This is a genomic window from Paraburkholderia antibiotica, from assembly GCF_012927125.1.
In the GTDB taxonomy this organism is placed as follows: Bacteria; Pseudomonadota; Gammaproteobacteria; order Burkholderiales; family Burkholderiaceae; genus Paraburkholderia; species Paraburkholderia antibiotica.
In genome coordinates, this window is the sequence record NZ_JABBFZ010000003.1 from 346029 (window position 1) to 402504 (window position 56476).

Annotated in this window: 53 protein-coding genes (2 of these 53 only partly in view); 25 read left to right on the plus strand and 28 right to left on the minus strand. The window is 65.1% G+C overall.

Going from position 1 to position 56476, the window contains the following annotated elements:
- The 3 genes in view from HHL14_RS08405 to HHL14_RS08415 are tightly spaced (at most 58 nt apart) and all read left to right on the plus strand, a layout consistent with a single transcriptional unit that may run on beyond the window.
- Window positions 1–947 carry the 3' portion of a UDP-glucose 4-epimerase family protein gene (locus tag HHL14_RS08405; RefSeq protein WP_169497124.1) on the plus strand. Its footprint begins 13 nt before the window's first position, so the window shows 947 of its 960 coding nt (coding positions 14–960); the start codon falls outside the window, past its left edge; its stop codon occupies window positions 945–947.
- 58 nt (window positions 948–1005) lie between these two features.
- Complete coding sequence (locus HHL14_RS08410; protein ID WP_169497125.1) at window positions 1006–2025, plus strand: MraY family glycosyltransferase; 1020 nt, start codon at window positions 1006–1008, stop codon at window positions 2023–2025.
- Between the two features lie 11 nt (window positions 2026–2036).
- Complete coding sequence (locus HHL14_RS08415; RefSeq protein ID WP_169497126.1) at window positions 2037–3917, plus strand: polysaccharide biosynthesis protein; 1881 nt, start codon at window positions 2037–2039, stop codon at window positions 3915–3917.
- 89 nt (window positions 3918–4006) lie between these two features.
- Here HHL14_RS08415 and HHL14_RS08420 read toward each other — a convergent pair whose 3' ends face one another.
- Window positions 4007–5107, minus strand: coding sequence for an MraY family glycosyltransferase (locus tag HHL14_RS08420; RefSeq protein WP_169497127.1), 1101 nt, complete (start codon window positions 5105–5107; stop codon window positions 4007–4009).
- 422 nt (window positions 5108–5529) lie between these two features.
- Between HHL14_RS08420 and HHL14_RS08425 the strand changes: the two genes are divergently transcribed.
- Both HHL14_RS08425 and HHL14_RS08430 read left to right on the plus strand, forming a co-directional pair.
- Entirely contained in the window at window positions 5530–7095 is a 1566-nt protein-coding gene (locus tag HHL14_RS08425) for a methyl-accepting chemotaxis protein (protein WP_169497128.1), read from the plus strand.
- Window positions 7096–7330: 235 nt separating this feature from the next.
- A complete protein-coding gene (locus tag HHL14_RS08430) occupies window positions 7331–8884 on the plus strand; it encodes a hypothetical protein (protein WP_169497129.1) in 1554 nt (517 codons plus the stop codon).
- 90 nt (window positions 8885–8974) lie between these two features.
- Here the strand turns inward: HHL14_RS08430 and galE are convergent, their stop codons facing one another.
- The 5 genes from galE to HHL14_RS08455 all read right to left on the minus strand — a co-directional run bounded on the left by galE (window position 8975) and on the right by HHL14_RS08455 (window position 13626).
- Window positions 8975–9997 carry a UDP-glucose 4-epimerase GalE gene (galE, locus tag HHL14_RS08435; RefSeq protein ID WP_169497130.1) on the minus strand — a complete coding sequence of 341 codons (1023 nt, stop codon included), beginning with the start codon at window positions 9995–9997 and terminating at the stop codon, window positions 8975–8977.
- 12 nt (window positions 9998–10009) lie between these two features.
- Window positions 10010–11158, minus strand: a complete 1149-nt coding sequence (locus HHL14_RS08440) for a glycosyltransferase family 4 protein (RefSeq protein ID WP_169497131.1) — start codon at window positions 11156–11158, stop codon at window positions 10010–10012.
- A gap of 82 nt (window positions 11159–11240) precedes the next feature.
- Window positions 11241–12071, minus strand: a complete 831-nt coding sequence (locus HHL14_RS08445) for a glycosyltransferase (protein WP_169497132.1) — start codon at window positions 12069–12071, stop codon at window positions 11241–11243.
- Entirely contained in the window at window positions 12068–13330 is a 1263-nt protein-coding gene (locus HHL14_RS08450; protein ID WP_169497133.1) for an oligosaccharide flippase family protein, read from the minus strand. Before HHL14_RS08450 ends, HHL14_RS08445 begins: the two co-directional genes overlap by 4 nt.
- On the minus strand, window positions 13324–13626 hold the full coding sequence (locus HHL14_RS08455) for a hypothetical protein (RefSeq protein ID WP_169497134.1): 303 nt from the start codon (window positions 13624–13626) through the stop codon (window positions 13324–13326). Before HHL14_RS08455 ends, HHL14_RS08450 begins: the two co-directional genes overlap by 7 nt.
- On the opposite strand from HHL14_RS08455, the gene HHL14_RS08460 reads away from it, so the two are divergent.
- From HHL14_RS08460 to HHL14_RS08480, 5 genes are all read left to right on the plus strand, one after another.
- Window positions 13625–15019: a phosphomannomutase/phosphoglucomutase gene (locus tag HHL14_RS08460; protein ID WP_169497135.1), complete on the plus strand. Its 1395-nt coding sequence runs from the start codon at window positions 13625–13627 to the stop codon at window positions 15017–15019. The genes HHL14_RS08455 and HHL14_RS08460 overlap by 2 nt on opposite strands.
- A 295-nt stretch (window positions 15020–15314) precedes the next feature.
- Window positions 15315–16256 carry a lipopolysaccharide heptosyltransferase I gene (gene waaC, locus HHL14_RS08465; protein ID WP_230412971.1) on the plus strand — a complete coding sequence of 314 codons (942 nt, stop codon included), beginning with the start codon at window positions 15315–15317 and terminating at the stop codon, window positions 16254–16256.
- Window positions 16257–16361: 105 nt separating this feature from the next.
- Entirely contained in the window at window positions 16362–17246 is an 885-nt protein-coding gene (locus HHL14_RS08470; RefSeq protein WP_169497137.1) for a Kdo hydroxylase family protein, read from the plus strand.
- Between the two features lie 121 nt (window positions 17247–17367).
- Window positions 17368–18681 (plus strand): lipid IV(A) 3-deoxy-D-manno-octulosonic acid transferase, encoded by a 1314-nt coding sequence (gene waaA, locus HHL14_RS08475; protein WP_169497138.1) that lies wholly within the window; start codon window positions 17368–17370, stop codon window positions 18679–18681.
- A gap of 437 nt (window positions 18682–19118) precedes the next feature.
- Window positions 19119–20351 (plus strand): hypothetical protein, encoded by a 1233-nt coding sequence (locus HHL14_RS08480; RefSeq protein ID WP_206002248.1) that lies wholly within the window; start codon window positions 19119–19121, stop codon window positions 20349–20351.
- Here HHL14_RS08480 and ureG read toward each other — a convergent pair.
- From ureG to urtA, 15 genes are all read right to left on the minus strand, one after another.
- Window positions 20320–20985 (minus strand): urease accessory protein UreG, encoded by a 666-nt coding sequence (ureG, locus tag HHL14_RS08485; protein ID WP_169497140.1) that lies wholly within the window; start codon window positions 20983–20985, stop codon window positions 20320–20322. The two genes, HHL14_RS08480 and ureG, sit on opposite strands and share 32 nt — an antisense overlap.
- A 73-nt stretch (window positions 20986–21058) precedes the next feature.
- A complete protein-coding gene (locus HHL14_RS08490) occupies window positions 21059–21739 on the minus strand; it encodes an urease accessory protein UreF (protein ID WP_169497273.1) in 681 nt (226 codons plus the stop codon).
- Window positions 21726–22415: an urease accessory protein UreE gene (ureE, locus tag HHL14_RS08495; RefSeq protein WP_169497272.1), complete on the minus strand. Its 690-nt coding sequence runs from the start codon at window positions 22413–22415 to the stop codon at window positions 21726–21728. The genes HHL14_RS08490 and ureE overlap by 14 nt, the downstream gene beginning before the upstream one ends.
- 2 nt (window positions 22416–22417) lie before the next feature.
- The gene (gene ureC, locus HHL14_RS08500; protein WP_169497141.1) at window positions 22418–24124 is read right to left on the minus strand and encodes an urease subunit alpha; all 1707 of its coding nucleotides are present in this window, start codon (window positions 24122–24124) and stop codon (window positions 22418–22420) included.
- Between the two features lie 43 nt (window positions 24125–24167).
- A complete protein-coding gene (locus HHL14_RS08505) occupies window positions 24168–24473 on the minus strand; it encodes an urease subunit beta (protein ID WP_169497142.1) in 306 nt (101 codons plus the stop codon).
- 25 nt (window positions 24474–24498) lie between these two features.
- A complete protein-coding gene (locus HHL14_RS08510) occupies window positions 24499–24801 on the minus strand; it encodes an urease subunit gamma (protein ID WP_169497143.1) in 303 nt (100 codons plus the stop codon).
- Between the two features lie 206 nt (window positions 24802–25007).
- Window positions 25008–25820, minus strand: coding sequence for a transporter substrate-binding domain-containing protein (locus tag HHL14_RS08515; RefSeq protein ID WP_169497144.1), 813 nt, complete (start codon window positions 25818–25820; stop codon window positions 25008–25010).
- 457 nt (window positions 25821–26277) lie between these two features.
- Complete coding sequence (locus HHL14_RS08520; RefSeq protein WP_169497145.1) at window positions 26278–27159, minus strand: urease accessory protein UreD; 882 nt, start codon at window positions 27157–27159, stop codon at window positions 26278–26280.
- Window positions 27160–27287: 128 nt separating this feature from the next.
- Complete coding sequence (locus HHL14_RS08525; protein WP_169497146.1) at window positions 27288–27485, minus strand: hypothetical protein; 198 nt, start codon at window positions 27483–27485, stop codon at window positions 27288–27290.
- Between the two features lie 64 nt (window positions 27486–27549).
- Window positions 27550–27846, minus strand: coding sequence for a hypothetical protein (locus HHL14_RS08530; RefSeq protein WP_230412959.1), 297 nt, complete (start codon window positions 27844–27846; stop codon window positions 27550–27552).
- A gap of 320 nt (window positions 27847–28166) precedes the next feature.
- Entirely contained in the window at window positions 28167–28859 is a 693-nt protein-coding gene (gene urtE / locus HHL14_RS08535; RefSeq protein WP_169497148.1) for an urea ABC transporter ATP-binding subunit UrtE, read from the minus strand.
- Window positions 28860–28886: 27 nt separating this feature from the next.
- Window positions 28887–29750, minus strand: coding sequence for an urea ABC transporter ATP-binding protein UrtD (gene urtD, locus HHL14_RS08540; protein WP_169497149.1), 864 nt, complete (start codon window positions 29748–29750; stop codon window positions 28887–28889).
- On the minus strand, window positions 29747–31000 hold the full coding sequence (gene urtC, locus HHL14_RS08545) for an urea ABC transporter permease subunit UrtC (RefSeq protein WP_169497150.1): 1254 nt from the start codon (window positions 30998–31000) through the stop codon (window positions 29747–29749). Before urtC ends, urtD begins: the two co-directional genes overlap by 4 nt.
- A gap of 1 nt (window position 31001) precedes the next feature.
- Window positions 31002–32669, minus strand: coding sequence for an urea ABC transporter permease subunit UrtB (gene urtB, locus HHL14_RS08550; protein WP_169497151.1), 1668 nt, complete (start codon window positions 32667–32669; stop codon window positions 31002–31004).
- Between the two features lie 304 nt (window positions 32670–32973).
- A complete protein-coding gene (gene urtA, locus HHL14_RS08555; protein ID WP_169497152.1) occupies window positions 32974–34272 on the minus strand; it encodes an urea ABC transporter substrate-binding protein in 1299 nt (432 codons plus the stop codon).
- Between the two features lie 414 nt (window positions 34273–34686).
- On the opposite strand from urtA, the gene HHL14_RS08560 reads away from it, so the two are divergent.
- Window positions 34687–36018 (plus strand): aspartate aminotransferase family protein, encoded by a 1332-nt coding sequence (locus HHL14_RS08560; protein WP_169497153.1) that lies wholly within the window; start codon window positions 34687–34689, stop codon window positions 36016–36018.
- 151 nt (window positions 36019–36169) lie between these two features.
- On the opposite strand, the gene HHL14_RS08565 is transcribed toward HHL14_RS08560, so the two are convergent.
- Both HHL14_RS08565 and HHL14_RS08570 read right to left on the minus strand, forming a co-directional pair.
- Window positions 36170–36493, minus strand: coding sequence for a rhodanese-like domain-containing protein (locus tag HHL14_RS08565; RefSeq protein ID WP_013088667.1), 324 nt, complete (start codon window positions 36491–36493; stop codon window positions 36170–36172).
- 72 nt (window positions 36494–36565) lie between these two features.
- Window positions 36566–37219 (minus strand): protein-L-isoaspartate O-methyltransferase family protein, encoded by a 654-nt coding sequence (locus tag HHL14_RS08570; protein ID WP_169497154.1) that lies wholly within the window; start codon window positions 37217–37219, stop codon window positions 36566–36568.
- A gap of 475 nt (window positions 37220–37694) precedes the next feature.
- Between HHL14_RS08570 and HHL14_RS08575 the strand changes: the two genes are divergently transcribed.
- The 6 genes from HHL14_RS08575 (at window position 37695) to HHL14_RS08600 (ending at window position 44660) form a co-directional block, all read left to right on the plus strand.
- Window positions 37695–38744 (plus strand): LacI family DNA-binding transcriptional regulator, encoded by a 1050-nt coding sequence (locus tag HHL14_RS08575; protein ID WP_329601636.1) that lies wholly within the window; start codon window positions 37695–37697, stop codon window positions 38742–38744.
- Between the two features lie 3 nt (window positions 38745–38747).
- A complete protein-coding gene (locus tag HHL14_RS08580; protein WP_169497156.1) occupies window positions 38748–40235 on the plus strand; it encodes a sugar ABC transporter ATP-binding protein in 1488 nt (495 codons plus the stop codon).
- Complete coding sequence (locus HHL14_RS08585) at window positions 40216–41229, plus strand: ABC transporter permease (RefSeq protein ID WP_169497157.1); 1014 nt, start codon at window positions 40216–40218, stop codon at window positions 41227–41229. The genes HHL14_RS08580 and HHL14_RS08585 overlap by 20 nt, the downstream gene beginning before the upstream one ends.
- Window positions 41230–41336: 107 nt before the next feature.
- The gene (locus tag HHL14_RS08590) at window positions 41337–42299 is read left to right on the plus strand and encodes a substrate-binding domain-containing protein (RefSeq protein WP_169497158.1); all 963 of its coding nucleotides are present in this window, start codon (window positions 41337–41339) and stop codon (window positions 42297–42299) included.
- Window positions 42300–42423: 124 nt separating this feature from the next.
- Window positions 42424–43473 carry a sugar phosphate isomerase/epimerase family protein gene (locus tag HHL14_RS08595; RefSeq protein ID WP_169497159.1) on the plus strand — a complete coding sequence of 350 codons (1050 nt, stop codon included), beginning with the start codon at window positions 42424–42426 and terminating at the stop codon, window positions 43471–43473.
- 35 nt (window positions 43474–43508) lie between these two features.
- Window positions 43509–44660 carry a Gfo/Idh/MocA family protein gene (locus tag HHL14_RS08600; protein ID WP_169497160.1) on the plus strand — a complete coding sequence of 384 codons (1152 nt, stop codon included), beginning with the start codon at window positions 43509–43511 and terminating at the stop codon, window positions 44658–44660.
- 63 nt (window positions 44661–44723) lie between these two features.
- Here HHL14_RS08600 and HHL14_RS08605 read toward each other — a convergent pair whose 3' ends face one another.
- A complete protein-coding gene (locus tag HHL14_RS08605) occupies window positions 44724–44984 on the minus strand; it encodes a hypothetical protein (protein ID WP_169497161.1) in 261 nt (86 codons plus the stop codon).
- Window positions 44985–45125: 141 nt separating this feature from the next.
- On the opposite strand from HHL14_RS08605, the gene HHL14_RS08610 reads away from it, so the two are divergent.
- The gene (locus HHL14_RS08610; RefSeq protein WP_169497162.1) at window positions 45126–45875 is read left to right on the plus strand and encodes a class I SAM-dependent methyltransferase; all 750 of its coding nucleotides are present in this window, start codon (window positions 45126–45128) and stop codon (window positions 45873–45875) included.
- On the opposite strand, the gene HHL14_RS08615 is transcribed toward HHL14_RS08610, so the two are convergent.
- Window positions 45805–46569 carry a ParA family protein gene (locus HHL14_RS08615; RefSeq protein ID WP_169497163.1) on the minus strand — a complete coding sequence of 255 codons (765 nt, stop codon included), beginning with the start codon at window positions 46567–46569 and terminating at the stop codon, window positions 45805–45807. The genes HHL14_RS08610 and HHL14_RS08615 overlap by 71 nt on opposite strands.
- Before the next feature lie 283 nt (window positions 46570–46852).
- Between HHL14_RS08615 and HHL14_RS08620 the strand changes: the two genes are divergently transcribed.
- The gene (locus tag HHL14_RS08620) at window positions 46853–47116 is read left to right on the plus strand and encodes a hypothetical protein (RefSeq protein WP_169497164.1); all 264 of its coding nucleotides are present in this window, start codon (window positions 46853–46855) and stop codon (window positions 47114–47116) included.
- Window positions 47117–47262: 146 nt separating this feature from the next.
- Here HHL14_RS08620 and HHL14_RS08625 read toward each other — a convergent pair whose 3' ends face one another.
- Both HHL14_RS08625 and HHL14_RS08630 read right to left on the minus strand, forming a co-directional pair.
- Window positions 47263–48447 (minus strand): ABC transporter substrate-binding protein, encoded by a 1185-nt coding sequence (locus HHL14_RS08625; protein WP_169497165.1) that lies wholly within the window; start codon window positions 48445–48447, stop codon window positions 47263–47265.
- A 56-nt stretch (window positions 48448–48503) separates the two neighbouring features.
- Complete coding sequence (locus HHL14_RS08630) at window positions 48504–49445, minus strand: CysB family HTH-type transcriptional regulator (protein ID WP_169497166.1); 942 nt, start codon at window positions 49443–49445, stop codon at window positions 48504–48506.
- Window positions 49446–49671: 226 nt separating this feature from the next.
- Between HHL14_RS08630 and HHL14_RS08635 the strand changes: the two genes are divergently transcribed.
- From HHL14_RS08635 to cobA, 6 genes are all read left to right on the plus strand, one after another.
- Entirely contained in the window at window positions 49672–51351 is a 1680-nt protein-coding gene (locus HHL14_RS08635) for a nitrite/sulfite reductase (RefSeq protein WP_169497167.1), read from the plus strand.
- 21 nt (window positions 51352–51372) lie between these two features.
- On the plus strand, window positions 51373–51915 hold the full coding sequence (locus HHL14_RS08640) for a DUF934 domain-containing protein (protein WP_169497168.1): 543 nt from the start codon (window positions 51373–51375) through the stop codon (window positions 51913–51915).
- A complete protein-coding gene (locus HHL14_RS08645; protein WP_169497169.1) occupies window positions 51912–52658 on the plus strand; it encodes a phosphoadenylyl-sulfate reductase in 747 nt (248 codons plus the stop codon). Before HHL14_RS08640 ends, HHL14_RS08645 begins: the two co-directional genes overlap by 4 nt.
- Window positions 52659–52754: 96 nt before the next feature.
- Entirely contained in the window at window positions 52755–53717 is a 963-nt protein-coding gene (gene cysD, locus HHL14_RS08650) for a sulfate adenylyltransferase subunit CysD (RefSeq protein WP_169497170.1), read from the plus strand.
- A 25-nt stretch (window positions 53718–53742) separates the two neighbouring features.
- Entirely contained in the window at window positions 53743–55059 is a 1317-nt protein-coding gene (locus HHL14_RS08655; RefSeq protein ID WP_169497171.1) for a sulfate adenylyltransferase subunit 1, read from the plus strand.
- 120 nt (window positions 55060–55179) lie between these two features.
- On the plus strand, window positions 55180–55935 hold the full coding sequence (gene cobA, locus HHL14_RS08660) for a uroporphyrinogen-III C-methyltransferase (protein WP_169497274.1): 756 nt from the start codon (window positions 55180–55182) through the stop codon (window positions 55933–55935).
- A 122-nt stretch (window positions 55936–56057) separates the two neighbouring features.
- Here the strand turns inward: cobA and HHL14_RS08665 are convergent, their stop codons facing one another.
- Window positions 56058–56476, minus strand: partial view of a hypothetical protein gene (locus HHL14_RS08665; protein WP_169497172.1) — the 3' end only. It continues 1600 nt past the right edge of the window; the window shows 419 of its 2019 coding nt (coding positions 1601–2019); its start codon lies off the right edge, out of view — the gene reads right to left on this strand; it ends in the stop codon at window positions 56058–56060.

The following is a 56476-nucleotide window of genomic DNA, read 5'->3' on the forward strand; positions in this document are numbered from 1 at the left end:
TCGTCGTCACCGGCGCCAACGGTTTCGTCGGCCAGGCCGTGTCCCGTGCGCTGCTGCGGCGCGGCGACCGCGTCGTCGGCGTGGTGCGCCGGGCGCAGAGCGGCGTCGAAGGCATGCAGGAATGGCTGCTCGACACCGAGGACTTCGCCGGCATCGAGCAGCGCTGGCCGGTCGCGCTGACCTGCGACGCGGTGGTCCATCTGGCCGCGCGCGTACACGTGATGCACGAGACCTTGACCGACCCGCTCGCCGCCTATCGCGCGACCAACGTCGAAGGCAGCTTGCGGGTCGCCGCCGCGGCGCGGCGCGCGGGCGCGCGGCGCTTCGTGTTCGTCAGCAGCATCAAGGCGGTGGGCGAGGCGAGTGCGCGGCAGCCCATCGCCGAAACCGATCCGCCCGCGCCGGCCGATCCCTACGGCATCTCAAAACTGGAAGCCGAGCGCGCGCTGTTCGACTACGGCCGCGAGTCGGGTCTCGAAGTCGTGGTCGTGCGTCCGCCGCTGGTCTACGGGCCGGGCGTGCGCGCGAACTTCCTGCAACTGATGAACGCGATCGCGAAGGGCATCCCGCTGCCGCTCGGCGCGGTCGCTGCGCGGCGCAGCCTCGTGTTCGTCGACAACCTCGCGGATGCCATCGTGCATTGCACGACCGATCCACGCGCGGCCGGCGAGACCTTTCACGTGACCGACGGCCGCGATCTCAGCGTGCCGGAACTCGTGCGTCTGCTGGCCACACAATTGCATGCCCCGGCCCGGCTGGTGCCGGTGCCGGCCGGCGTGCTGCGCGTCGCTGGCCGTCTGAGCGGCCGCTCCGCGCAGATCGAGCGGCTGATCGGCGAATTGCGGCTCGACAGTTCGCATATCCGCGAACGTCTCGGCTGGTATCCGCCGCACACGATCGAGCATGGCTTGCTCGAAACCGCCGCCTGGTATCGCGCCACGCATTGAGCGTCGCGCTTGCCTCGAACCCGCGTTGAATTTCGCCCTGAACTGAGCGCCCCATCGAATGCCTGCTTCGCACTCCGTCTCTTCCATCGTTCATCTGCTGCCGTGGGGCGTCGTCGCGCTCGTCGCGTGCGCGGCGATCCTGTGGGCGCTGCTTCGCACCGGGCTCGCCTGGCGTCTTGCCACCGACATCCCGAACGACCGCTCGCTGCACACGCGTCCGACGCCGCGCGTCGGCGGCTGGGGCATCGTGCCGGTCGCGCTGGTGCTGATCGCACTGGCGGCGCCCGCGTTGTGGCTGCCCGCGCTGGCCGCGGCGCTGCTTGCCGCGCTGTCGCAGATCGACGATCGACGCGGCCTGCCGGCGCGCGTGCGTTTCGGCGGCCACGCGGCGGCGGTCGCGGCGCTCATCGCCGTCTATCCGGCCGACGTGCCGTGGTGGGCGCTCGCGGGCATGGCGGTTTTACTCGTCTGGCTCGTCAATCTTTACAACTTCATGGACGGCTCGGACGGTCTGGCCGGCGGCATGGCGTTGTTCGGCTTCGGCGGCTACGCGGTGGCCGCGTCGATGTCGGCGCAGCCCGACCCGTCGCTCGCGGCGGCGAGCCTGATCGTTGCGGGCGCGGCGGCGGGCTTTCTGCTGTTCAACTTCCACCCGGCGCGGATCTTCCTCGGCGATGCCGGTTCGATCCCGCTCGGCTTTCTGGCCGGTGCGCTCGGCTACTGGGGCTGGCGCGAGGGCGTGTGGCCGGTGTGGTTTCCGGCGCTGTGCTTCGCGCCGTTCATCGGCGATGCGTCGGTCACCCTTCTTAAGCGTCTGCTGCGTGGCGAAAAATTTTGGCAGGCGCATCGCGAACACTACTATCAAAGACTGGTGCAGTCGGGTCTGGGCCACGCGTCGACCGCGTGGATTTGGTATTTGTTCATGACGGCGGGCATAATGCTTGCTATCTGGGCACTACAGTTCGCCCTCCTGTATCAATGGCTGGTTGTCGCCGCATGGGTCGTCGTGCTTGTTGTCGCGGGGCTGTGTATTGATTGCCGCTGGCGGCGCCATGTGTCCCGTTCCGGGCCAATCTGAGGTTCTGCGCAATGAAAACATTCAAAGCCAGGTGGCTTTCGTTCAGTGCGTTTGCGTTCGACCTGTGCGCGGTGGCCCTCGCGTGGATGTTGGCCTACGTGATCCGTTTCAATGGGCCGGTGCCCGGGCCGTTCTGGTCGAGCGGGCTGCATGCGCTCGTCTGGGTGCTGCTGATCTACGCGGTGATGTTTCGCAGCTACGGGCTTTATCGCGGCATGTGGGTATTCGCGAGCCTGCCCGATCTGGTGCGGATCGCGAAGGCGATTGGCGTCGGCGGGCTGGTCGTGATGATCGCCTCGGCGCTGCTGCAGCCGGCGCCGATCGTGCCGCGCTCGGTGCTGATCGTGTCGCCGATGCTGCTGTTTCTGACGATGGGCGGTTCGCGCGCACTGTATCGCGCGGCCAAGGAGTTCTATCGCTACGGCGGTCTCGTCGGTCAGGGCAAGCCGGTGCTCGTGCTCGGTGCGGGCAATGCGGGCGCGAATCTCGTGCGCGAACTGAAGCGCTCGGGTGAATGGCGCCTCGTCGGCCTGCTCGACGACGATCTGATCAAGCACGGCCGTGAAATCTACGGCTATCGCGTGCTCGGCGCGATCAGCGATCTGCAGAAAATCAGCGCGGACCTGAAGGTCGAACATGTGATCATCGCGGTGCCGTCGGCATCGGTTGAAGCGCACCGCCGCATCGCGACGCTGTGCGTGCGCGCCGGCGTACGCGCGATGACACTGCCCGCGCTCACCGCGCTGACGCAAGGTCAGGCGTTTCTGTCGCGGGTGCGCCAGATCGATCTCGAAGACCTGCTGGGCCGCGACCCGGTGACGATCGATACCGAACACGTCGCCGCGCTGCTGAAAAATCGCGTCGTGATGGTGACGGGCGCGGGCGGTTCGATCGGCTCGGAGTTGTGCCGGCAGATCCTGCGCTTTGGACCGGTGCAACTGGTCGCGTTCGACATCTCCGAATTCTCGATCTATCGTCTGAACGAAGAACTGCGCGACAAGTATCCGGAAGTGTCGGTGGTGCCGATCATCGGCGACGTGAAGGACTCGCTGCTGCTCGATCAGGTGATGGCGCGCTATTGCCCGCACATCGTGTTTCATGCGGCGGCGTACAAGCACGTGCCGCTGATGGAAGAGGTCAACACGTGGCAGGCGGTGCGCAACAACGTGCTCGGCACCTACCGCGTCGCGCGCGCGGCGATCCGCCATGACGTCGCGCATTTCGTGCTGATCTCGACCGACAAGGCCGTCAACCCGACCAACGTGATGGGCGCAAGCAAGCGGCTCGCCGAGATGGCCTGCTCGGCGCTGCAACACCAGGGCGCGCGGCGCACGCAGTTCGAAACCGTACGTTTCGGTAACGTGCTGGGCAGCGCCGGCAGCGTGATTCCGAAGTTCCAGGAGCAGATCGCGCGGGGCGGCCCGGTCACGGTCACGCATCCGGAGATCACGCGCTTCTTCATGACGATTCCGGAGGCGTCGCAGCTGGTGCTGCAGGCGTCGAGCATGGGGCGCGGCGGCGAGATTTTCATTCTCGACATGGGCAAGCCGGTGCGCATCGCCGATCTCGCGCACGATCTGATCCGCCTGTACGGCTTCACCGAAGAGCAGATTCGCGTGGTGTTCACGGGCCTGCGGCCCGGCGAGAAGCTCTACGAGGAACTGCTCGCCGACGACGAAACGACCACACGCACCCCGCATTCGAAGCTGCGTATCGCGCAGGCGCGCGAGGTGCCGGACAGCCTGATCGACAACCTGCTGCCGTGGCTGATGCAGCACCGCGTGCCGTCGGATGACGAAGTGCGGCGCGATCTGCGGCGCTGGGTGCCGGAGTATCTGCCGGCGAGTACGACGACGCTGCGCACGGTGACGTCGGCGACGAAGGTGTCGTAAGCACACAAGCCGTCCGATCGAGTATCGGCATCAACGAAAAAGGCGCCCGTGGGCGCCTTTTTTTTGATGTTTGCTTATTTGATGCTTACTTACCGCTTCGCTTTCCTCACCACCATCCACCGCGGCGACTTGAACCGCACGATGCTCATATACAGCCATACGTAAGTTGCCGCGAACACCACCACGAAGCAGAAGAGATGCAGCGTGTGCCGCCAGAACAGCGTCGCCGGCACCACCGCGATCAGGCACAGCAGCCAGAGATACGGCGACGTCAGCGAGTTGCGCCGCGTCAGCTCGCGCGCGGTGCGCGCGCCGACGGCCCAGCGCATCAGCCGCTTGTAGACCAGCATATGCAGATGCACGCCGTCGGGAATGCCCGGCGACATGCCGCGAATGAATTTCTTCCGGTAGATCGAGAAGCAGGTCTCGAAGATCGGGTACATGAAGAGCAGCACCGGATACCACGCGGACACGTCGTGATTGCGCATCACCAGCAGGATCGACAGTTCGGCGAGCATGAAGCCGATGAAGTATGCGCCGCCGTCGCCGAGAAAAATCAGCCCGGCCGGGAAGTTCCAGATGAAGAAGCCGAGCACCGCGCCCATCATCATGAACGACGCCGACAGCACGACCGGGTCGTGCACCTGGAACGCGACGTAGGCGAGCGACGCGAACATCATGAACGCGACCATCGACGCGAGGCCGTTGAAGCCGTCGATGATATTGATCGCGTTGGCGAGCGCGGCGACCGCGAGCACCGTGATCACGAACGAAACGGCCGCATACGACAGCAGGAAGTCGAGCGGCGGCACGCTGATGCGCGTGACCGCGATGTCGAGAAAGAACCACGCGAGCGCGGCGGCCGCCATCGTGCAGACGAGGCGCGCGAGCGGCGACACGCGTTTGGTCAGATCCTCCACGAGCCCCGAGCCGAATGCCGGCAGGCCGCATGCGATCAACCCCAGAATGCCGCCCGACACGGCCGGATACGCGTAATGCAGTTGCACCGCGGAGACGATCAGGCCGATCAGGATGCCGGTGCCGCCGATGCGCGGCACCGGCCGCGCGTGGAATTTCTGCACGCCGCCCAGATCGCTATCGGTCGAGAATTTTTCATGCAGATGCGCATAGCGCACGATCAACAGCGTGATCAGCAGGGAAACGAGAAAGCCGAGCGCAAAACTGAGCATGAAAGTGGGCCTGAGCGAAGACGCGGAATTATACAAACGAAACGCACGGGGACCGGCGCGTATGCGAGTGTCGAAGCTTTCAGTCGCGCGCCCAAAAAATCCCAGATAGTGAGTGAAAAACCGCCCGCTGAGGCGCGCCAGTGCTCGCTTCTCATGGATTCCCCCTATGCGGCGAACGCGCGCGACGGCCGTAATCCTGGATGCGGCGAAGTGTAAGTCGCGCGCAACAGCCGCCTGGCGATCCGCTCCGGGCGATTCGTCGAATCAGCCATCGAGTGAAGCCGTTGCACGGTGTTGTCGAGCCATCCGGTTCGGCGCGACCGTCGACGTTCAGCGATGCGTGGCGAGCTGTGTGCGCGTGCGAGTGTGAGTGCGATTGCCAACCTGTATCGCCGCATCAGGCAAGACGTTCCGGAGACCCAATGCTAAACAACATCACAATTCGTGGCGGACTGACGCTGGTGATCAGTGTGTTCGTCGCTTTCCTGCTGACGGTGATCGCCGTCGGCTACGGTGCGCTGAAGCTCGCCAACGACAGTCTCGACGACACCCAGCGCAGCGCCATGGCGCTGTCGCATCTGAAGGCGAGTTCGGAGAAGCTGCTGCAGGTGCAGCTCGCGCTGGGCACCTATCAGACGCTCTTTAGCGTCGGCAAGCAGACCGACGATCTGCTGCCGGCCGCGCACAAGGTGCTGGTCGAGTCGAACAAGGACTTCCGCAATTACATGGCTGGTCCGTTCGCGAGCGAGGCCGAACGCAAGCTTGCGCAAAGCGTCGGCGACGCGCGCGCGTCGCTCGTCGACAAGGCGATCGAGCCGGAATTCAAGGCGCTTACCGATTTCGACTTCAACACCTTCCGCAACATTCAGGGCGATACGGCGAACAGTCTCTATGCGTCGTATTCGAAGGCGATCGACGCGCTCGAAAACGCGCAGATCGACAGCCAGCATCAGCAGGCCGCGACCGGCGTGCGGCGCTTCCAGCTCGCGACGCTGCTGTTCGGCGCGATCGCGGCGATCGCGCTCGTGATCGGCGTGGTCGCGCGCATCGGTTTGTCGTCGGCGCTGATCAAGCCGGTCAACGCGACGGTCAAACATTTCGAGCGCATCGCCGCCGGCGACCTGAGCGCGACGATCAAGGTGAAGTCGCGCAACGAGATGGGGCAATTGCTCGGTGCGTTGACGCGGATGCGCGACGGCCTCGTCGATACGGTCGCGAAGGTGCGCGGCAGCACCAGTGCGATCACGCAGGGCGCGAACGAGATCGCGTCGGGCAACGCCGATCTGTCCGCGCGTACCGAGCAGCAGGCGGCCGCGTTGCAGCAGACCGCCGCGAGCATGGAGCAACTCTCCGCGACCGTGAAGCAGAACGCCGACAACGCGAAACAGGCGAACCGCCTCGCGCACGGCGCGCTCGATACGGTGACGCGCGGCGGCAAGGTGGTGTCGCGCGTCACCGAGACGATGGACGGCATCAGCGAGTCGTCGCGCAAGGTCACGGAGATCATCGGCATGATCGAAGGGATCGCGTTTCAGACCAACATCCTCGCGCTGAACGCGGCGGTCGAAGCCGCGCGCGCGGGCGAGCAGGGACGCGGTTTCGCGGTGGTGGCCTCGGAAGTGCGCAGCCTCGCGCAACGCTCGGGCGCGGCGGCCAAGGAGATCAAGGAGTTGATCGGCGAATCGGCGTCGAAGGTCGAGGAGGGCGCGTCGCTGGTGTCGGACGCGCAGAAGACGATTCAGGAAGCGATGAAGGCCGTCGAGCGCGTGACCGGCGTGATGAGCGAGATCGAGGCGTCGGCGCTCGAACAGAGCGACGGCATCGAGCAGGTCAACAAGGCAGTCTCGCAGATCGACGAAGTCACGCAGCACAACGCGGCGCTCGTCGAGCAGGCGGCGGCCGCGGCGAAGTCGCTGGAGGAGCAGGCCATCGTTCTGAAGGAGGCTATTGCGGTGTTTCGGATCGAGGAGACGGGCGCGCTCGCCTAGCGCGCTCATTTGGGGCGCTTACCTGGCGCGCTAATTTGGCACGTTCAGCTGGCGCTCATGCCGTGGTCATGCGCGGCTGCCTGCCGATGGCAGCGCGCACTTACCTTAGAATCCTGCTTTCCATTTTGATCTGCGTTTTTGCTGCCGGTAATTGCCACGCTCCTCATCGGGTGATTCGCTGAAGAGCCGCGCCGGATCATCGTAAGACGCCGAATAAAACGAAAACAGGTGTTCTATGCTCAAGGGGTTGGCCGCATTTTTCATTTCGGCGCTCTGTGTCGGACTGTTCATCATCGTGTTCGGCCAGACCTTCGCGTCCGTTCAGCTTCACGAAGTCGGCGATTTCGCGGCGAATTCGTTGCTGATTGCGGACGCGAAGCATTTGAAGCTGCTCGTTGGAAACTACTCGCGCATCGGGTTCAATCATCCGGGGCCGGCGTTTCTCTACGTGCTTGCCGCGGGCGAGATCGTATTTTTCGATCTGACGCACTGGGTCGCGTCGCCGTTTGCCGGTCAGATCTATGCGGTTGCGCTGCTTTCCGGTTTCTGGATCGCGGCAATCGGCACACTCCTGATCAAAATGCAGCGAGGGGCCGACGGAGCCGTTGCGGCGGCCCTGGTCACGACGGCTATCTTCGTCGGCGTCACCGCGTACATCAACTATCAGGCCTTCGCAGGCCCGTGGTTTCCGCATCTCTACTACTTCGCTTTCGCTGCGTTCACTGTGTCCCTCGGCGCATTGATCATGGGGCGCGCGGACGGACTTCCATTGCTTGCCGTGAGCCTGGGTTTTCTTCTGAATGGCCATGCCTCGTTTCTTGGTATGACCGTCATCATGCTGGCGTGCGCGCTGCTAGCCAATAGCTGGATTGCCATCAGGTCGGGTTCCCGTGAAAGCCAGATATTGAGCCGCCATTACCTCGCGAGCCATTTTCGAACGATCGTAGCCGCATTGGCGATCGTGGTGCTTTTCCTGATTCCTCTCGCGATCCGGACGATGCTTCATTTCCCCGGACCGCTCGCCGAATATGCGGCGTTCGGGCATGCCCACAAAGCCAATCGTGTCGTAGACGCCGTGCGCTTTGTCGGCCTGTTCTGGAGCAACGGAATCTTCGGCCTGCTCCTTGGCGCGGTGGCGTGCGCGGTCCTCGTGACCAACAAGCCCGCGCGAGAAAACGAAGGCCGTGTCGCGCCTGAGCGGGCCTTGTCGTTAGCATTGGCCTGTGCGACGGTCGCTTTCCTCTTTTATGCCGTTGTCGGCGTCGACGATTTTTCGCTGATGTATGTCGGCATCTTCTACTACGTCGTGCCGGCTCTGGCGCTCACGTTGCTGGCGAAACGTTGTCTCGACAATCTGATGGTGGTGACGCTGCCGGTCGCCGTGATCGTTTGCGTGGCCGTGGGGGCGTTCACCGCGATCCGGATTCATCAGCCGCCCGAGAACGTTTCCCAGTACAACGACCCTCGAGTTCCCGGTGCTTACGCAGCGATCCGCAATCTCGAAGCGGGCGGCGGCCCGCTGGTTTTCGATCTCGATGGCACCGCGAAATGGGAGCAGCTGTGGCCGCTTCTGGTGGGCATCGAAGCGCAGGCGAAGCGCGAGGGCAGCGTGCCGTTTTGCATCGCGCAAAACTGGCAACTGGTGTTCACTCAGGCGGCGCGTTGCTCACCTGATGAAATGAGCCGCCCGCATCGGCGCTTTCTCGTGTCGGCGGTGCCGAAGGATGGTTTGAGCGGTGCGGTGAATATTGCCGGCTTGTACTTTTATCCGCGCGAATCGGCGGAATGAAGCCGCTCGCAACATCGGACGAGCGATCACGCAGGTGTTGCCGGCCCGGCGCATTCTTCGATGATGCACCGGGCCCGCGGCTACATCAGGTCAGGCAAACCCTCGCGGATTCATCGACTGCCAGCGCCAGTGATCCGCGCACATGCGCTCGATGCCGAACTGCGCACGCCAGCCGATGATCCGCTCGGCCGCCGCCGGATCGGCGAAGCACTGCGCGACGTCGCCCGGGCGGCGCGCGACGATCTCGTACGGCACCGGCCGGCCCGACGCCTTCTCGAACGAGCGCACCACGTCGAGCACGCTATAGCCCTGACCCGTGCCGAGATTGACGACGAAGCTCGCATCGCGCTTCACCAGTGCGTCGAGCGCGGCCAGGTGTCCGCGCGCCAGATCGACCACGTGGATGTAGTCGCGCACGCCGGTGCCGTCCGGCGTGTCGTAGTCGCCGCCGAACACGCGCAGCTTGTCGAGCTTGCCGACCGCGACCTGCGCGACGTACGGCATCAGGTTGTTCGGAATGCCGGCCGGATCTTCGCCGATCAGGCCGCTCTCGTGCGCGCCAACCGGGTTGAAGTAGCGCAGCGTCGCGATGCGCCACGACGGGTCCGACAGCTCCAGATCGCGCAGCACCTGCTCGGCGATCAGCTTCGACTGACCATACGGGTTCGTGGCCGACAGCGGAAACGATTCGTCGATCGGCGAGCTTTTCGGCACGCCGTAGACGGTCGCCGACGAACTGAACACGAACTGCCTGACGTTACGGTCGCGCATCACGCCGAGCAGCGTCAGCAGACTGCCGACGTTGTTGCTGTAGTACTCGATCGGCTTCGCGACCGATTCGCCGACCGCCTTCAGCGCCGCGAAATGGATCGCGCCGGTGATCGGATGCGCGTCGAAGATCCGGTTGAGCGCTGCTTCGTCGCGCGCGTCGTCGTCGTAGAAGGTCACGGCGCGGCCGGTGATCTGCTCCACGCGTCGCAGCGATTCGCGTTTGCTGTTCACGAGGTTGTCGATCACCACGACGTCGTAGCCGCCATTGAGCAGCTCGACGCAGGTGTGCGAGCCGATGAAACCCGCCCCGCCCGTTACCAGAATCGTGCCATTCGTGGTCATGCTGTTGCTCCGTTAAAGTAAAACGCCCGTGATTTTCTGAACCAGGTCTTTATAGGTTTCGACGACCATGCGTTCGTCGAATTCCGTTGCGACTTTCTGTCGGCCGCGTTCGGCCATCGCGCGTCGTTGCGCGCCGCTCATGTCGAGCATGCGCGCGAGACTCGCGGCGAGACTATCGGCGTTGCGCACTTCGCACAGCAGACCGTTGACGCCATCGGCCACCACTTCGCGGCAGCCGGGCACGTCGGTCGCGACAATCGGCCGGCCCATCGCCGATGCTTCCATCAGCGTGCGCGGCACGCCTTCGCGATACGACGGCAGCACCACGCAATCCGCGTCGGCGATGTGCGGCCGCACGTCGTGCGCTTCGCCGAGATATTCGATCACGCCTTCCCGTTCCCACGCGGCGACTTCGTCGCGTGTGATCGCGCTCGGGTTGTCGACGCCGACCGGCCCGAGCAGCTGGAAACGCGCCTGCGGATAACGTTCGCGCAATTGCCGCGCGGCCTCGACGTATTCGCCGACACCCTTGTCCCACAGCAGCCGCCCGATCAGCACGAAGCGGAACTCCGCGCGCTCGCGCAGCGGCGTGAACGCGAACTGTTCGAGATCGACGCCTTCGCCATGCAGCAGGCGCGCGCGCTCCGGATGCACGAGCAGCTTCTGATCGACGAACGCGGATTCGTCGTCGCGATTCAGAAACCACACCTCGCGCGGAAAGCGGAACGCGAAACGATACAGTCTTTTCGCGATCTGCGCGGCGCGGCTGTGCTGGATAAACACGTAGCCGAGGCCGGTCGTGACCGCGACCGATTGCACGCCGGCCAGCTTCGCCGCGATCGAACCGTAGATGTTCGGCTTGATCGTGTAGTGAAATACGACGTGCGGACGGATCGTCCGGTATTGCCGGTACAACGCGAGCAGCGTGCGCAGATCTTCGCGCGGACTCGTGCCTTTCGATGCGACCGGCAGCTCGATGCAGCGGCAGCCCATCGCGCCGAGCAGCTCGAAGGTCCGGTCGCGCGGCGCGAGCACGGTGACGTCGACGCCGCGTCCGATCAGCATGCGGATCAGCCCTTGCCGATAGGTATAGATTGCCCAGGCCGTGTTGCAAACGAGTGTAATGCGCAGCGCGGGCGTCGACTTGAAAGAAGGCTTCATGCGGTGAAGGGCTGGGCGTTGAGTGGGACGTTGGTGAGACGCTAGTGAGACATCACGCAGGATAACGGGTCGCGCGCCAGGCTCAGTGACTCGCGCGCGGCGCGAGCAGGCTGCGTTTGAGCCGCTGCAGCGTGCGATACGGCAGCATCAGATGCAGCAGGTTCTTCGCGAGGCCCAGCCAGTCGTACGGATTGGCCACGTTGAAATAGCGCAATTGCAGGCGCAACGTCGAGCCGATCTGGCGGCGCCGCTTCGTCGCGCTGATGCCGCCTTCGTTCAGTTCGTAATACAAACCGAGCTCCGGCAGATTCGCGCAGTCGTAGCGCTCCATCAGGCGCACGAACAGATCGAGGTCTTCCGCCGAACGATACTCGGCGCGATAGTTGCCGACTGTGCGCACGGCATCGATACGCAGCATCATCGACGGATGCGCGAGGCAGGAGCGGAAAAAGCGCTGCCGGCGAATCGCCTTCGGCTCGGCCGGCGGCGTCAGCATGAAGAGCGGTTCACCCGCGCGCGTGACGACCTGGGTCCACATGCCGAGGCCGGCCACGCGCGGATGCAGCTCCATGAACGTGCGCTGCTTCGCGAGCCGCTGCGGTACCGCGCGGTCGCCGGCATCGATTCGGGCTGCGTAACGAAAGCCGCGCTGCGCGAGCGCGTCGATGCCGGTCTGCAGCGCGCGCTCGATGCCGCCGTTCTGCGCCATGCGTAGAACTTCGATTTTCAGATTCGGCAGCGCGGGCGCGACGATTGGCGGCGTGCTGCCGTCATCGACGATCAGTACGTGCACTAGCGCACTTTCATTAAACGACGCGAGCGTAAAATCCACGTCCGCCTGACCGTTGTACGCGGGCATCAGCACCGCGACATCGTCGAGCGTCATTTGCGCGGCGGCGGATAAATTCGTCATGGGCGCAATTTGAAACGGATGTAATAAAGATTAACCGACGCAGCCGCCAGATAGCCGGCCGCGAGGCCCACGAGCGCGCCGTAGGCGCCGAGTCGCGGAATCGCCAGCAGGTTGACCGCGAACGCGACGGCGAGCGCGAGCAGCCACTTGGAAAGCAGCACGAATTTAGCTTGATACTTGAGTACGACCAGATTGCCGATCGCCTCGATGCCGGCCGGCACCGACAGCCACACGGCCCAGCGGAAGATCTCGATCGCGCCTTCGAAATCCGGCCCGAACACGCGGCGGATGATGAAACCCGCGAGCAGATCGAGCACCAGCGCGCCGCTCACCATCAGCACGGCGGTCAGCGCGGTGAGCCGCCACATGTTGCGGCGCAGTTGCGCGATGCCCTGCACGCGATAGACGAACGCGGGCGCGATGGTCTGCGCGAGCATCAGCGCGAGGGTGATCCAGTTTTCGTTGAGCTGCTGGGCGGCCGAGTAGCGGCCGAGGTCGGCGAACGAGATCGCGCGCTCCAGCATCAGCCGGTCGAGTTTCAGGAACAGATACATACAGATGAGCCCGAGCCAGAACACCGTGCCCGCGCTCGCGAAATGCCTGAACAGCGATCGATCGACCTGCCAGCCGAGCTTGCCGCCATGCCGGCGCATGAAGTAGACGACCAGCACCGCGCCGATCGCCGCCGATTCGAGCGCCCACAGCCAGCCGAAGCGCGCGGGCGCGGCCGCGGCGCGCACCAGCAGATAGACGAGGCCGGCTTTGACGATCGCGGTGCTCATGCTGGTCAGCAACTGCGGCTTGCTGAAGGTCATGCTTTGCAGCCACGCGTTGATCACGCCGACGAACGGCTCGCGAAACAGCATCGTCACCGCGAGACCCGCGAGCATCGCGCCGACGAGCGGATCGAAGAAGTGCAGCGCGATCCCGAGCCATGTCAGCAGCAACGCGAGCGCCGACACCGAGAAGCGCAGCGCGAACGCACTGCCGAGCACGGTGCCGAGCTGGTCGGGCGGCCGGTTGACGATGGTCGGCACGAGGATTTCCGCGCCGCACACCCAGGTGATCGGCGAGAGCACCAGCAGCAGCGTGTTCGCGTACTGCCATTTGCCGAACGTATCGGGCCCGAAGTAGCGCGCGAGCATGCCGCTGATCGCGATCGCGACGCCGATCTGCGTAAGCCGTTCGAGCCCCAGCCAGACGATGTTCGTGAATGCGCGCGTGACGTCGGGATTGGCGAAGCGCTTGAGCGTCAGCATCCGGTGGCCGCGCGCCGCTGCGCGCCGATAAAGCGGCCTTGCGCGCTTGCGCGGGCGGCCGTCGAGGTGGCCGTCGGCGCATGCGCCCGGCCCGCCGGCAGCCGGGGCAACTTTACAAAGGGACGGCGTCTAAGCATTAGAATGGCGTTATTCAGGCTGGTCAGAAGAACGCAATTATAAGTTGGAACCGGACCGCTTCCGGCAAGGGCGCACCGCGGCGTGACAACGCCCGGTTTTACCGATTCATCGACGGTGCGCAGGTCAAAATTTTCCATTGCACGCAAGTGAGCCAACATGATCTCCAAATCCATTTTCAAGGCGTATGACATTCGCGGCGTGATCGGCAAAACGCTCGACACCGACGCCGCGCGTTCCATCGGTCGCGCATTCGGCAGCGAAGTGCGGGCGCAGGGCGGCGACGCGGTCGTCGTCGCGCGCGATGGACGTCTGTCGGGTCCCGAGCTGATCCAGGCGTTGTCCGAAGGTTTGCGCGCGGCCGGTGTCGACGTCGTCAACGTCGGCATGGTGCCGACGCCGGTCGGCTACTTCGCGGCGAGCGTGCCGCTCAAGCTCGCCAGCGGCGAGCGTCGGGTCGATTCGTGCATCGTCGTGACCGGCAGCCACAATCCGCCGGACTACAACGGCTTCAAGATGGTGCTGCGCGGCGCGGCCATCTACGGCGAGCAGATCCTCGCGCTGCATCAGCGCATCGTCGATGAAAACTTCGCGCAAGGCAGCGGCTCGTACACCGAATACGACATCTCCGACGCGTATCTCGAGCGCATCACGAGCGACGTGAAGATCGCACGTCCGATCAAGATCGTCGTCGATACCGGCAATGGCGTCGCGGGCGCGCTCGCGCCGAAGCTGTTCAAAAAGCTCGGCTGCGAACTGGTCGAACTGTTCACCGAAGTCGACGGCAACTTCCCGAATCACCACCCGGACCCGGCTCACCCGGAGAACCTCGAAGACGTGATTCGCGCGTTGAAGGAAACGGATGCGGAAATCGGCTTCGCGTTCGACGGCGACGGCGACCGCCTCGGCGTCGTCACCAAAGACGGCCAGATCATCTACCCGGACCGCCAGCTGATGCTGTTCGCGGAAGAAGTGCTGTCGCGCAACAAGGGCGCGCAGATCATTTACGACGTGAAGTGCACGCGCAACCTCGCGAAGTGGGTCAAGGACAAGGGCGGCGAGCCGCTGATGTGGAAGACCGGCCACTCGCTCGTGAAGGCGAAGCTGCGCGAAACCGGCGCGCCGCTCGCGGGCGAAATGAGCGGTCACGTGTTCTTCAAGGACCGCTGGTACGGTTTCGACGACGGCCTGTACACTGGCGCGCGTCTCCTGGAAATCCTCACGCGCGTCGCGGATCCGAGCAAGCTGCTGAACTCGCTGCCGAACTCGCACTCCACGCCGGAACTGCAACTGAAGCTCGAAGAGGGCGAGAACTTCGAACTGATCGCGCGTCTGCAGCAGAACGCGAAGTTCACCGGCGCGGACGACGTGGTCAAGATCGACGGCCTGCGCGTCGAGTATCCGGACGGCTTCGGCCTCGCGCGTTCGTCGAACACGACGCCGGTCGTTGTGATGCGCTTCGAAGCCGACAACGACGCGGCGCTCAAACGCATCCAGGACGATTTCCGCCGCGTGATCCTGGCGGAAAAGGCCGATGCGAAACTGCCGTTCTGACGGTTGACGCAGCGGCGCTTCGAGCCTCGCGGGACCGGCTCGAAGCGTCACCGCTGCTCATGAACGCGGCGCGGGCGAGATGCCCGCGCCGCGTTTTTCATGTCGCTTTTCAGGTGCGTCACCGATGACGCGCTAGAATTGCCGACCGCTGTATCCCCCGGGGGCCTGGCGCCGTGCGCCGGGTTGGGGGCTCCTTTCAACGCATCTTCGAGCCGGATCGCCGGTTTTCACACTCTTGAGCGCGCAAAAGATTCTGATCGTGAGAGTGTCGTCGCTGGGCGACGTCGTTCACAACATGCCCGTCATCGCCGATATCCGGCGCCGCCATCCCGACGCGCAGATCGACTGGCTCGTCGAGGAAAGCTTCGTCGGGCTCGTGGAGCTCGTGACCGGTGTGCGGCGCGCGATTCCGGTGTCGCTGCGGCGCTGGCGCAAGCGCATCCTGTCGGTCGACAACTGGCGCGAGATCGGCGCGTTTCGCCGCGCGCTCGCCGCCGAGAACTACGATCTGGTGATCGACTGTCAGGGGCTCATCAAGACCGCGTGGGTCGCGAGCATGGCGCGTGGGCCGCTCGTCGGCCTCGGCAACCGGACCGACGGCGCCGGCTACGAATGGCCGGTGCGCTTTTTCTACGGGCAGCGTGTGCCGATCGAGCCGCGCACGCACGTGGTCGAACGCACCCGGCAATTGGTGGCCGCGGCGCTGGGCGACCCGCCGCCGCAACCCACCGACGACATCGATTTCGGCCTCGACACCGGACGGGCGGCGCTCGCGCTGTCCCAGGCGAATCTGAACCTGCCGGTGCCGTACGTGGTGTTCGTGCACGCGACTTCACGCGCCGACAAACAATGGCCCGATACCGCGTGGATCGAGTTGGGGCAGTCGCTGGTGCGGCGGGGCGCGTCGATCGTGCTGCCGTGGGGCAGCGACGCCGAGCGCGCGACCAGCGAGCGGCTCGCGAAGGAGTTCGGCGCGGCCGCGATCGTGCCGCCGAAGCTGTCGCTGCCGGCGGTGGTCGGCCTGATCGACGGCGCGGCCGCGACCGTCGGGGTTGACACAGGTCTGGTTCACATTGCCGCGGCGCTGAAGCGGCCGACGGTCGAGTTGTACAATTTCTCGACCGCGTGGCGTACCGGCGGCTATTGGTCGCCGAACGTCGTCAATCTCGGCGCGGCCGGGCAGCCGCCAACGCTACAGCAGGTCAAGTCGGCGCTGGCCGGCTTCGGTCTGCTGTAAGCCGGGCCCGCTGTCAGCAGGAGCCCGGGTCTGCCGCAGTGCGACCGGGCTGCCGCAACCCGCCGGTGCGCTTCGCCTTGCGCACCTCCGTATCCAAGGGCGACCATGAACGAAACCCAGATCATCGAAGTAGCGAGTGCCGACTGGCACGGCTCCAACCTGTCCGTGCCGCGCGAGACGCTGCTTGCCGGCGTCGAACGCGGCAAGGTGCTGTATTTCCCGAACCTGCGCTTTGCGATCGAAGGCGGCGAGCAGGCGCTGCTCGACCCCGCGCTCGCCGATCCGAACCGCAAGAACATCAGCCTTGAGCCGAACGGCGGCGCGCTGCACGGCGTGGCCGGCGACGCGGTCACGCAATCGGCGGTGCGCGCGTTGATCGCGCGTTATCAGGCGAATGCGCGCACGCTCGTCGACGGCCTCTTCCCCGAATACAACGGCAAGCTGCGCGTGGCGCCGACGAGCCTGCGGCTGCATCAGGTCGAAACGCGCGAAACCTCGTGGCGCAAGGACGACAGCCGTCTGCACGTCGACGCGTTTCCGTCGCGGCCGAATTACGGCGAGCGCATCCTGCGCGTGTTCACCAACGTCAACCCGCACGGCGCGCCGCGCGTGTGGCGGGTCGGCGAACCGTTCGAGGACATGGCGCAGCGCTTCCTGCCGCGCATCAAGCCGCAGATGCCGGGCTCGGCGTGGCTGCTGAATCTGCTGCACGTCACGAAGTCGCCGCGCAGCGAGTACGACCATCTGATGCTGAATCTGCACGACGGCATGAAGGCCGACCTCGACTATCAGAAGACGAGCCCGCAGGAGACCATGCCGTTCCCGCCGGGCAGCGTGTGGGTATGTTTCTCCGATCAGACCTCGCACGCGGTGATGTCCGGCCAGTTCATGCTGGAGCAGACGTTCTTCCTGCCGGTCAAGGCGATGGCGCAGCCCGAGTGCGCGCCGCTTGGCATTCTCGAGCGCCTGAAGGGCAGGGCGCTGGTTTGAGCGCGGCGGTTCGTACCCTGTCCGGGCTGGCTGTGCCGGCCCGCTCGCCGCGGTATGCGGCGAACCCGCGGCGTCTGAGCCGCTTCAATTCCTTCGGTCATGTTGGCCATGCGGAGCGTCGATGCTAAGAGCGATCTATCGTGCGCTCTGGTGGCTGATTGCGCCGCTGGCCGTGTTGCGTCTGCTGATCCGTTCGCGCAGGGAGCGCGGCTATCGCGAGCATATCGGCGAGCGTTTCGGTTATTCGCGCGGACGGTTGCCCGAAGATCAGGCGCCGTTGATCTGGGTGCATGCGGTGTCGGTCGGCGAGACGCGCGCCGCGCAGCCGTTGATCGAGGCGCTGATCAAGGCACGCCCCGACGCGCGCATTCTGCTCACACACATGACGCCGAGCGGCCGCGCGACCGGCATCGAGATTTTCGGCGACCGCGTGCTGCGCAGCTATCTGCCGTACGACATGCCGCACGCGGTGCGGCGTTTTCTGCGCGCGTGGCGGCCGTCGCTCGGTCTCGTGATGGAAACCGAAGTGTGGCCGACGTTGATCGACGAATGCCGGCGCGCCGACGTGCCGCTCGTGTTGACCAATGCGCGGATGTCGGCGCGCTCGTACAAGCGCGCGGCGAAATTCGGCGGCGCAACGAAGGACGTGTTCGGCGGCTTTGCACGCGTGCTCGCGCAGAGCCCGTCCGACGCCGAGCGCCTGACGTCGCTCGGCGCGCGCAACGTCGCGGTGCTCGGCAATCTGAAATTCGACATGAGCACGCCGCCCGAACTCGCGGCGCGCGGCCATGCGTGGCGCGCGGCGATCGGCACGCGGCCGGTGTGGGTCGCGGCGAGCACGCGCGAGGGCGAAGAGGCGCTGGTGCTCGAAGCGTTCGCGGCGCTCGGCGTCGATAACGCGTTGCTGATTCTGGTGCCGCGTCATCCGCAGCGCTTCAATGAAGTGGCGGCGCTCGTCGACAAGGCGGGGCTGCGGCTTGCGCGCCGCTCGGACTGGGCGCCGGATGCGAAGGTCGCGTCGGCGGCGCTGGGCGCGGAGGGCGGCGTGCCGCCGTTGCCGCAGGACGTGGCGGTGCTGCTCGGCGATTCGATGGGCGAGTTGGGTGCTTATTACGCGGCGTCGGATCTCGCGTTTATCGGCGGCAGTCTGTTGCCGCTTGGCGGGCAGAACCTGATCGAAGCATGCGCGGTCGGCGTGCCGGTGCTGATCGGTCCGCACGTGTTCAACTTCACGCAGGCCACGGCGGATGCGGTTGCCGCAGGCGCGGCCGTGCAGGTGCAGGATCCGGCCGATCTGGCGCGCGCGCTGCGCGAGCTCTTCGGCGACAAGGCGCGGCGGCTCGCGATGGGCGGTGCGGCGTCGGCGTTCGCGGCAAGGCATCGTGGGGCGACGGTGCGTACGGTGGATGTGTTGGCGGCGTTGTTGCCGGAGTGAGGCTTTAAGCGCGTCGACGTCCAGCGGAATTTTTGCGAAGCGCTTGATTCGTGTTCAGTCAATGCTCAATCGGCCCACTCGTATCGCACGACGATTCACGAGTGGGCGTCTTGCCCGCTCCTTTGCTATGAGACGGCCTGGCCGTCGACAAATGCGGCTGAAGGCCTTGCGCGGGACGCTGCGCATCGCGACCGATTTCAACGATACCCAGCCTGACTGTCAGCACAGCAGTTAGCAATGCAAGCCATCTTCGTCCGCCTTTGTGCTTCTTGCGGCGGCGCTCCGATTCTCGTCGGGCACGGATGCATATTTCTATATCGATGGGCATGAGCGCCTCGTGAGATTTTGGTCTCACGGTAGCGCACGCGGTATCTGTTCGGCGAACACGAAAGCAGGAATTTTTATTGGATTTTGTGTGCGATGACGGGAAACGCCTCGTGCTATTTTTTCAGGCGTCCTCGTACACAAACCACAAAAGTCGTTCCTTATTCGCCATGCCCGTAGAACAGCTCCTGCACCCAAAATTCAAGGATCTACCCACGCGCTCCATTCGCGTCAGTGCTTTTACGTTTGAAGTGGAAAAGCACTTCGTGTCCGATGTGCAGTTCAGGGAGCGTTTGTCTTATCCGGAGATAAAGGAAAAAATCGAGACTGCGTTGTGGACGGCAACGAATGCGGATAGTGGGCTCAGTGCGCGCCAATGGCCGAAGTGGCTGAAAGGAAACCTGAAAAACGAGCCGAATTATTTGCGAAAGCTCGCGGAGGCGTTGTATCTCGATACGAACGTTTCGGCCATACTCGACTTCGACGCAAGCAATCGTTCGATTGGATTGTTTCTGCGGATGCTCGATGTGTTCGCTTACCGGAGCACAACGGCGAAGAGGGAGTCGAAAGACGCACGCGCCAAACGGCGCACGGCGAGAGAAGGTTTGCAAAGACTTCAGTCGGTCTGGGAAGTGGGTTATTGGCATCACATGTTCCGGTTGCGCAAGCATTGGCTGGTTCCCGGCGACGGCATATCGGACCATAGCCTGCCGTGTGCAAAGGTGCCTGTCAGACTCAGGACGGGCGTAAATCTTCCTTCAATGTTCATCAAGGAAGATCCGTCGATTATGTATTTCTATCTCCCGCCTGAACTGCTCTCACGCTATGAGCCTGATGCGCCGTTGACCGTGCTGCAATTTCTCCTGCGGTTTCTATTGCACATCGATGCTCGGACATTTGCGCCTATTCAGACGTTTGCTCTCGATCTTGCGTCGGCAAGCCTTGCCATGTCGACGCTGGCTCACTGGGACGACGAGAACATCTTTTTCCGTTGCACTGCGAAAAGGCGCGCATTTGACGCGGTAAAAGGGCTGTTCTTTTCGGATAAGAGGGCCTTCGATGACGTTGTCTCGATGATCGAAGAAGACCTTCCGTGGTTGTCCGACAGGCTTAACGACGTGAGTCATCTTCCCGGGTTGCTGGAGTCGCTCAGACAGCAGTTCGACACCGCGCTCGAAAGCTATGGAATAAGCCCGAGAAAAATCCGGCAGCTTTATTGGAACGCTGGTGCGGATTCGCTGAGCGGAGTATTCGGTACGCCGGAGGAAGCCGCCCGCATGATCGGTTTGGACTTGCTTCGAACGCGCCGGTCTTTCAAACCCTCAACAATCCCTTCTTCTCGATAAACGCAACCACCTCACCCAGCCCGTCGAGCGCCTTCAGATTGCACATCACGAACGGCCGCTCGCCGCGCATCTTCTTCGCATCCGATGCCATCACGTCGAGGTTCGCGCCGACCAGCGGCGCGAGGTCCGTCTTGTTGATCACCAGCAGGTCCGACTTCGTGATGCCGGGGCCGCCCTTGCGCGGAATCTTCTCGCCGCCCGCGACGTCGATCACGTAGATCGTCAGGTCCGATAGCTCCGGGCTGAAGGTCGCCGCGAGATTGTCGCCGCCCGATTCGATGAACACGATATCCGCGTCCGGAAAACGCGTGAGCATGCGGTCGACCGCTTCGAGGTTGATCGATGCGTCCTCGCGGATCGCCGTGTGCGGGCAGCCGCCCGTCTCGACACCCATGATCCGTTCGGCCGGCAGCGCGCCCGCTACTGTCAGCAGACGCTGGTCTTCCTTCGTGTAGATGTCGTTGGTGATCGCGACGAGGTCGTACTGGTCGCGCATCGCCTTGCACAGCATTTCGAGCAGCGTGGTCTTGCCCGAGCCGACCGGGCCACCGACGCCCACGCGCAGCGGCGGCAGCTTCTTCGTGCGAGTGTTTCGATTGTTCAGGGGAGCAGCGGGATGATGCGGTGCGTTCATGATGAATTGTCCAGTGATTCCAGTGATTCCAGTGATGCCAGGCGTGCTGGTCGTCTCGATCGCGCAATAGCGACTACGAGCGGAACAGTCGCGAATACTGCGACTCGTGGCGCGCCGACAGAATGCCGAGTTGCGGTGCGAAGGTGTTGAGATTCTCGCGCGACGTGGCGAGCGCGCGCGCGACGGCCGCGTCGATCGGTTCGCGTAGCGCGACGATGATGCGTTGGCCCGCGAGCTGGCCGAGCGGCACCGCCTTCAATGCGGCCGCCGCCTGGTTCTCGACCCAACTGAATGCATAGGCGGCGAGCGCGGCATCGACGGCGGCGTCGTGCGCGTGAACAGCGAATGCGAACGCGGTGGGCTGCGCGAGCGGCGTGATCGCGGAGAGCGTTGCGCGTCGTGACGCATCGCCCCATTCGAGCGACACGCACAATTGCCGCAGCGACCAGCCCATCTGCTCGGTTTCGCGGCGCAGTTCGGCGGACTCGCGGCTTGCGAGGAATTCGGCGTTCGCGTCGCGGAGGTCCGCGATGTCATGCGTGCGCCAGCGCTCGATCTGCTGCGCGAGGAATGGCAGTTCGCCGCGCGCGAGCACGTCGGTCAAACCACTTTCGATCCATGCGCGCGCGGAATCGGCATCGGTAATCAGTTGCGCTTCGATCGCCGCTTCGAGCCCCTGCGAATAGCTGAACGCGCCGATCGGCAGTGCCGGCGACGCGAGATGCAACAGCGCGGTGAATTCAGCGATGCGCATGACGATGCGGGTGGTGCGCGTGGCCGTGGCCGCAGCAATCGTCGTGCGAGTGATCGCCGTGGTTGTGGCCATGCTCATGCTCGTGCTTGTGCGAGTGAGCTTGCGCGGGTTCGTGCGAATACGCATGCTCATGCGAGCCCTCGTGGTCATGCGAATGCTCGTGATGCTCCCCGAACACCTGCTGCGCGAGCGCATAGTCTTCAGCGAAAGTGTCGTCGTGCCCATGCTTGTGTCCGCCGCCATACGCGCCGGTTTCCGGTTGGAACGGCAGCGCCGCCTGCTCGACCGTCGCGCCGATGCGCGTGAGCATGTCGGCGAGCACCGGATCGTATTCGAGCTTCAGATAATCGGCGCCCACTTCGACCGGCGTGTGCCGGTTACCGAGGTGATACGCGGCGCGCGTGAGCGTCAGCGTGTTCGGCGCGCGGACGTAGAGCACGGCTTCAGGCGCGGCCACCACGCGCACGAGGCCGCCGTCGTCGGCAATCAGCACGTCGCCGTCGCGCAGCACGGTGCCGCGCGGCAGCAGCACGGCGACGTCTTCGCTGTTATCGAGCGTCGCGGCGAGGCGGCTTTTGCGGCGCTCGTCGAACGCGAGGGTCAGGGTCGGCGCGCGCTTGACGAGCACCGGCGCCAGCTTCAGATGCGGCGCGAGCAGTTTGTTCAGGGTACGCATCATCAGAACAGGAAATAGCGTTGCGCCATCGGCAGCACGGTGGCCGGCTCGCAGGTCAGCAACTGACCGTCGGCGATCACCTGATAGGTTTCCGGATCGACGCTGATCGACGGACGCCACGCGTTGTGAATCATGTCGGCCTTCGTCACGCTGCGGCAGTTCTTCACCGCGACGATACGCTTCGTGAGGCCATAACGTTCGGCGACGTTCGCATCGGCCGCGAGCTGCGACACGAAAGTGAGCGACGTGCGTCCGAGAGCGCCGCCGCGCGTCGCGAACATCTCGCGATAGTGAACCGGCTGTGGCGTTGGAATCGATGCATTCGGGTCGCCCATCTGCGCCATCGCGATCATCCCGCCCTTCAGGATCAGCGACGGCTTGATGCCGAAAAACGCCGGCTCCCAGAACACCAGGTCGGCCCACTTGCCGGGCTCGATCGAGCCGACCTCGTGCGCGATGCCGTGCGTGAGCGCCGGATTGATCGTGTACTTCGCGACATAGCGTTTCGCGCGGAAATTATCGTGGCGCGCATTGTCCTCGGGCAGTGCGCCGCGCTGCACCTTCATCTTGTGCGCGGTCTGCCACGTGCGGATGATCACTTCGCCGACGCGCCCCATCGCCTGGGAATCCGAAGAAAGCATCGACAGCGCGCCGAGATCGTGCAGGATGTCTTCGGCCGCGATCGTCTCGCGACGAATCCGCGACTCGGCAAACGCGATGTCTTCCGCGATCGACGGGTCCAGGTGATGACACACCATCAGCATGTCGAGATGCTCTTCGAGCGTGTTGACCGTGTACGGCCGGGTCGGATTGGTCGACGACGGCAGCACGTTCGCTTCGCCGCACACCTTGATGATGTCCGGCGCGTGGCCGCCGCCCGCGCCCTCGGTGTGATACGTGTGGATCGTGCGGCCCTTGAACGCGGCCACCGTCGCTTCGACGAAGCCCGCTTCGTTCAGCGTGTCCGTGTGGATCGCGACCTGGGTGTCGGTGTCGTCGGCGACGGACAGGCAATTGTCGATCGCGGCGGGCGTCGAACCCCAGTCCTCGTGCAGCTTCAGACCGATCGCACCGGCCGCGATCTGTTCGAGCGCCGGCTGAGGCTGGCTCACGTTGCCTTTGCCGAGAAAGCCGAGATTCATCGGATAGCCGTCGGCGGCCTGCAGCATGCGCTCCATGTGCCACGGTCCCGGCGTGCAGGTGGTCGCGTTGGTGCCGGTCGCGGGGCCGGTGCCGCCGCCGAGCATCGTCGTCACGCCGCTCGCGAGCGCTTCCTCGATCTGCTGCGGGCTGATGAAGTGGATGTGCGTATCGATGCCGCCCGCCGTCACGATCAGCCCTTCGCCGGCGATCACCTCGGTCGACGCGCCGATCGCGATCGTCACGTCCGGCTGGATGTCGGGGTTGCCCGCCTTGCCGATCGCGGCGATGCGACCGTCCTTGATGCCGATGTCGGCCTTCACGATGCCCCAGTGATCGAGGATCACCGCGTTCGTCACGACCGTATCGACAACGTCCGCATGCACGCGCTGCGACTGGCCCATGCCGTCGCGAATCACCTTGCCGCCGCCGAACTTGACCTCTTCGCCATAGGTCGTGAAGTCGCGCTCGATCTCGATCAGCAGGTCGGTGTCGGCGAGGCGCACGCGGTCGCCGGTGGTGGGGCCGAACATCTCTGCGTATGCGCGGCGGCCAATGCGTAGTGTCATGGTGTGAGTCCGAAGCAACGAGGTTGCGGGGGAAGAGGAGGCGTCACAGCTTGCCCATCACCCGGCCGTTGAAACCGTAGACGATGCGTTCGCCCGCCAGCGCGACGAGCTCGACCGTGCGTTCCTGGCCCGGCTCGAAGCGCACCGCGGTGCCGGCCGCGATGTTCAGCCGGAAGCCGCGCGCGGCCTCGCGATCGAACGACAGCGCGTCGTTCACTTCGTAGAAGTGGTAGTGCGAGCCGATCTGCACCGGACGGTCGCCGGTATTCGACACGAGCACCGTCACGGTGGCGCGGCCTGCGTTCAGCTCGTGCTCGCCGTCGTCGATGAGGAGTTCGCCGGGAATCATGAAAGCTGCCTTGACGATGAAGGGTTCACGGAATCGGATGGTGCACGGTGACGAGCTTGGTGCCGTCCGGGAAGGTCGCCTCGACCTGGATGTCGGGAATCATCTCGGGCACGCCTTCCATCACGTCGGCGCGCGTGAGCAGCGTGGTGCCGTAGTGCATGACTTCGGCGACGCTCTGGCCGTCGCGCGCGGCTTCCATCAGCGCGGCGGTGATGAAGGCGACTGCCTCCGGGTAGTTCAGCTTGAGGCCGCGCGCGCGGCGTCGTTCGGCGAGCAGCGCGGCGGTGAAGATCAGCAGCTTGTCCTTCTCGCGAGGTGTCAGCTTCATGGGAGTCGGAGTTCCGGCGTTGAGGTGTCGTAGCGGTGTGGCGGTATGACGATGCGCGGTGCGGTGATGCAGAACGATTGGCGTTGCGCCATCAGCCGGTCACGGTAGCAAGTCCGGCTAACGGCGCGCTTACAGAGGCGGTTGCGGCTGGGCTTCTCGCTACGCTTGTCACCACGTCTGCCGCCACGCGTGTCGCTAAAGTCGCGTCACAGATCGGCGGGCAACGGTGCGCCGAACCACTTCTTCGACATCGTGTTGAGCGTGCCGTCGTGCTTCGCCTGCGCGATCGTGGCATCGACTTTCTGCTGCAGGCGCGGCTCGTTTTTGTTCATACCGACGAAGCACGGCGAGTTTTTGATCACGAACTTCGGCTCCGGCCGGCGCGGCGGATTTTTCGCGAGGATCGCGGCCGCGACGATGTTGCCCGCCGCGATCAGTTGCACCTGGCCGGACAGGAACGCGGCGATCGTCGCGTTGTTGTCCTCGAAACGTTTGATCGTCGCGTTCGGTGCCATCTGCGAGAGGCCGATTTCCTCGAGCGCGCCGCGCGTTGCGCCGACGGTCTTGCCGGTGAGATCGGCGGGACCGCTCACCTTGAGGTCGGCGGGGCCGAACACGCCCTGGTAGTACGGCGCGTACGAGGTCGAAAAGTCGATCACCTTCTCGCGCTCTGGCGTCTTGCCGAGCGACGAGATCACCAGATCGACCTTGCCGGTCTGTAGATACGGAATGCGGTTCGCGCTGTTGACCGGCACGAGTTCGAGCTTCACGTTCATCGCTTTCGCGAGCAGCGTGGCAGTGTCGATGTCGTAGCCCTGCGGCTTCATGTCGGGGCCGACCGAACCGAACGGTGGGTAATCCTCGGGCACCGCGACCTTGAGCACGCCGGCTTTGGCGATGTTGTCGAGCGTGTCGGCGTGCGCGGCGCCCGAATGAAACGCGAGATCGGCGACGATGGGTAGCGCGAGCAGGGCGGCCAGCAGCGCGCGGCGTGCGGGGCGGGGAAAGGTGCGAGTCATGGTTCGGGCGGTAGCGTGGTGGTGTGGGTGTTGGTGTCGTTCGCGTTGTCGTTGGCGGGGCGGTCGGGATTGGTGCGTCGTCGCTTGCCGCCGGGTGCCGTCGTGCCGTTGTGCGTCCGCGCGGCAGTGCGATGACGGCGGCGCGGCGGAATCTAACGCAAGCTATATGCCAACGCGTGACGGTGGGTGTTTGGCGGGCCGATAAGCGGCGCGCGCACGGATTTGGGGCGCGCGAATGCGCCGGTTTGGTGCGGCCTGGGTGTTATGAAGGTGAAAGGCGGGGCGCGGTTTGGCGCGGCTTCGCGTGGAGTTCGCGGTATGCGCGGCTTGATGTGAACTGCGGTACAGCCCGGCGCAAAGGGTCACGCATGAACTACGCACGGACTACCGTGAGCGAACTACCGGGCAACCGTTGCGTTGCTTCGTGCTACCGAGCTCAACGACCCCGCCCGACCACTCAGGTTGACCAGATCCGCAACGGCACCGCGTCAACGCCATGCACGAGCGGCCGCAACTGCAGCCAGCAGCGCGTTAGCGCATTCTGTAACGTTTCCATCGACCGTGACACCGCGCGCACCAGCAGCACCCCTTGCGTTACGCACGAGGCCGCCGCTCGCAACGTATCGTCGAACGGCAGTTGCGCGGTTAGCGCTTCGGCGAGCGCATCGTCGCACGCGGGGCCGATCGCCCATAGCGTGCCGTAGGCGGGAAAGCCGGCCAGCCCTTGCGGCGCGTCGCGCAACGGATCGTCGGCGGTGAGGCTCGCGCGTTCGAACCACAGCAGCTCGCCGTTCGCACCGACGATGCGCGACACCGCGCTCAGGCTGCCGGCCGACCAGCGCTCGCCGGCCGCCTGGCGGCCGAGCTGCGTCGCGTCCCAACCGATCGCGCTCGCGCCGTCGGCGAGCGTCAGCGAGAAATCGAGCTGCGCATGCGCGTGGTCGAACACGATGTTGTTCTGCGGCAGCCAGTCGAGCTTCGCGTGTGCGCCGACGTCTAGCGCGATGCGCTGCCGCGCGGCGCGGCCGTTCGACTTGTACCACTTGGTTGCGCCGGGCGTCGTCAGCACCGCGTGCGTGCGCGTGCCGACCGCGATGTCGATGTCGAGCTGATCGCCGCCCGCGATGCCGCCAGGCGGATGCACGATCACCGCGTGACAGATCGCCGGTCCTTCCGGATAGAGCGGCCGCTGCACGCGCAGCGGGCCGTCGTGCCGCCGGTGCGCGAGCGTCGTGCGTCCGTCGTTATCGACGAAGCCCAGTTCGAGACGCGCGCGCCACGGCGAATGCGCGGCGGGCTGCGCGGTAGCGAGCGTGACGTGGTTTTCGTGAAGCGACATGCGAGTGAAGAAAGTGAAGAGGCGAGGGGCGTGGACGACGCGGCGAGAATAGCACGCATGCCACGGCGACAGACGTGCGGGTTTGCAATGCCAGGTTCAACTACCGAAGTTCAACTACCGCAGTTCAACTACGACGCCGTGCCCTCCGCCGAAGGCTCGGTCGCCGACAACACCTTGATGCCTTCCCAGTGCGGATGCAGCAGACGCAGCATCGCCGCGATCGCGCGTGGCGTGTTTTCCGCGACGGTCAACGAATCGCTGCCCGTCAGGATCGCTTTCTTGCCATGCTGGCAGTACTGATATTCGACGTGAACCGTCACGGACATATGTTTCTCTGTGATCGATTGAGGGGATACAGGTATCGCGGTTGAAGCGAAACAGCGAGCGTGTCTAGCGGATGAGCGCCTGCTTGACGTGATCGTCGACGCTGCGCTCGGCCCGGTCGACGAAGCCGCATGCCAGCAGCAACTGACAGAACGCTTCCGGCGAACACGACGGACCGGTCGTGCCGGCCATCTTCGCGAGCACGTCGGGAAAGGACGCGAGCACGTGCCAGCTGTCGTAGTACGCGTGCAGTTGCGGCGCGAGTTCGTTGCCGAGCTTCTCCCAGCGTACCGACAGCATGCCGACCGTTTCGCCGGAATCCACCCGGAACAGGCCGAAGGTGACCGCCGATTCGACGTCCATGACCCGGCAATACGAGGCTGAATTTCGGTAGAACTCGCGTCTGGGCTGACTTTTTTCGTCCATGGTCTCCACTCTCCGGCTGGTCTGTGCGGCACTGCCTAGCCTGTGTAACGGTTGCGCCGCCGATAACTTGAGCGACTACGCCGCACTGGCATCGGGCGCGCCACAGCGCGTCGCGGTGAAGAGGCCACCGGTAGTGGACCAGGAAGGGGGAGAGGGTGCAGACGGGAAGGCAGACGTGTTCGAGCCGAACTCAACCCACGCTTAAATCACACCTGAATCAGGCTCGAAGCGCACCCAGTCCGCCATCCAACCTGTGATCAAACCGCAATCAACGCACGAACCCCATCCGCCTCCATGTTCGCGCCGTCGCCGCCCGCGACAATCTCGCCGCGGCTCATCACCCAGTAGCGGTCGGCGATCGCCTTCGCGAAGTCGTAGTACTGCTCGACCAGCAGCACCGTCATGCCCATTTCCTCGACCAGTTGCCGCAGCGTGCGGCCGATGTCCTGAATGATCGACGGCTGGATACCCTCGGTCGGTTCGTCGAGGATCAGCAATTGCGGCTCGCTCATCAGCGCGCGGCCGATCGCCAGCTGTTGCTGCTGACCGCCCGACAGATCGCCGCCGCGCCGGCCGCGCATATCCTTCAGCACGGGAAAGAGCTCGTAGATACGCTCGGGGATTTTCTTCGGCGCCTTCTTGCTGGCCGCGCCGACCAGCAGATTTTCCTCGACGGTCAGACGCGGAAAAATATCGCGGCCCTGCGGCACGTAAGCGAGTCCCTGGGCGACGCGCGCGTGGGTCGGCAGCTTCATCAGCGGTGCGCCGCGCCACGCGATCGCGCCGCTTTTCGCGGGCACCACGCCCATCAGGCAGCGCAGCAGCGTGGTTTTGCCGACGCCGTTGCGCCCGAGCAGCACGGTGAGCTTGCCGTCGGGCACCGTGAGTTGCACGTCGCGCAGAATGTGGCTGCCGCCGTAATACTGGTTCAGTCGATCGACTTCGAGCATCGTTTCGTCATCCTGTTCAATCGTGGTTCAGCGTCCCAGATACGACTCGATCACGGTCTCGTCGCGCTTCACTTCGTCGAGCGTGCCGTGCGCGAGCACACGTCCTTCGGCCATCACCGTCACCTTGCCCGTCGTGCCCGCGAGCGCCGCGACGAACTCCATGTCGTGCTCGACGACCATCATCGAGCAGGTGCCGCGCAGCCGGTTCAGCAGGTCGGCGAGCTGCATCGTTTCGTCGTCGGTCATGCCGGCCGCGGGTTCGTCGAGCAGCAGCAGTGCCGGTTGCTGCATCAGCAGCATGCCGATTTCGAGCCGCTGTTTCTGGCCGTGCGACAGCTCGCCGGCGAGCCGCAGCGCTTCGCTTTCCAGCCCGATCAGCGCGAGCGTTTCCTCGATGCGCGCCTGCGCGTCGCGATCGAGCCGCGCGCGCAGCGATGCCCACCAGCCCTTGTCGGCTTTCATCGCGAGTTCGAGGTTTTCCCACACTGGATGCTGCTCGAACACGGTCGGCTTCTGGAACTTGCGGCCGATGCCCGCGCGCGCGATCGCCGGTTCGTTCATCCGCGTGAGGTCGATCGACTGGCCGAGGAAGACCTTGCCGTCGTCGGGCGCGGTCTTGCCGGTGATCACGTCCATCATCGTCGTCTTGCCCGCGCCGTTCGGGCCGATGATGCAGCGCAATTCGCCCGCGTCGATCGCGAGCGTCAGCGTGTTCAGTGCGCGAAAGCCGTCGAAGCTGACGGTCACGTCTTCGAGGTAGAGGATCGTGCCGTGCGAGGTGTCGATCTCGCCGGGCACGACCGCGTGCCCCATGCTCGCGACACCGCTCAGCGATCGTTCCGCCGGCGCTTCGGGCAGATCCAGATCGGGGACCATCGGGTTTTCGTTCATCGAGAATTCCCCTTGCGCTTGAGCAGATCGGCGAGACCCATGATGCCGTTCGGCAGCAACAGCGGCACCAGCACGAAAATCAGGCCAAGGAAAAATAGCCAGTACTCCGGAAAATTCGCGGTGAAAAAGCTCTTCGCACCGTTCACCGCGAACGCGCCGATGATCGGTCCGATCAGCGTGCCGCGTCCGCCCACGGCGACCCAGATTGCCATTTCGATCGAGTTGCCCGGCGACATCTCGCCCGGATTGATGATGCCGACCTGCGGCACGTACAGCGCGCCCGCGATTCCGCACAGCACCGCCGACACGGTCCACACGAACAGCTTGTAGGCGAGCGGGCTGTAGCCGAGGAACATCAGCCGCGTTTCGCCGTCGCGCACCGCGGTGACGACGCGGCCGAGCTTCGACGTGACGATCGCGCGCGCGCCGATGAAGGCTGCGATCAGCACCGCGAAGGTCAACAGCAGCAGCGCCGCGCGTGTGCCCTGGTGCGTAATCGGAAAACCGCCGATGCGCTTGAAGTCGGTGAAGCCGTTGTTGCCGCCGAAGCCGGTTTCGTTGCGATAGAACAGCAGCATCGCGGCGAAGGTCATCGCCTGGGTGATGATCGACAGATACACGCCCTTCACGCGCGAGCGGAACGTGAAGAAGCCGAACACCCACGCGACCACGGCCGGCACCAGCACGACCAGCAGCAGCGCGTAGCCGAGATGCTGGGTGCCCTGCCAGTACCACGGCAACTGGTGCCAGTCGAGAAACACCATGAAGTCGGGCAGATCGCTGCCGTACTTGCCGTCGTGGCCGATCGCGCGCATCAGGTACATACCGATCGCGTAGCCGCCGAGCGCGAAGAACAACGCATGACCGAGGCTCAGGATGCCGCAGTAGCCCCACACCAGATCGAGCGCGAGCGCGGCGATCGCGTAGCACATGAACTTGCCGGTCAGCGTCATCGCGTACGCGGACAGATGCAGTGCGCTGGTCTCGGGAATTACCAGTGCCGCGAACGGCACACCAAGACCGAACACGACGATGAGCGCGATCAGCGCGAGCCACGCGCGTCGCGACAGCAACGCGGGGCGCGGCGGCAGGCCGAGTGCGAAGCCCGTGTTGGATTCGCCGCGCGCGCCGTGCAGGGCGCCATCGGCTGCCGGATGACCTGCATGACTCGCATTGCTTGTGTTACCCACCACACCGCCGCGCGACGCCGCAGTGGAATTCGGGTTGGCCGAAGAAGTCGCCGATGTCATCTCATGCCTCCGCGCTACGGCCCTTCAGGGCGAACATGCCCTGCGGACGCTTCTGGATGAACAGCACGATCAGCACGAGCACCGCGATCTTCGCGAGCACCGCGCCCCAGAACGGTTCGATCGCCTTGCTGACGAGGCCGAGCCCGAAGCCGCCGAGCACCGTGCCCGCGAGCTGGCCGACTCCGCCGAGCACGACCGCCATGAACGAATCGATGATGTAGCTCTGGCCGAGGTCGGGCCCGACATTGCCGATCTGCGACAGCGCGCAGCCGCCGAGTCCTGCGATGCCCGCGCCGAACGCGAACGCATACGAATCGACCCGCGCGGTCTTCACGCCGACGCACGCGGCCATGCGGCGGTTCTGCGTGACCGCGCGCACGAAGAGCCCCAGCCGCGTGCGCGTCAGCACGGCCCACGCGATCGCGACGACGATCAGCGAGAACGCGAGAATCGCGAGCCGGTTATACGGCAGGATCAGATTCGGCAGCACGGTCACGCCGCCGCTCATCCACGCGGGATTCACGACCTGCACGTTCTGCGCGCCGAACAGCATGCGGGTCGCCTGAATCAGGATCAGGCTCACGCCGAAAGTGGTCAGCAGCGTCTCCAGCGGACGGCCGTACAGGTGCTTCAGCACCAGCCGTTCGAGCACGATGCCGACCAGCGCCGCCGCGACGAACGCGGCCGGCACCGCGAAGAGCGGATACCAGTCGAACGCGCCGGGCGCGAAGCGTTGAAAGAGGTTCTGCACCACGTAGGTCGCGTACGCGCCGATCATCAGGAATTCGCCGTGCGCCATGTTGATCACGCCGATCAGCCCGTAGGTGATCGCGAGGCCGAGCGCGGCGAGCAGCAGCACGCTGCCGAGCGAGAGCCCCGCGAACAGCGTGCCGGCGATCTGGCTGCGGCGCTGGATCGCATCGAGCGCGTCGATGCCGCTTTGCGCGGCGGCACGCACACGCGCATCGGTTTCGGCGTACGAGCCGTCCGCCTTCTTCGCGACCAGCGGGCGCAGCAGTTCGTTCATGTCGAGGTCGTGGCGCGCGGCGACCAGTTGCACGGCTTCGAGGCGCTTCGCCGGATCGGCGTCGTGCAGCGCGCTCATCGCCCACAGCGTGTCGAGACGCTTCTTCAGCGCAGGGTCGGTCTCTTTCGCGCGGGCCGCGTCGACGAGCGGCTTGAGCGACGGGTCGGGGTTGCGCAGCAGCGCGTCGACGGCGGCGGCGCGGGCGTCGTGGTTGGGCGACGCGAGTTGCAGGCCGGACAGCGCGCCCGCCACCTTCGAGCGCAGCAGGTTGTTCAGCGTGACCGGCTGCGCGTCGCTCGCGGCGACGGCCTGGCCGGTGACGGCATCGCGCGTGGTGTCGCCGTCTTGCAGCAGCAACGCGCCCGAGTCGGTGGCGAGCGCGCTGTCGTCGGCGAGCGCGTTCAGGACCGCGAGCGAGGCGGCGTCGTGCGTCGCGATCAGTGTGTCGATGGCGGCGGACTTCGCCGCGAAGTCGTCGCCGGCGAGCGGCGCGACGTCGGCCTGGGTCAGCGCGAACGCGGCGGATGGCATCGCGAGCGCAAGCAGCACGAACGCGGCGCCGCAGATCGTACGGGATGCGAAGTAACGTGCGGCGCTCGGAGTGACGTGTCGGGGTATGGAGGTCGGAGATAAAGACGCCATGATGGCCTTGTGTACTTGGGCGAATCGATGAGCGGATGAAACGGGCGAACGCGGCGCAGTGGGAAAGCACGCGCCGCTGCGCGTTCGAGTGGTGCTTGTCGTGCGGATGGCAACGGCGGGCGAGCTACGTGGCGAGTCCATCGCAGCGCGCGAAGCGTCGGCGACGCGCACAACATCTGGCGCCCACGCGATGTGCGGCCACGCCTGCGCATCGCCATGCGGTGGCTGCGGTGGCGTCGTGCGGCGGCATGACGGACACTCAGCCGTCCGCCATGCCGCTCGTCTCTCACCGCATCACGCAACATCACGCAACGCGTGCGCGCCTGAGAAACGCCGGAATCGACGACACCACATCCGGCTTGCCCGCATTGCCGGCGATGAACGGACTCCACGGCTGCGCGCGCACCGGTCCCTTGGTGCGCCATACCACGTTGAACTGGCCGTCGGCGCGCACTTCGCCGATCATCACCGGCTTGTGCAGATGATGATTGCCGTCCATTTCGAGCGTGAAGCCCGACGGCGCCGCGAAGGTCTGCCCGACCATCGCGACGCGCACCTTGTCGACCTCGGTGCTCTTCGCTTTCTCGACCGCCTGCTTCCACATATGAATGCCGACGAAGGTCGCTTCCATCGGATCGTTGGTCACGCGCTTCGCGCCGCCCGGCAGGTTGTTGTCCTTGACCCACGTGGCCCATTGCTTCTTGAACTTCTCGTTGGCCGGATTGCGCACCGACATGAAGTAGTTCCACGCGGCGAGATTGCCGACCAGCGGCTTCGTATCGATACCGCGCAGTTCCTCCTCGCCGACCGAGAATGCGACCACCGGCACGTCCGACGCCTTCAGCCCCTGATTGCCGAGTTCCTTGTAGAACGGCACGTTCGAATCGCCGTTCACCGTCGAGATCACCGCGGTCTTGCCGCCTTGCGAGAAGGTCTTGATGTTCGCGACGATGGTCTGATAGTCGCTGTGGCCGAACGGCGTGTAGACCTCCTGAATATCGGCTTCCTGCACGCCCTTCGATTTGAGGAACGCGCGCAGGATCTTGTTGGTGGTGCGCGGATACACGTAGTCGGTGCCGAGCAGGAAGAAGCGCTTCGCGCCGCCGCCTTCGGCGCTCATCAGATATTCGGTCGCGGGGATCGCCTGCTGATTGGGCGCCGCGCCCGTGTAGAACACGTTGCGCGACATCTCTTCGCCTTCGTACTGCACCGGATAGAACAGCAGACCGTTCAGCTCCTCGAACACCGGCAGCACCGATTTGCGCGACACCGACGTCCAGCAGCCGAACACGACCGCGCACTTTTCCTGAGTCAACAGTTGACGCGCCTTCTCGGCGAAGAGCGGCCAGTTCGACGCGGGATCGACGACCACCGGCTGGATCTGCCGGCCCATCACGCCGCCGTTCTTGTTGATGTCGGCGATCGTCATCAACGCGGTGTCTTTCAGCGAGGTCTCGGAGATCGCCATCGTGCCGGACAGCGAATGCAGGATGCCCACCTTGATCGGGCCACTGTCGGGCTGCGCATGCGCGAACGGCACGCGACCCGCGAGCGCCAACGCGCCGGACATGGAACCCAACTTCAACAGACTGCGACGTTTCATGTGTTTCCCCTTGCCATGGATGGTCACTGTTTATGAGCGTCGATTTCGGCCAGCAACGCCGAAGCCGCACGATTTGCCGCTCGTGTACTGCAAGGCACATGCCAGTTTGAACATGCGGGGAGCATGAAGCGCACAGGCGCGTGCGCGGCGTGTTGCGGTGCGGCTTGTGGCGTCGACACGCGAGCGCGCGCTCGCTATCGGCCGTGGCAAGCCGTGGCATACGGCGGCGCGAAACTGGTGCAGCCGCGTGCGCCGCGCCTCGTTCGGGTGCGCGCCGCGCCGCGACGACGCGCGCTTTGCCGCCAGCTAGGGGCGATGAGCACGAGCGATGCGGAGGCGGTGCATGCACGCCGCGACTTTGTGCATGACGCGCGCTGTGCCTACACTGAAAGACCATTAATCAGGAGACCCGACATGAGCGAGCGTGCCCCCGTCAGCCCACCCGATATGTCCGCGTTCTGGATGCCCTTCACCGCGAACCGCCAGTTCAAGAGCGCGCCGCGTCTGCTTGCGAGCGCGAAAGGGATGTACTACACGTCGCACGATGGCCGACGCATCCTCGACGGCACGGCGGGACTGTGGTGCGTGAACGCCGGACATTGCCGCGACGAGATCGTCGCGGCGGTGCAGGCGCAGGCCGCGGAAATGGATTTCGCGCCGACCTTCCAGATGGGGCATCCGAAGGCGTTCGAGGCCGCGAGCAAGATCGCGCGTCATACGCCGGGTGACCTCAAGCACATCTTCTTTGCGAACTCCGGTTCCGAAGCGGTCGATACCGCGCTGAAGATCGCGCTCGCGTATCACCGCGCGCGCGGCGAAGGACAGCGCACGCGCCTGATCGGTCGCGAGCGCGGTTATCACGGTGTCGGCTTCGGCGGCATTTCGGTTGGCGGCATCGCGCCAAATCGCAAGGCGTTTTCAGGCGGCCTGCTGCCGGCGGTCGATCATCTGCCGCACACGCTGAATCTGAAGGAGGCGGCGTTCTCGAAAGGGCAGCCCGCGTGGGGCGCGCATCTGGCCGACGAGCTCGAGCGGCTCGTCACGCTGCACGATGCGTCGACGATCGCGGCGGTGATCGTCGAGCCGGTGGCGGGCTCGACCGGCGTGCTGATTCCGCCGCAGGGCTATCTGCAGCGGCTGCGCGAGATTTGCGACAAGCACGGCATCCTGCTGATCTTCGACGAAGTGATCACCGGCTGGGGACGCCTCGGCGCGCCGTTCGCCGCGCAGTATTTCGGCGTCACGCCCGATCTGCTGACGATGGCCAAGGGCACCAACAACGCCGCCGCGCCGATGGGCGCGGTCGCCGCGAGCGCGAAGATTCACGACACGATCGTGAACGGCGCGCCGGGCGGCATCGAGCTATTCCATGGCTACACGTATTCGGGGCATCCGATCGCGGCGGCCGCCGCATGCGCGACCATCGATCTGTACGAACGCGAGCAACTGTTCGAACGCGCCGCGCGGATGGCGCCGGTGTTCGAGCGTGCGATCCACAAGCTGCGTGGCGAGCCGCATGTGATCGACGTGCGCAATCTCGGACTGGTGGGCGGCGTGGAGCTGGCATCGCGCGACGGCGCGCCCGGCACGCGCGCTTACGACGTGTTCGTGCGCTGCTTCGAGAAGGGCGTGCTGACGCGTTATACCGGCGACATCCTCGCGTTCTCGCCGCCGTTGATCGTCGAGGAAGCGCAGCTCGACGAGATCTTCGGGACGGTTGCGGAGGTGTTGAGGGAGACGGCGTAGGGGCGAATGAGCGGCGAGTGGGTGGCGGCTTGCTACGCCGTGCAGCCTGCGATGCAGCAGCACCAAAGACAAACGGCGCAAGGACCATCAGTCCTTGCGCCGTTTCAGTGTGCGACTTTGCCAGCGGCCCTGGCGGCCAGCGCGGCGAATCTCAGTACGTCGGCACCGAAGGATCGACCTGACGCGACCACGCGTCGATGCCGCCTTGCAGATTGAACACGTTGGTATGGCCGCGCGATTCGAGGAACATCGCGACCTGGGCGCTACGCGCGCCGTGATGGCAGATGCAGACGATCTGCGCGTCGTCGTCGAGTTCTTCGCTGCGCGCGGGAATCTCGCGCATCGGGATCGACACGATGCCGGCCATCGACGCCGTTTGCAGTTCCCACGGCTCGCGCACGTCGAGCAGCACGGGCGCGGGGCGCGAAGTATCGGCGAGCCATTCGGCAAGTGCCGGAGCGGTCAGGTTTTGCATCTGCGGAACATCCAGTTCGGAGGACGGTGGCGGTTGCGCCGTCCGGATCGGTAACGCGTCTCGGAAGACAGTTTAGAACTTGAAGCGTGCCGGCTGCACTGCGTTAGCGAGCGGCTCGATGTAGGTTTCGAACACGTCGGAAATCCGGTACTGCTTTTCGTCGATACGCGTGATGATCTGCGCCTTCATCACCGGCGCGCTACCGACGAACGCCGCGAGACGGCCGCCCACCTTCAGTTGTTCGAGGATTTCCTGCGGCAGCACCGGCAGGCCGCCCGAAACGCAGATCACGTCGTACGGTGCCGCGCCGGCCCAGCCGCGCGCCGCGTCGCCGGTCGCGACTTCGGCGTTCAGCACGCCGTTGGCGATCAGGTTGCTCTTCGCGAGTTCGGCCAGTTCCGGCTCGATGTCGACGGTGAGCACGTGCTGGGCGCGGTGTGCGAGCAGCGCCGCCATGTAACCCGAGCCCGCGCCGATTTCGAGCACGCTTTCGTGCTTCTTCACCGCCAGTTCCTGCAACACGCGCGCTTCGACGCGCGGCGCCAGCATGTGCTGACCGGCCGGCAGCGGGATTTCGAAGTCGGCGAAAGCGAGGTCGCGGTAAGCGGCGGGGACGAAATTCTCACGTTTGACGATCGACAGCAGATTCAGCACGTCCTGGTCGAGCACTTCCCAGGGGCGGATCTGCTGTTCGATCATGTTGAAACGCGCTTGCTCGATGTTCATGGTGGATTCGGCGGTTTTGGTTTGGCGAGCGGGTAGGGGCCGCTGACTTTTGCCCTGACTTTTCGCCCGGGTTGGGCGAGGGCGCGTGGCCTCGCGGAACAAGCCTCTGCGTCGAACTGCAGGCCGGCGGGCCGCGTGGTCAGGGAAACTGCGGGATTGTACCAAATGGCGGACTCGCCCCGGCCGCTCGCGGGCAAGCGGCCGGCTGGACGGGACTTGGCGGGAAGGGGCGGCGGGGCGCGTGCGTACGGAACGGGCCGGTTGTGGCGAGCGCGGCGAGGGCGGCGGCTATAGCCAGGGTCGTAGCCGTGGGTGCGGCGTGGCGCGGCGGCCCGATGCCCGATTCGCGCCCCCGTATTAATCCCTAGCGATCGGTCCTTGCGCTTCGCATCGCCATCGCCCAAAAATGTAATCGATTACATTTTGCGCTACGGGTCTCGTGTCCAGAACATCGTCCTCCTCGTCGTCGGCTGTCGTGCCGGGCGCCGCAAGCTCGTCGCGGGCGCGCGCGGCGCGTCACGCGCAAGCGTCCGACGGTCCGTCGATTGCCGGCGTCGCCGAGCAGGCGGGGGTGTCGGTCGCGACGGTGTCGCGCGTGCTGAACGGTCACGACAACGTGCGGCCGGCGACGCGCGACAAGGTGCTGGCCGCGATCGATGCGAGCGGCTACCGCGTCAACGAACTCGCGCGCAATCTGCGCACCGCCGAAAGCCGCCTGCTGCTGACGATGGTCCCCGACTTCGGCAACCCGTTCTACGCGGAAATCGTGCGCGGCATCGACAGCGTCGCGCGTCAGCACGGCTATTTCATGCTGCTGTGCGACACGGGCGCCGATCCGGGCCGCGAGCGCAGCTACTTCGATATGCTGCGGCGGCGTCGCGCGGACGGCGCGATCTGCCTCGACCCGGCGACCATCCAGCAGGCGCTCGGCGACGCGTCGCAGGCGCTGCCATGGGTCGCGTGCTGCGAATTCGATCCGGCGATGGGCGTGCCGTACGTCGGCATCGACAACTACCGCGCGGCCGGCGACGCCGTGCGGCATCTGCTCGCGCGCGGCCACCGGCGCATCGGCCTGATCAATTCCGACGTCGACTATCTGTATGCGCGCCAGCGTCAGCAGGGCTATCTCGACGCGTTGAGCGACGCGGGCATCGCGCCCGATCCGCGCTGGCGCATGAACCTGAACAGTCTCGACTACGAAGCGGGCGCGAGCGCGGCCGCCGCGTTGATCCAGCAGCCCGACGCGCCGAGCGCGATTTTCGCGGTATCGGACACGCTCGCGATCGGCGTGATCCACGGCCTGCGCAGCGTCGGCAAGCGCGTGCCCGACGATGTCGCGGTGGCCGGCTTCGACGACATCTCGCTCGCCGCGCAGATCGATCCGCCGCTCACGACGATCGCGCAGCCGATGCGCGAACTCGGCGAGACCGCCGCGCGGCTGCTGCTGCAACGCCTCGCGAATCCGCAGGTCAACGTGCCGGGCGTGCTGCTGCCGCATCGCCTCGTGATACGCGGGAGCGCTTGAGCGATGAGCCTCGCGATCCGCTTCGACGACATCCGCAAGGACTTCGGTCCGGTGCGCGTGCTGCACGGCGTGAGCTTCGAGCTGGCGCCGGGGCGCATCTACGGACTGCTCGGCGAGAACGGCGCGGGCAAGTCGACGCTGATGAAAATCCTTGCCGGTTACGAGGCGGCGAGTTCGGGCAGCGTGTTCGTCGACGGTCACGCGCAGCGCTTCGCCGGTTCGCGCGATGCCGAAGCTCAGGGCATCGTGCTGATTCACCAGGAGTTCAACCTCGCCGAGCATCTGACGATCGCGCAGAACATGTACCTCGGCCACGAAAAGCGCCGCGGCTGGTTCGTCGACGATGCCGCGATGCGCGCCGACGCCGCGCGCTATCTCGCGCAGGTCGGTCTGCAGAAATCGCCGGACACGAAAGTGCGCGAGCTGATCGTCGCGGAAAAGCAGATGGTCGAGATCGCGAAGGCGCTGTCGCGGCGCGCGCGGCTGCTGATCATGGACGAACCGACCGCGACGCTGACGCCCGCCGAAACCGAGCGCCTGTTCGCGCTGATGGCGAAGCTGAAGGCCGACGGCGTGACGATCGTCTACATCTCGCACAAGCTCGACGAGGTCGAACGCATCACCGACGAAGTGATCGTGATGCGCGACGGCCGCTTCGTCGCGCGCGGCGAAACCGCGGGACTCGCGCGGCAGCAGATGGCCAACCTGATGGTCGGGCGCGAGCTGTCCGACATGTTTCCGACCAAGCTGACGGTGCCCGCCGACACGCCGCTCGCGTTGCAGGTGCGTGGTCTCACGGTGCCCGACTGGGTCGAGGATCTGAGCTTCGAGGTGCGCGCGGGCGAAGTGCTCGGCTTCGCGGGGCTCGTCGGCGCGGGCCGCACCGAGGCGTTCGAGGCGATCATCGGCTTGCGCAAACGCACGGCCGGCACGATCGAGATCGCAGGCCGGGCAGTCGATCTGAGGAACCCGCGCGACGCGATGCGCCACGGCCTCACGTACCTGAGCGAGGACCGCAAGGGCAAGGGCCTGCACGTCAACCTGAGCCTGCAGGACAACCTCACGCTGATGACGCTCGAACGCTACGCGCATCCGCTGCTCGACCTGAAGGCGGGGCGCGCGGCGTTGCAGAAGGCGGTCGGCGAATTCGGCATTCGCACCGGCGATCTGTCGAGCCGCGCGCGCATGCTCTCCGGCGGCAATCAGCAGAAGCTCGCGCTCGCGAAATTCTTGCAACCCGAACCGAACGTGATCGTGCTCGACGAGCCGACGCGCGGCGTCGACGTCGGCGCGAAGCGCGACATCTATTTTCTGATTCACCGCCTCGCTGCGCAGGGCCGCGCGGTGATCGTCATTTCATCCGAACTGATCGAGCTGATCGGCTTGTGCCATCGCGTCGCGGTGATGCGCGCCGGACGCCTGCAAGCGACGCTTACGCTCGAACATCTGACCGAAGAGGAGTTGATCGCCCATGCGACCGGCACCCACTGAAGCGGTGCAATCCCGCCGCGCGTTGCGCGTCGCCCAGCGTCTCTACGCGCTCGGGCCGCTGGTCGGGCTGATCGTGCTGTGCATCGTCGGCACGCTGCTCAATCGCGACTTCGCGACGCTCGACAATCTGATGAACGTGCTCACGCGCACGTCGTTCATCGGCATCATCGCGGTCGGTATGACCTTCGTGATCATTTCCGGCGGCATCGATCTGTCGGTCGGCTCGATGGCCGCGCTGATCGCGGGCAGCATGATCTGGCTGATGAACGCGCTGGCATCGGGTGCAACCGGCCACACGTTCGCGCCGCTCGCGATTGTGACGATCGGCATCGTCGCTGCTTTGGTTCTCGGTGCATTGTTCGGCTGCGCGCACGGCCTGCTGATCACCAAAGGGCGGATCGAGCCGTTCATCGTCACGCTTGGGACGCTGGGGATTTTTCGCGCGGTGCTCACGTGGCTCGCCGACGGCGGCGCGCTGACGCTCAACGATTCGTTATCCGATCTATATGGTCCCGTCTATTACGCGAGTCTGTTTGGCGTGCCGGTGCCGATCTGGGTGTTTCTGGTGGTCGCGGCGGGCGGCGCGTTGATCCTCAACCGCACCGCGTTCGGCCGGCACGTGCAGGCGATCGGCTCGAACGAACAGGTCGCGCGTTATGCGGCGATCCGCGTCGATACGGTGAAGATCGTCACCTATGTGCTGCTGGGGATTTGCGTCGGCGTCGCGACGGTGTTGTACGTGCCGCGGCTCGGTTCGGCGACGCCGACCACGGGTCTGCTGTGGGAGCTGGAGGCGATCGCGTCGGTGGTGGTGGGCGGTACCGCGTTGAAGGGCGGCGAAGGACGCGTGATCGGCACGGTGATCGGCGCGATCCTGCTGTCGGTGATCGCCAATATTCTGAATCTGACCAGCATCATCAGCGTGTATCTGAACGCGGCGGTGCAGGGCGTCGTGATTATTTTCGTCGCGTTCGTGCAGCGGGGGCGGCGGTAGTGGTGGGTGGCAAACGAAACGAGCAAACGCAACAACGCAGTCGCAGTGAACCAACGGCAGTTCCGAATAATCGGGGCGCGCGAACGCCTCATGACAGGAGACACACCATGAAGCAGGTCATTCGAGCGATCGGCGCCGGCATGCTGGCGTTGGGGATGCTGGGCACGGCCGGCGTGGCGCGCGCCGACGACAAGGTCACGCTGGGCGTCGCGATTCCGACGGCCGATCACGGTTTCACCGGCGGCATCGTGTGGTGGGCGAACAAGGCGAAGGCCGATCTGGAGAAGGCGCATCCCGATCTGAAGGTGATCGTGAAGACCGCGGCCAACGCGCCCGAGCAGGCGAACCAGCTGCAGGACCTCGTGACGGTCAACAAGATCAATGCGCTGGTGATCTTCCCGTATGAATCGGCGTCGCTCACGCAACCGGTCGCGCAGGTGAAGAAGAAAGGCGTGTACGTGACGGTGGTCGATCGCGGCCTGACCGACACCAGCGCGCAGGACGCGTACGTGGCCGGCGACAACACCGCGTTCGGCAAGATCCCCGCCGAGTATCTGGCGAAGGCGCTCGACGGCAAGGGCAACATCGTCGCGCTGCGCGGCATTCCGACCACGCTCGACAACGAACGTTGGACCGCCTTCACCGGCGTGCTGAAGAACTACCCCGAGATCAAGATTCTCGACGGCAAGTACGCGAACTGGAATCGCGACGACGCGTTCAAGGTGATGCAGGACTACCTGACGCGCTTCAAGCACATCGACGCCGTGTGGGCCGCCGACGACGACATGGCGGTCGGCGTGATCAAGGCGATCGATCAGGCCAGGCGCAACGACATCAAGATCGTGTTCGGCGGCGCGGGCTCGAAGGGCATGGTGAAGAACGTGATGGACGGCGCGCCGATGATCAAGGCCGATGTGTCGTACTCGCCGAAATTCATCTACGACGCGATCAAGCTGACTGCCGAAGCGCGCCTGAAGGGCGACAAGCTGCCGGCGACGACGATCATTCCGTCGGTGCTGATCACGAAGGAAAACGCGCAGCAGTTCTATTTCCCGGACTCGCCGTTCTGAGCGGCGCTTTGAGCCACGCTTCAGGCCACGCGTTGGGCAACGCATAGCGCGCGCGTTGCACGGTCCCGTTCGCGTCAGGTGAGCGGAGGCCGTGCGGGCGCGCGCCCGTTCGAGGAGCCGTACGATGAAAACCATCAAGGGTCCGGCGATTTTTCTCGCCCAGTTCATGGGCGACGACGTGCCGTTCGACAATCTCGCGCATCTGGCCGGCTGGGCCGCGGGGCTCGGCTTCAAGGGCATCCAGGTGCCGTGCGATTCACGTCTGATCGACCTCGAAAAAGCCGCGACCAGCGACGCGTATTGCGACGAACTGCGCGAAACCGTCGATCGCGCGGGCGTCGCGATTACCGAATTGTCGACGCATCTGCAGGGCCAACTGGTCGCCGTGCATCCGGCCTACGACACGTTGTTCGACGCCTTCGCCGCGCCGGCCGTGCGCGGCAATCCGGCGGCGCGCACCGAATGGGCGATCGCGCAGATGAAGCTCGCGGCGCAGGCGTCGCGGCGTCTGGGCCTCAGCACGCACGTCTCGTTTTCGGGCGCGCTCGCGTGGCCGTATCTGTATCCGTGGCCGCAGCGGCCGGCCGGTCTCGTCGAGGCCGCATTCGACGAACTCGCGCGCCGCTGGCGGCCGATTCTCGATGCGTTCGACGCCGCCGGCGTCGACGTTTGCTACGAGCTGCATCCGGGTGAAGACCTGCACGACGGCGTGACGTTCGAGCGTTTTCTCGCCGCGCTCGACGAGCATCCGCGCGCGAACATCCTGTACGACCCGAGCCATTTCGTGCTGCAGCAACTCGACTACCTCGCGTTCATCGACATCTATCACGCGCGCATCAAGGCGTTTCATGTGAAGGACGCCGAGTTCCGACCGACCGGCAAGCAGGGCGTGTATGGCGGCTATAGCGGCTGGGTCGAACGCGCGGGGCGCTTTCGCTCGCTCGGCGACGGGCAGATCGATTTCGGCGCGATCTTCTCGAAGATGGCGCAGTTCGATTTCGCGGGCTGGGCGGTGCTCGAATGGGAGTGCGCGTTGAAGCATCCGCACGATGGCGCGCGTGAAGGCGCGGAGTTTATCCGTCGCCACATCATCCGCGTGACCGAGCATACGTTCGACGATTTCGCCGGCAGCGGCGTCGATGCCGCGCAACTGAAGCGCGTGCTGGGCCTCTGACGGCGGCGCGCTCGCGAACCCAGGGAGTGCAAACGATGCAACACGGAAAGCTCAGGCTCGGCATGGTCGGCGGCGGGCAGGGCGCGTTCATCGGCGCGGTGCATCGGATCGCCGCGCGGCTCGACGACCGCTTCGAACTGGTGGCGGGCGCGCTGTCGTCCGATCCTGAGCGCGCGCGGGCGAGCGCCGCCGAGGCCGGCATCGCGCGCAGTTACGCGGACTGGCGCGAGATGGCACGTGCCGAAGCCGCGCGCGACGACGGCATCGACGCGGTCGCGATCGTCACGCCGAATCATCTGCACGCGCCGGTCGCGACGGCGTTTCTCGACGCCGGCATCCACGTGATCTGCGATAAGCCGCTGGCGGTGTCGCTGGCCGAAGGCGAAGCGCTCGCGCAGCTTGCGCGTTCGAAAGGGCGGTTGTTCGCGCTGACCCACACGTATTCGGGCTATCCGCTGGTGCGGCATGCGCGCGAGCTGGTCGAGCGCGGCGAACTCGGCGAGATCCGCGTCGTGCAGGTCGAGTATGCGCAGGATTGGCTCGCCGAGCCGGTCGAAGCGGGCGGCGCGAACCGGCAGGCCGTCTGGCGCACCGATCCGGCGTTGGCCGGCCCGGCCGGTTGTCTCGGCGATATCGGCACGCATGCGTATCAACTGGCCGCGTTCGTGACGGGGCGCAGGCCCGACGCTTTGTCGGCGGAACTGCACACGTTCGTGCCGGGGCGTCGCATCGACGATCATGTGCAGGCGATGCTGCGCTACGCGAACGGCGCGCGCGGCATGTTGTGGGCGAGTCAGGTGGCGAGCGGCGCGGAGAATGCGTTGCGGCTGCGCGTGTACGGCACGAAGGCGGGGCTCGCGTTCGATCAGGAAGCGCCGAACGAATTGTGGTTCACCCCGCTGGGCGGCGCGGCCGAGCGATTGACGCGCGCTCGCGTGAAGAGCCCGATCGCCGCGCATGCGACGCGCGTGCCGGCTGGGCATCCGGAGGGCTATCTGGAAGCGTTCGCGCAGCTATACAAGGATGCGGCGTTGCAGATCGACGCGTTGAACGCGGGTCGTGCGCCGCCACCGGAGAGCCTGCTGTTGACGACCGTCGATGACGGCGTCGACGGTTTGCGGTTTATCGACGCGGTGCTGAAAAGCAGTGCGGCCGATGGGCGGTGGGTGAAGCTTGCCGGCGCGTGAGAGGGTGCAGAAGGTGATGCATTAAGCGCGGCAGTGGCGCAGGTATCGAAGCCGCTCGGGGCCTCAACCGCCCTTGCTCTTCTTGATCTGTGCTTCGAACGCGATGTCGAGCTTGCTGGCCTTGCGCGGTTTTTGCGGGCCGTAGGCGTCGACGAATTTGACGAAGTCGTCGAGTTCGAGCGGGTCGGAGACTTTTTTATCGATGCCGCTCGATTTATCGACCAGGTAGAACACGCCGCCGGACAGGCTGATCGCGGCGAAGCGCGGATTGCCGGTGCGCGTTTTCAGGCGCTCGACGGCGTGGATGGCTCGGGTGGTGCGCATGGTGGGGACTGCGAGTGCGGATGGGAGAGAATCCGCTACTTTAACAATTTCGTTGTCGTCGTGCCGTTGCGCGATAACGGTCGACGCGCCGACAATCGGCGGCACAATCCTCACCGCCAACCTTTCCGGGCCACGCAGCCAATGAACCTCGACCCCTTGAGCGACAGCAAGATCATCGATGCATGGCGGCACAACGCGGCGCCGTGGCAGAGCGCGGTGCGCGACGGCGCAATCGAAAGCCGGCGGCTCGCGACCGATCAGGCCGTGCTGGACGCGGTGCTCGCGTGCGAACCGGCTAGCTTGCTCGATCTGGGTTGCGGCGAAGGCTGGCTCGCGCTCGCGTTGCAGCGCCAGCGCATCGACGTGACGGCGGTCGACGTCGTGGCCGAACTGGTGCGCGCGGCGACCGATGCGGGCGTGAACGATGCCCGCGTGCTGTCGTACGAAGAGATCGCCGCCGGCGCGCTCGATCTGCGCGTCGACGTGGTGGTCTGCAATTTCTCGCTGCTCGGCAAGGAGTCGGTGGACGATCTGCTGCGCGCGATGCCGACGCTGCTCGCACCCGGCGGCTCGTTGATCGTGCAGACCTTGCATCCGGTGCTGGCGTGCGGCGACGCGCCGTACGTCGACGGCTGGCGCAGCGGTTCGTGGGCCGGTTTCGGCGACGCCTTCAGCGATGCGCCGCCGTGGTACTTCCGCACCTTGCAGACGTGGATCGAGCTGATCGGCGCGAGCGGGCTGGTGCTGCGGCAGATGCGCGAACCGCTGCATCCGCGAACCGGCAAGCCGGCGTCGGTGATTTTCCGCGCGCAGGCGTGGACTACTGGCTCAACTCCCGATGCAGCGCCCGATACTCCTGTGCGAGCTTGTGTCCCGGATCGAGGTGAATGACCGGCGTCGCCTGCTGATGCGACTCGCGAATCTTCACCGACGACGACAGCCGCGCCCCCAACACCGGCAGACCTTCGCCGATCAGTTCGTCGACCAGCTTCTGCGGCAGACTCGCGCGCGGCTGGAACTGGTTGATGACGATCCCTTCCACTTCCAGCGCGTCGTTGTGATCCTGGCGGATCTCCTTGACGTTTTCGAGCAGCGTGTAAAGCGCGCGACGCGAAAAGTCGTCGCAGTCGAACGGAATCAGGCAGCGCTCGACGGCGATCAGCGCGGAGCGGGTGTAGAAGTTCAGCGCGGGCGGTGTGTCGATGTAGATCGCGTCGTACATGTCGAGCTCGTTGAGCGCGTCGCGCAGCTTGTAGATCTTGTAGCGCGATTCCAGCTTGCCGTGCAGCGTGTCGAGGTCCGCATGCGCGGGCATCACGTCGAGGTTCTCGAAGCGGGTCGAGTGAATGAACGAGGTTGCCTCGACGGGCTTGAAGCTGAACGACAGCGCGGTGTCGAAGAAGTCGGCGGCGGTCGGGCGCAGCTCGCCTGCCTGCGGGCCGAGCAGATATTGGCTCGAATTCGCCTGGGCATCGAGGTCGATCACGAGCGTGCGCAGCCCTTCGCTCGCGCTGATCGCCGCCAGGTTGCAGACGATGGTCGATTTGCCCACGCCACCTTTCTGATTGAATACAACGCGCCGCATGGTCTCCCCTTGAGCGGAACTGGTTACGAAAGCGCCCAGCATACCTGAGTCGGATGACCGGATTGGGGTGGGCGGTGGCTTTTCTGCGTCGCGTGCGGTGCCGGGTGGCGGTTGGCGGAGACGCCGCCAGTTGTTAACTTTGATCAAAAAGTGCCCCGCGTCGCCAGCCGCGGTCTACGATGCTTTGCCGCTGGCCGTTACAGGGAGGGCGGCGAATCCTCCCGTACGTATCGTGTGTGGCCGCGTGCCACACGCCCTATATCAATCGAGTTTGGAGAATGCTATGAAATATCTTCTCGCTGCCCTGCTGGGCGCAGGCCTTGGCATCGGTCTGTCCGGCGCGGCGTACGCGGTCGACGTGAACGTCAACGTCGGTACGCCCGCTCCGGTCATGGTGCAGCAGCCTGTCGTCGTTCAGCAGGGTTGGCACGGCGACCGCTATTGGGACGGTCATCGCTACTGGGAACGCCGGGAATGGGAGGAGCGCCATCACCACCACGAGCGTGGTCACTGCCCTCCGGGTCACGCGAAGAAGGGCGAGTGCTGATGGCGGCATCGTCTGCGTCGCTCGGCGGCCTGGCCGTCTGAGCGGGTCACCGCTCAGCGAACCGCTCAGCGCGCGGCGGCCTCCATCCAGCGGGCCGCCATCGAATGTATCAATCGGAATCCCGGTTCAGAACCGGGCCGCGATCCTCACTGACTCAGATAAACGAACTTGCCGTCCTTGATGATGCCCATCACGCTCGCCCGCTGATCGAGGCCGACGTGATCCTTCGGGCTCGTATTGACAACACCGTTCGGCACCACCAGCTCATGCGCGTGCTCCAGTTCGTCGCGCAGCGCGACGCGGAACGCCGGCGTGCCCGGCTGCGCGGTCTTCAGCGCACGCGCCACCGCGTCCTGCAGGCGCGGATACACGCCTGCTGCATCGCCGGCGAACTGCGTGACGCTGCCGGGACCGTATTTCGCCTCGTACGCGTTGACGAACGCGAGCGCCGCCTTCTTCGATGGATGATCGGCCGGCAGCGTGCGCGCGACCACGACCGGCTGGGTCGGGAACAGCGTGCCTTCCACGTCCTTGCCGCCGAGCTTGATGAATTCCGGCGTCGCGATGCCATGCGTCTGATAGATCGGCCCCTTGTAGCCGCGCTCGATCAGCGTGCGCTGCGGCAGCACGGTCGGCGTGCCCGCGCCGGCGATCAGGATCGCGTCCGGCTTCGCGGCCATCAGCTTGAGGATCTGGCCGGTCACGCTTGCGTCGGTGCGGTTGTAGCGCTCGGTCGCGACCAGCTGGATATGGCGCAGCGCCGCGAACTTGCCGAACTCGTTGAGCCAGCTTTCGCCGTACGCATCGGCGAAACCGATGAAGCCGACCGTCTTGACGTTGTGGTTCGCCATGTAGCGCGTCATCACGTCGGCCATCGCGCTGTCGGTCTGCGCCATCTTGTAGGCCCAGACCTTCTTGCCTTCCTGCGGCTCGACCACGCTCGCCGAGCCGATCAGCGTGATCATCGGCGTCTGGCTTTCGGCGACCGGATCGAGCGCGGCCATCGCGGCCGGCGTGATGTTCGGGCCGACGATCACGTCGACGTGGTCTTCGTTGATCAGCTTGCGGATGTTGCGCACGGCCGCGCCGGGGTCGGACGCGTCGTCGAGGAAGATGTAGTCGGCTTTCTGGCCGGCGATGGTCGGCGGCCACATCAGCATCGCGTTCTTGCTGGTGATGCCGATCACGGCGGCGGGGCCGGTGTTCGACAGATCGATGCCGACTTTCAGGTCGGCGCGCGCGGCGCCCGCGACGAGCAGCGCGCCGGCGGCAGCGGCCACGGCCGTCAGGCCGCGCAGGGTTTTCCGAAGCTTATTGTTATGCGACGTCATCAGAAGGTCTCCAAAGCGGGAAGGCAAGGTCGTGCCGGGGTGGTGGCGGTCCCCGGTCAAAGTTCGTAGGATTCGTGTTCGCCCTTCAGCGCCTGCTCGATCAGCCTGCGGTTCAGGCTCGGCGACAGCAGCTCGACCAGCGTGTACACGTAGCTGCGCAGATACGCGCCCTGTTTCAGCGCGACGCGCGTCACGTTGCTGCCGAACAGATGGCCGACCGGCATCGCGCGCAGGTGGCGGTCGCGCTCGGCGTTGAACGCGATGTCGGCCATGATGCCGACGCCGAGGCCGAGTTCGACGTAGGTCTTGATCACGTCGGCGTCGATCGCCTCCAGCACGATGTCCGGGTGCAGGCCGCGCAGGCGGAACGCCTCGTTGATCTTGGTGCGGCCGGCGAACGCGTTGTCGTAGGTGATCAGCGGGTACTGGGTCAGATCGTCGAGCGACAGCAGCTTGCGCTCGAGCAGCGGATGATCCTGCTGCATCACCGCGACGTGGTGCCACTGGAAGCAGGGCAGCGACACCAGTTCCTTATAGTTGGAGATCGCTTCGGTCGCGATTGCGAGGTCGGCCTGGTCGTGCAGCACCATTTCGGCGACCTGGGTCGGGCTGCCTTGCAGAATCGAAAGGTGAACCTTCGGGAAGCGCTTCTTGAATTCTGCAATCGCGGCGGGCAGCGAGTAGCGCGCCTGGGTGTGGGTCGCGGCGATCGTCAGGTTGCCCTGATCCTGCGCGGCGTAGTCTTTGCCGACCCGCTTGAGGCTTTCCACTTCCTGAAGGATTTTTTCGATCGATTGCAATATGATGCGGCCCGGCTCGGTCAGCGAGCGCACGCGCTTGCCGTGGCGGGTGAAGATCTCGACGCCCAGCTCGTCCTCGAGCTCGATGATCGCCTTCGAGACGCCCGGCTGGCTGGTAAATAGCGCCTTGGCCGCTTCAGTGAGGTTGTAGTTCTGCCGCACAGCCTCGCGGACGAAGCGGAATTGGTGCAGGTTCATATATAACCTCGCCGCATATAAAAAGAATTTTTTAGTCGTTTGAAATATAAGGCGAGTTTATTACGATCTGTCCATCTTTTTCAATATGGATATCTGTATTTGTCATAAGCAAATAAGCGATCGGTCTAAACGCTTGTCTGCCTGAACTGACCAACACGGATATTCGAGCCGCGGCGGAACCGGACCGCCGCGTGACACGCAAGTTTCGAAAAATTGGGGTCCCCGAATGTACCAATACGATCAGTACGACCAGACCATCGTCGATGAACGGGTCGCGCAGTACGCCGATCAGGTTCGCCGCCGCTTGTCGGGCGAATTGAGCGAAGAGGAATTCCGTCCGCTGCGCCTGCAGAACGGCCTGTACTACCAGCGTCACGCGTACATGCACCGCATCGCGATTCCGTACGGCAACCTGCGCAGCGACCAGATGCGCGTGCTCGCGCAGATCGCGCGCGAACACGACCGCGGCTACGGCCATTTCTCGACCCGTTCGAACATCCAGTACAACTGGATCAAGCTTGAGGAAACGCCGGAAATCCTGCGCAAGCTCGCGTCCGTGCAGATGCACGGCATCCAGACCTCGGGCAACTGCATCCGCAACATCACCGCCGATCAATTCGCGGGCGTCGCGCCCGACGAAGTGGTCGATCCGCGTCCGTGGGCCGAAATCCTGCGTCAATGGTCGACGTTCCACCCGGAATTCGCATGGCTGCCGCGCAAGTTCAAGATCGCGGTGTCGGGCTCGAAGGAAGACCGCGCGGCCGTGCAGATCCACGACATGGGCGTGTATCTGAAGAAGAACGAGCAGGGCGAACTGCTGGTCGACATCCTTGCCGGTGGCGGGCTGGGCCGCACGCCGATCGTCGGCGCGATCATCAAGCGCGATCTGCCGTGGCAGCATCTGCTGACCTACTGCGAAGCCGTGTTGCGTGTGTACAACCGCTACGGCCGGCGCGACAACATGTACAAGGCGCGGATCAAGATTCTCGTGAAGGCGCTGTCGCCGGAGAAATTTTCCGCGCAGGTCGACGAAGAGTGGCAGCACCTGAAGGACGGTCCGTCCACGCTCACGCAGGCGGAAGTGGATCGCGTCGCGCAATACTTCGTGCCGCCCGCCTACGACAAGCTGCCGGACACCGACGCATCGTTCGAAAAGCATCTGCTGGAAAACCGCTCGTTCGCCCGCTGGGTCGAGCGTAACGTGCGTCCGCACAAGGTCGGGGGCTACGCGTCGGTCACGCTGTCGCTGAAGCCGACCACGATCGCCCCGGGCGACGCGACGGACGCGCAGATGGAAGCGGTCGCCGACTGGGCCGACGAGTATTCGTTCGGCCAGATCCGCGTGTCGCACGAACAGAACCTGATCCTCGCGGACGTGAAGAAGCGCGATCTGTTCGAGCTGTGGGAAAAAGCCAAGGCGCAAGGTTTCGCGACGCCGAACATTGGTCTGCTGACCGACATCATCGCGTGCCCGGGCGGCGACTTCTGCTCGCTCGCGAACGCGAAGTCGATTCCGATCGCGCTGGCGATCCAGGAACGCTTCAACGATCTCGACTACGTGTACGACCTCGGCGATGTGTCGCTGAACATCTCGGGCTGTATCAACGCGTGCGGTCACCACCACGTCGGCAACATCGGCATTCTGGGCGTCGACAAGGACGGCTCGGAGTGGTACCAGGTGACGCTCGGCGGCGAGCAGGGCACCGGCGCGACCGGCGCACATCTGGGCCGCGTGATCGGCCCGTCGTTCTCGGCCGAGGAAATGCCGGACGTGATGAGCAAGGTGATCGATACGTTCGTGGAAAACCGTCAGGACGGCGAGCGTTTCATCGATACGTACAACCGTATCGGCCTCACGCCGTTCAAGGAGCGCGTGTACGCCGCGCGTCAACCGGCTCACGCGTAACCGCGAAAGGATACTGAACAGATGGCTTCTATCATCAAGAATCGCGCGATCGTCAACGACGACTGGACCGTCGTGCGCTCGGCCGAAGACGGCACGCTGCCGGCCGTGAACGCACTGCCGGCCGGCAAGGTCATCGTGCCGCTGGCGCTGTGGCAGGCCGAGCGCGATGCGCTCATCGCATCGCGCGGCGCCGCCGAACTCGGCGTGTGGCTCGCGCCGGATAGCGAGCCGGCGGACATCGTCGTCGATTTCGACAAGCTCGCGCTGATCGCGGTGGACTTCCCGGTGTTCCGCGACGGCCGTGGCTACAGCATCGGCCGCCTGCTGCGCGAGCGTTATGGCTACAAGGGCGAACTGCGTTCGATCGGCGACGTGCTGCGCGACCAGATCACCTTCATGTACCGCTGCGGCTTCGACGCCTACGCGCTGCGCGCCGACAAGGACCTCAACGATGCGCTGAAGGCGTTCGACGAGTTCAGCGTGCAATACCAGAGCGCGGTGGATCTGTCGCCGCTGTTCCGCCGCCGCGCCGCGCAGGCCGGCGCCGACAAGGTTTCGGCATGAGCACCGTTCAGTCGCTGAGCCCGGAACTGGCCGCGAAGGTCGAGCGTCTCGACACGCTGCTCGATTCGATCGCCGCGCGCCACGCGAACGTGAAGCTCGCGAGCAGCCTGGCGGCCGAAGACATGCTGCTCACCCACGCGATCCTGTCACGCAAGGTGAAGATCGGCATCTTCTCGCTGAATACGGGCCGTCTGCATGCCGAAACGCTCGGCATGCTCGATACCGTGAAGGCGCGCTATGGCTACGACCTCGAGCAGTTTCATCCGCAGGCTGCCGCGGTCGGGCAGTATGTGAGCGAGCACGGCCTGAACGCTTTCTACGAAAGCGTCGAGTTGCGCAAGCGCTGCTGCGAGATCCGCAAGGTCGAGCCGCTGAACCGCGCGCTCTCGGACGTCAGCGCCTGGGTGACGGGCCAGCGCCGCGAGCAGTCGGTCACCCGTGCCGAGCTGCATGAGGAAGAGCTCGACGGCGCGCGCAACATCGCCAAGTTCAATCCGCTCGCGGACTGGACCGAAGCCGAGGTCTGGGATTATCTTAAGGCCTTCGACGTGCCGGTCAATCCGCTGCATGCGCGCGGGTATCCGAGCATCGGCTGCGAGCCGTGTACGCGGGCGATCCGCCCCGGCGAGGACAGCCGGGCGGGGCGCTGGTGGTGGGAGTCGCGCGATACCAAGGAATGCGGCTTGCACATCACGGCGATTACCCCGATCGCGGCCGAGCGCAGCGAAAACGCGTCGGCCTGAGCGCCTCGCACCGAATTTGCGGCTCGCGCCGCCGAAACGATTTGAATACTTCCGCTCGCGCGCCAGCGCGCCGGGCGCACCAACGAAGGACTCGCTATGAGCACCACGCTCGATCCCACTGTCAACGCTCCGCTTGCCAACACGGCCAACCGGATGGATCACCTCGATTGGCTCGAAGCCGAGTCGATTCACATCCTGCGCGAACTGGTCGCCGAATGCAGCAAGCCGGCGCTGCTGTTTTCGGGCGGTAAGGATTCCGTGGTGGTGCTCGCACTTGCGCTGAAGGCGTTCGGCCTCGGTGCGAACCGCAAGACCCAGTTGCCGTTCCCGCTCGTGCATATCGACACCGGCCATAACTACGACGAGGTGATCGACTTCCGCGATCGCCGCGCGCAGGAAATCGGCGCCGAGCTGGTGGTCGGCCATGTCGAGGATTCGATCAAGCGCGGCACCGTGCGTCTGCGTCGCGAAACCGATTCGCGCAATGCCGCGCAGGCGGTCACGCTGCTCGAAACCATCGAGCAATACGGCTACACCGCGATGATCGGCGGCGCGCGTCGCGACGAAGAAAAGGCCCGCGCGAAAGAGCGCATCTTCTCGTTCCGCGACGAATTCGGCCAGTGGGACCCGAAGGCGCAGCGCCCGGAACTGTGGAGCCTGTACAACGCGCGTCTGCACAACGGCGAACACCTGCGCGTGTTCCCGATCTCGAACTGGACCGAACTCGACGTGTGGCAGTACATCGCGCGCGAACAGCTCGAACTGCCGTCGATCTACTACGCGCACCAGCGCGAGATCGTGCGTCGCAACGGGCTGCTGGTGCCGGTCACGCCGCTCACGCCGATGCGTGAGGGCGAGACGAGCGAACAGGCGCTCGTGCGCTTCCGGACCGTCGGTGACATCAGCTGCACGTGCCCGGTCGAAAGCGACGCGGACGACATCGAGAAGATCATCGCCGAGACGGCCGTTACCGAAATCACGGAACGCGGCGCGACGCGGATGGACGATCAGGTGTCCGAAGCGGCGATGGAACAGCGCAAGAAGCAAGGTTATTTCTAAGCACACGACCAAGGGTAATTCAATCATGAGCGGTATTCATCAACCAGAAGACCTCGGCGTGCTGCGTTTCATCACCGCGGGTAGCGTCGACGACGGCAAGAGCACGCTGATCGGCCGCCTGCTGTACGACAGCAAGGCTGTGCTGAGCGATCAGCTGTCGGCGCTGTCGCGCGCGAAGAACAAGCGCACGGTCGGCGACGAAATCGATCTGTCGCTGCTGACCGACGGCCTCGAAGCCGAGCGCGAGCAGGGCATCACGATCGACGTCGCGTATCGCTACTTCGCGACCGCGAAGCGCAAGTTCATCATCGCCGACACGCCGGGCCACGAGCAGTACACGCGCAACATGGTGACGGGCGCGTCGACCGCGCACGCGGCGATCATCCTCGTCGACGCGACGCGCGTGACGTTCGAGAACGGCGTCGCGCAACTGCTGCCGCAAACCAAGCGTCATAGCGCGATCGTCAAGCTGCTCGGCCTGCAGCACGTGATCGTCGCGATCAACAAGATGGACCTCGTCGACTACAGCGAAGCGCGCTTCAACGAGATCCGCGATTCGTACGTCGAGCTCGCGCGCCACCTCGGTCTCGAAGACGTGCGCTTCGTGCCGGTGTCGGCGTTGAAGGGCGACAACATCGTCACCGCAAGCGAGCGTATGCCGTGGTACGCGGGCCAGCCGCTGCTCGACGTGCTCGAAGCGCTGCCGGTCGAATCCGCGAGCGGCGAAGCGCTGCGCTTCCCGGTGCAGTGGGTTGCGCGTCAGGATGGCAGCCAGGCCGACGATTTCCGCGGCTACATGGGCCGCGTCGAGTCGGGCGAAGTGAAGCTCGGCGACACGATCGTCGTGCTGCCGGCCAATCGCGAAGCGACGGTGGCCGAGATCATCGCGCCGGTGATCGGCGGCACTGCGCAGGTGGACCGCGCGTTCGCCGGTCAGACGGTGACGATCCGTCTGGCGGAAGACGTCGACGTGTCGCGCGGCGATACCTTCGTGCTGCGCGAAGCGGCGCCGGAACCGGCGAAGAAGCTCGAAGCGGACCTGTGCTGGTTCGACGAGACGCCGCTATCGACGCAGCGCAAGTACCTGCTCAAGCAGACCACCAACACGGTGTTCGCGAAGATCGGCGCGATCAAGGAAGTGCTCGACGTGCATACGCTGTCGCAAGCGATCGACCGCAAGGAACTGACGATGAACGACATCGGCCGCGTGGCGCTGACACTGCAAAAGCCGCTCGTGTGCGACGCGTACGACGCGCATCAGGGCACCGGCGCGTTCGTGCTGATCGACGAAGCGACGCATCACACGGTCGCGGCCGGCATGATCCGCGAGTTTTCGGCGTAACAGCGCGGGCATAAGCAGTGACATAAACGCGCGCCGTCGGCGCGTCATGCAGGGCGGTGAAGGCGGCGCGCGATGCGCCGCTTTTGCCTCATGGACGCTCTAACGAAACAGGTTGAAGTGATGGGCAAGGTTTATCTGATCGGTGCGGGACCCGGTGCCGCGGACCTGATTACGGTGCGCGGCGCGCGTCTGCTCGGCACTGCCGATGTAGTGTTGCACGACGCGCTGGTCGAGCCGGCGATGCTCGACTACGCGCCGCGACACGCGAAGCGGATTGCGGTCGGCAAGCGCTGCGGACAGCTGTCGACGGCCCAGCAGTTCATCAACAAGCAGATCGTCGATGCGGCGCTGGAGCACGACGTGGTCGTGCGTCTGAAGGGCGGCGATCCGATGCTGTTTGGCCGCGCCGACGAAGAGATGCGCGCGCTCGAAGCGGCTGGCATCGACTACGAAATCGTGCCGGGCATCACCGCCGCACTTGCGAGCGCGGCTACGCTGAAGCGTTCGCTGACGTTGCGCGGCGTGTCGCGCAGCGTCGCGCTGGCGACCTTCAGCCGCGCGCCGGGCTCCGACGAAATCCGCGAGCAGGTCAACGCCGATTCGCTGGTGTTCTACATGGGCCGCGACAGCGGCGTCGAGATCGCGCAGCAGTTGATCGACGCGGGCAAGCCGGCGAGCACGCCGGTCGCGATCGTCGAGGCGTGCAGCACCGAGCGCGAGCGCATGCTCACGCTCACGCTCGAACAGCTGGCCGCCGGCGAAGCGCTGCGCTGGGTCGATGCCTCGCAACCGAGCCTGCTGATGATCGGTGCCGCGTTCGCGGCGCGGCAGGCCGAGCCCACGCTCAACGCCAGCGGTCTGCTGGTCGCGGCCTGACACGGCCGCTGACGCGCCAGCGCGGCCGCGCCGCCTGGCGCGATCCGGCCGCGCGGCGTGTCGTCGATTTCGCGCGGCGCCGCGCGCAACTGCGCCAGATTCCGTCGGTGCACATGGCCGCCTCAGTGAACCAGACTCAGATAATTGCCGCTCGGATACGCGGCATTCAGCCACGTCGACAGGCGGTTCAGCTGCGTACCGTCGATCCCTTCGCCGCGCATCAGCGGCACCTGATTCCACGTCCACGTCGGGAAATTCTCGATCGTCCCGCCCGATAGCGTGCCGTGCACGTAGTCGAGCGCGCACAGACTGCGAATGCTCCAGCCGCAGGTCGTCTCGTAGCTCACCGCATTCGGCTGACCCTCGCGCTGCCAGTTGCTCAGATTGAAACTCGTCGTCGTGTCGAGCCAGTTCGCGAGAAACGCGTTGACGACCGCCTGCTCGGTCGCGACGCTCGTGCCTTTCCACACGCCGTTCTGCCCGCCGCTCCAGACGTCGAGCGGGCTCGTGTCGCGCGTGGTCCAGCCCTGATTGACGTTGG

Excerpts from the sequence above, each read along its gene's own strand:
- HHL14_RS08410 (WP_169497125.1), top strand. The coding sequence starts at position 1,006 with ATGCCTGCTTCGCACTCCGTCTCTTCCATCGTTCATCTGCTGCCGTGG.
- HHL14_RS08415 (WP_169497126.1), top strand. The coding sequence starts at position 2,037 with ATGAAAACATTCAAAGCCAGGTGGCTTTCGTTCAGTGCGTTTGCGTTC.
- HHL14_RS08420 (WP_169497127.1), bottom strand. The coding sequence starts at position 5,107 with ATGCTCAGTTTTGCGCTCGGCTTTCTCGTTTCCCTGCTGATCACGCTG.
- HHL14_RS08425 (WP_169497128.1), top strand. The coding sequence starts at position 5,530 with ATGCTAAACAACATCACAATTCGTGGCGGACTGACGCTGGTGATCAGT.
- HHL14_RS08430 (WP_169497129.1), top strand. The coding sequence starts at position 7,331 with ATGCTCAAGGGGTTGGCCGCATTTTTCATTTCGGCGCTCTGTGTCGGA.
- galE (WP_169497130.1), bottom strand. The coding sequence starts at position 9,997 with ATGACCACGAATGGCACGATTCTGGTAACGGGCGGGGCGGGTTTCATC.
- HHL14_RS08440 (WP_169497131.1), bottom strand. The coding sequence starts at position 11,158 with ATGAAGCCTTCTTTCAAGTCGACGCCCGCGCTGCGCATTACACTCGTT.
- HHL14_RS08445 (WP_169497132.1), bottom strand. The coding sequence starts at position 12,071 with ATGACGAATTTATCCGCCGCCGCGCAAATGACGCTCGACGATGTCGCG.
- HHL14_RS08450 (WP_169497133.1), bottom strand. The coding sequence starts at position 13,330 with ATGCTGACGCTCAAGCGCTTCGCCAATCCCGACGTCACGCGCGCATTC.
- HHL14_RS08460 (WP_169497135.1), top strand. The coding sequence starts at position 13,625 with ATGATCTCCAAATCCATTTTCAAGGCGTATGACATTCGCGGCGTGATC.
- HHL14_RS08455 (WP_169497134.1), bottom strand. The coding sequence starts at position 13,626 with ATGTTGGCTCACTTGCGTGCAATGGAAAATTTTGACCTGCGCACCGTC.
- waaC (WP_230412971.1), top strand. The coding sequence starts at position 15,315 with ATGCCCGTCATCGCCGATATCCGGCGCCGCCATCCCGACGCGCAGATC.
- HHL14_RS08470 (WP_169497137.1), top strand. The coding sequence starts at position 16,362 with ATGAACGAAACCCAGATCATCGAAGTAGCGAGTGCCGACTGGCACGGC.
- waaA (WP_169497138.1), top strand. The coding sequence starts at position 17,368 with ATGCTAAGAGCGATCTATCGTGCGCTCTGGTGGCTGATTGCGCCGCTG.
- ureG (WP_169497140.1), bottom strand. The coding sequence starts at position 20,985 with ATGAACGCACCGCATCATCCCGCTGCTCCCCTGAACAATCGAAACACT.
- HHL14_RS08490 (WP_169497273.1), bottom strand. The coding sequence starts at position 21,739 with ATGCGCATCGCTGAATTCACCGCGCTGTTGCATCTCGCGTCGCCGGCA.
- ureE (WP_169497272.1), bottom strand. The coding sequence starts at position 22,415 with ATGCGTACCCTGAACAAACTGCTCGCGCCGCATCTGAAGCTGGCGCCG.
- ureC (WP_169497141.1), bottom strand. The coding sequence starts at position 24,124 with ATGACACTACGCATTGGCCGCCGCGCATACGCAGAGATGTTCGGCCCC.
- HHL14_RS08505 (WP_169497142.1), bottom strand. The coding sequence starts at position 24,473 with ATGATTCCCGGCGAACTCCTCATCGACGACGGCGAGCACGAGCTGAAC.
- HHL14_RS08510 (WP_169497143.1), bottom strand. The coding sequence starts at position 24,801 with ATGAAGCTGACACCTCGCGAGAAGGACAAGCTGCTGATCTTCACCGCC.
- HHL14_RS08515 (WP_169497144.1), bottom strand. The coding sequence starts at position 25,820 with ATGACTCGCACCTTTCCCCGCCCCGCACGCCGCGCGCTGCTGGCCGCC.
- HHL14_RS08520 (WP_169497145.1), bottom strand. The coding sequence starts at position 27,159 with ATGTCGCTTCACGAAAACCACGTCACGCTCGCTACCGCGCAGCCCGCC.
- HHL14_RS08525 (WP_169497146.1), bottom strand. The coding sequence starts at position 27,485 with ATGTCCGTGACGGTTCACGTCGAATATCAGTACTGCCAGCATGGCAAG.
- HHL14_RS08530 (WP_230412959.1), bottom strand. The coding sequence starts at position 27,846 with ATGGACGTCGAATCGGCGGTCACCTTCGGCCTGTTCCGGGTGGATTCC.
- urtE (WP_169497148.1), bottom strand. The coding sequence starts at position 28,859 with ATGCTCGAAGTCGATCGACTGAACCAGTATTACGGCGGCAGCCACATT.
- urtD (WP_169497149.1), bottom strand. The coding sequence starts at position 29,750 with ATGAACGAAAACCCGATGGTCCCCGATCTGGATCTGCCCGAAGCGCCG.
- urtC (WP_169497150.1), bottom strand. The coding sequence starts at position 31,000 with ATGACATCGGCGACTTCTTCGGCCAACCCGAATTCCACTGCGGCGTCG.
- urtB (WP_169497151.1), bottom strand. The coding sequence starts at position 32,669 with ATGGCGTCTTTATCTCCGACCTCCATACCCCGACACGTCACTCCGAGC.
- urtA (WP_169497152.1), bottom strand. The coding sequence starts at position 34,272 with ATGAAACGTCGCAGTCTGTTGAAGTTGGGTTCCATGTCCGGCGCGTTG.
- HHL14_RS08560 (WP_169497153.1), top strand. The coding sequence starts at position 34,687 with ATGAGCGAGCGTGCCCCCGTCAGCCCACCCGATATGTCCGCGTTCTGG.
- HHL14_RS08565 (WP_013088667.1), bottom strand. The coding sequence starts at position 36,493 with ATGCAAAACCTGACCGCTCCGGCACTTGCCGAATGGCTCGCCGATACT.
- HHL14_RS08570 (WP_169497154.1), bottom strand. The coding sequence starts at position 37,219 with ATGAACATCGAGCAAGCGCGTTTCAACATGATCGAACAGCAGATCCGC.
- HHL14_RS08580 (WP_169497156.1), top strand. The coding sequence starts at position 38,748 with ATGAGCCTCGCGATCCGCTTCGACGACATCCGCAAGGACTTCGGTCCG.
- HHL14_RS08585 (WP_169497157.1), top strand. The coding sequence starts at position 40,216 with ATGCGACCGGCACCCACTGAAGCGGTGCAATCCCGCCGCGCGTTGCGC.
- HHL14_RS08590 (WP_169497158.1), top strand. The coding sequence starts at position 41,337 with ATGAAGCAGGTCATTCGAGCGATCGGCGCCGGCATGCTGGCGTTGGGG.
- HHL14_RS08595 (WP_169497159.1), top strand. The coding sequence starts at position 42,424 with ATGAAAACCATCAAGGGTCCGGCGATTTTTCTCGCCCAGTTCATGGGC.
- HHL14_RS08600 (WP_169497160.1), top strand. The coding sequence starts at position 43,509 with ATGCAACACGGAAAGCTCAGGCTCGGCATGGTCGGCGGCGGGCAGGGC.
- HHL14_RS08605 (WP_169497161.1), bottom strand. The coding sequence starts at position 44,984 with ATGCGCACCACCCGAGCCATCCACGCCGTCGAGCGCCTGAAAACGCGC.
- HHL14_RS08610 (WP_169497162.1), top strand. The coding sequence starts at position 45,126 with ATGAACCTCGACCCCTTGAGCGACAGCAAGATCATCGATGCATGGCGG.
- HHL14_RS08615 (WP_169497163.1), bottom strand. The coding sequence starts at position 46,569 with ATGCGGCGCGTTGTATTCAATCAGAAAGGTGGCGTGGGCAAATCGACC.
- HHL14_RS08620 (WP_169497164.1), top strand. The coding sequence starts at position 46,853 with ATGAAATATCTTCTCGCTGCCCTGCTGGGCGCAGGCCTTGGCATCGGT.
- HHL14_RS08625 (WP_169497165.1), bottom strand. The coding sequence starts at position 48,447 with ATGACGTCGCATAACAATAAGCTTCGGAAAACCCTGCGCGGCCTGACG.
- HHL14_RS08630 (WP_169497166.1), bottom strand. The coding sequence starts at position 49,445 with ATGAACCTGCACCAATTCCGCTTCGTCCGCGAGGCTGTGCGGCAGAAC.
- HHL14_RS08635 (WP_169497167.1), top strand. The coding sequence starts at position 49,672 with ATGTACCAATACGATCAGTACGACCAGACCATCGTCGATGAACGGGTC.
- HHL14_RS08640 (WP_169497168.1), top strand. The coding sequence starts at position 51,373 with ATGGCTTCTATCATCAAGAATCGCGCGATCGTCAACGACGACTGGACC.
- HHL14_RS08645 (WP_169497169.1), top strand. The coding sequence starts at position 51,912 with ATGAGCACCGTTCAGTCGCTGAGCCCGGAACTGGCCGCGAAGGTCGAG.
- cysD (WP_169497170.1), top strand. The coding sequence starts at position 52,755 with ATGAGCACCACGCTCGATCCCACTGTCAACGCTCCGCTTGCCAACACG.
- HHL14_RS08655 (WP_169497171.1), top strand. The coding sequence starts at position 53,743 with ATGAGCGGTATTCATCAACCAGAAGACCTCGGCGTGCTGCGTTTCATC.
- cobA (WP_169497274.1), top strand. The coding sequence starts at position 55,180 with ATGGGCAAGGTTTATCTGATCGGTGCGGGACCCGGTGCCGCGGACCTG.